Source organism: Heyndrickxia coagulans 36D1, assembly GCF_000169195.2.
GTDB lineage: Bacteria > Bacillota > Bacilli > Bacillales > Bacillaceae_C > Weizmannia > Weizmannia faecalis.
This window is the reverse complement of the sequence record NC_016023.1, coordinates 1,153,431-1,211,101: the sequence shown is the minus strand read 5'-3', so window position 1 is coordinate 1,211,101 and position 57,671 is coordinate 1,153,431. Positions and strand designations below refer to the sequence as shown.

At 43.0% G+C, this 57,671-nt stretch carries 46 protein-coding genes, 9 tRNA genes and 3 rRNA genes (2 of these 58 cut by a window edge); 41 read left to right on the top strand and 17 right to left on the bottom strand.

From position 1 onward, the window contains the following. From BCOA_RS22820 to rocF, 13 genes are all read left to right on the top strand, one after another. Positions 1 to 1,425 (top strand): 16S ribosomal RNA (locus BCOA_RS22820); it begins 129 nt to the left of the window's first position. Between the two features lie 165 nt (positions 1,426 to 1,590). Continuing rightward, positions 1,591 to 4,523, top strand: a 23S ribosomal RNA gene (locus tag BCOA_RS22815). A 406-nt stretch (positions 4,524 to 4,929) separates the two neighbouring features. Continuing rightward, a 5S ribosomal RNA gene (gene rrf / locus BCOA_RS22810) occupies positions 4,930 to 5,045 on the top strand. Together the 16S, 23S and 5S rRNA genes with 9 tRNA genes alongside form the textbook arrangement of a ribosomal RNA operon. A gap of 7 nt (positions 5,046 to 5,052) precedes the next feature. Further along, positions 5,053 to 5,124: transfer RNA gene (locus tag BCOA_RS22805), tRNA-Asn, on the top strand. Between the two features lie 6 nt (positions 5,125 to 5,130). Next, positions 5,131 to 5,203: transfer RNA gene (locus BCOA_RS22800), tRNA-Thr, on the top strand. Between the two features lie 11 nt (positions 5,204 to 5,214). Continuing rightward, positions 5,215 to 5,289, top strand: a tRNA-Glu gene (locus BCOA_RS22795). A gap of 11 nt (positions 5,290 to 5,300) precedes the next feature. Then, positions 5,301 to 5,373: transfer RNA gene (locus BCOA_RS22790), tRNA-Val, on the top strand. A 7-nt stretch (positions 5,374 to 5,380) separates the two neighbouring features. Next, positions 5,381 to 5,456: transfer RNA gene (locus BCOA_RS22785), tRNA-Thr, on the top strand. A gap of 5 nt (positions 5,457 to 5,461) precedes the next feature. Next, positions 5,462 to 5,546, top strand: a tRNA-Tyr gene (locus BCOA_RS22780). A gap of 64 nt (positions 5,547 to 5,610) precedes the next feature. Then, positions 5,611 to 5,682: transfer RNA gene (locus BCOA_RS22775), tRNA-Gln, on the top strand. Positions 5,683 to 5,729: 47 nt separating this feature from the next. Further along, positions 5,730 to 5,802 (top strand) — tRNA-Lys (locus BCOA_RS22770). A 40-nt stretch (positions 5,803 to 5,842) separates the two neighbouring features. Then, a tRNA-Gly gene (locus BCOA_RS22765) sits at positions 5,843 to 5,914 on the top strand. A gap of 320 nt (positions 5,915 to 6,234) precedes the next feature. Continuing rightward, entirely contained in the window at positions 6,235 to 7,134 is a 900-nt protein-coding gene (rocF, locus tag BCOA_RS22760; RefSeq protein ID WP_014096460.1) for an arginase, read from the top strand. A gap of 103 nt (positions 7,135 to 7,237) precedes the next feature. Here the strand turns inward: rocF and BCOA_RS22755 are convergent, their stop codons facing one another. Beyond that, positions 7,238 to 7,411, bottom strand: coding sequence for an aspartyl-phosphate phosphatase Spo0E family protein (locus BCOA_RS22755; RefSeq protein WP_014096459.1), 174 nt, complete (start codon positions 7,409 to 7,411; stop codon positions 7,238 to 7,240). A 175-nt stretch (positions 7,412 to 7,586) separates the two neighbouring features. Between BCOA_RS22755 and sigW the strand changes: the two genes are divergently transcribed. The 8 genes from sigW (at position 7,587) to BCOA_RS22715 (ending at position 16,892) form a co-directional block, all read left to right on the top strand. After that, positions 7,587 to 8,150 (top strand): RNA polymerase sigma factor SigW, encoded by a 564-nt coding sequence (sigW, locus tag BCOA_RS22750; RefSeq protein WP_014096458.1) that lies wholly within the window; start codon positions 7,587 to 7,589, stop codon positions 8,148 to 8,150. 12 nt (positions 8,151 to 8,162) lie between these two features. After that, positions 8,163 to 8,777: an anti-sigma factor family protein gene (locus BCOA_RS22745; protein ID WP_014096457.1), complete on the top strand. Its 615-nt coding sequence runs from the start codon at positions 8,163 to 8,165 to the stop codon at positions 8,775 to 8,777. Positions 8,778 to 8,923: 146 nt separating this feature from the next. After that, positions 8,924 to 9,751: a diadenylate cyclase CdaA gene (cdaA, locus tag BCOA_RS22740; protein ID WP_014096456.1), complete on the top strand. Its 828-nt coding sequence runs from the start codon at positions 8,924 to 8,926 to the stop codon at positions 9,749 to 9,751. Continuing rightward, on the top strand, positions 9,744 to 10,994 hold the full coding sequence (locus BCOA_RS22735) for a CdaR family protein (protein ID WP_014096455.1): 1,251 nt from the start codon (positions 9,744 to 9,746) through the stop codon (positions 10,992 to 10,994). The genes cdaA and BCOA_RS22735 overlap by 8 nt, the downstream gene beginning before the upstream one ends. A gap of 36 nt (positions 10,995 to 11,030) precedes the next feature. Further along, positions 11,031 to 12,383: a phosphoglucosamine mutase gene (gene glmM, locus BCOA_RS22730; RefSeq protein WP_014096454.1), complete on the top strand. Its 1,353-nt coding sequence runs from the start codon at positions 11,031 to 11,033 to the stop codon at positions 12,381 to 12,383. A gap of 461 nt (positions 12,384 to 12,844) precedes the next feature. Next, entirely contained in the window at positions 12,845 to 14,647 is a 1,803-nt protein-coding gene (glmS, locus tag BCOA_RS22725; RefSeq protein ID WP_014096453.1) for a glutamine--fructose-6-phosphate transaminase (isomerizing), read from the top strand. Positions 14,648 to 15,852: 1,205 nt separating this feature from the next. After that, the gene (locus tag BCOA_RS22720; RefSeq protein WP_014096452.1) at positions 15,853 to 16,278 is read left to right on the top strand and encodes a hypothetical protein; all 426 of its coding nucleotides are present in this window, start codon (positions 15,853 to 15,855) and stop codon (positions 16,276 to 16,278) included. A gap of 92 nt (positions 16,279 to 16,370) precedes the next feature. Beyond that, a complete protein-coding gene (locus BCOA_RS22715) occupies positions 16,371 to 16,892 on the top strand; it encodes a ClbS/DfsB family four-helix bundle protein (RefSeq protein ID WP_014096451.1) in 522 nt (173 codons plus the stop codon). 383 nt (positions 16,893 to 17,275) lie between these two features. On the opposite strand, the gene BCOA_RS22710 is transcribed toward BCOA_RS22715, so the two are convergent. From BCOA_RS22710 to BCOA_RS22695, 4 genes are all read right to left on the bottom strand, one after another. Further along, entirely contained in the window at positions 17,276 to 18,487 is a 1,212-nt protein-coding gene (locus BCOA_RS22710; protein WP_014096450.1) for an MFS transporter, read from the bottom strand. A gap of 92 nt (positions 18,488 to 18,579) precedes the next feature. Continuing rightward, a complete protein-coding gene (locus BCOA_RS34390; RefSeq protein ID WP_014096449.1) occupies positions 18,580 to 19,155 on the bottom strand; it encodes a glycine-rich domain-containing protein-like in 576 nt (191 codons plus the stop codon). Positions 19,156 to 19,795: 640 nt separating this feature from the next. Then, the gene (locus BCOA_RS22700) at positions 19,796 to 20,668 is read right to left on the bottom strand and encodes an MFS transporter (protein WP_235601137.1); all 873 of its coding nucleotides are present in this window, start codon (positions 20,666 to 20,668) and stop codon (positions 19,796 to 19,798) included. 273 nt (positions 20,669 to 20,941) lie between these two features. Next, the gene (locus BCOA_RS22695; protein ID WP_014096447.1) at positions 20,942 to 21,673 is read right to left on the bottom strand and encodes an NAD-dependent protein deacylase; all 732 of its coding nucleotides are present in this window, start codon (positions 21,671 to 21,673) and stop codon (positions 20,942 to 20,944) included. A gap of 351 nt (positions 21,674 to 22,024) precedes the next feature. Between BCOA_RS22695 and BCOA_RS22690 the strand changes: the two genes are divergently transcribed. After that, positions 22,025 to 23,758 carry a methyl-accepting chemotaxis protein gene (locus tag BCOA_RS22690; protein WP_014096446.1) on the top strand — a complete coding sequence of 578 codons (1,734 nt, stop codon included), beginning with the start codon at positions 22,025 to 22,027 and terminating at the stop codon, positions 23,756 to 23,758. Positions 23,759 to 23,836: 78 nt separating this feature from the next. Here BCOA_RS22690 and BCOA_RS22685 read toward each other — a convergent pair whose 3' ends face one another. The 3 genes from BCOA_RS22685 to BCOA_RS22675 form a co-directional block, all read right to left on the bottom strand. Further along, the gene (locus BCOA_RS22685) at positions 23,837 to 24,589 is read right to left on the bottom strand and encodes a DUF4097 family beta strand repeat-containing protein (protein WP_233896622.1); all 753 of its coding nucleotides are present in this window, start codon (positions 24,587 to 24,589) and stop codon (positions 23,837 to 23,839) included. A gap of 97 nt (positions 24,590 to 24,686) precedes the next feature. Next, the gene (locus tag BCOA_RS22680; RefSeq protein WP_014096444.1) at positions 24,687 to 25,247 is read right to left on the bottom strand and encodes an HAAS signaling domain-containing protein; all 561 of its coding nucleotides are present in this window, start codon (positions 25,245 to 25,247) and stop codon (positions 24,687 to 24,689) included. Continuing rightward, positions 25,240 to 25,563, bottom strand: coding sequence for a PadR family transcriptional regulator (locus BCOA_RS22675; RefSeq protein WP_014096443.1), 324 nt, complete (start codon positions 25,561 to 25,563; stop codon positions 25,240 to 25,242). The genes BCOA_RS22680 and BCOA_RS22675 overlap by 8 nt, the downstream gene beginning before the upstream one ends. Positions 25,564 to 25,903: 340 nt before the next feature. Between BCOA_RS22675 and BCOA_RS22665 the strand changes: the two genes are divergently transcribed. Then, positions 25,904 to 27,658 (top strand): methyl-accepting chemotaxis protein, encoded by a 1,755-nt coding sequence (locus tag BCOA_RS22665; RefSeq protein WP_014096442.1) that lies wholly within the window; start codon positions 25,904 to 25,906, stop codon positions 27,656 to 27,658. Between the two features lie 173 nt (positions 27,659 to 27,831). Here the strand turns inward: BCOA_RS22665 and BCOA_RS22660 are convergent, their stop codons facing one another. Continuing rightward, on the bottom strand, positions 27,832 to 29,238 hold the full coding sequence (locus BCOA_RS22660) for an MFS transporter (protein ID WP_014096441.1): 1,407 nt from the start codon (positions 29,236 to 29,238) through the stop codon (positions 27,832 to 27,834). A 66-nt stretch (positions 29,239 to 29,304) separates the two neighbouring features. Further along, positions 29,305 to 29,874 (bottom strand): cysteine hydrolase, encoded by a 570-nt coding sequence (locus tag BCOA_RS22655; protein ID WP_014096440.1) that lies wholly within the window; start codon positions 29,872 to 29,874, stop codon positions 29,305 to 29,307. 102 nt (positions 29,875 to 29,976) lie between these two features. On the opposite strand from BCOA_RS22655, the gene BCOA_RS22650 reads away from it, so the two are divergent. Then, a complete protein-coding gene (locus BCOA_RS22650; protein ID WP_225620934.1) occupies positions 29,977 to 30,588 on the top strand; it encodes a TetR/AcrR family transcriptional regulator in 612 nt (203 codons plus the stop codon). Positions 30,589 to 30,736: 148 nt separating this feature from the next. Here BCOA_RS22650 and BCOA_RS22645 read toward each other — a convergent pair whose 3' ends face one another. Together BCOA_RS22645 and BCOA_RS22640 are read right to left on the bottom strand one after the other, a co-directional pair. Next, the gene (locus BCOA_RS22645) at positions 30,737 to 31,195 is read right to left on the bottom strand and encodes a hypothetical protein (RefSeq protein ID WP_026104499.1); all 459 of its coding nucleotides are present in this window, start codon (positions 31,193 to 31,195) and stop codon (positions 30,737 to 30,739) included. A gap of 5 nt (positions 31,196 to 31,200) precedes the next feature. Then, positions 31,201 to 31,989, bottom strand: a complete 789-nt coding sequence (locus BCOA_RS22640) for a hypothetical protein (protein WP_026104498.1) — start codon at positions 31,987 to 31,989, stop codon at positions 31,201 to 31,203. 586 nt (positions 31,990 to 32,575) lie between these two features. Here BCOA_RS22640 and BCOA_RS22630 point away from each other — a divergent pair. The 6 genes from BCOA_RS22630 to BCOA_RS22605 all read left to right on the top strand — a co-directional run bounded on the left by BCOA_RS22630 (position 32,576) and on the right by BCOA_RS22605 (position 37,533). Continuing rightward, on the top strand, positions 32,576 to 33,742 hold the full coding sequence (locus BCOA_RS22630) for an MFS transporter (protein WP_014096437.1): 1,167 nt from the start codon (positions 32,576 to 32,578) through the stop codon (positions 33,740 to 33,742). Positions 33,743 to 33,768: 26 nt separating this feature from the next. Continuing rightward, complete coding sequence (locus tag BCOA_RS22625) at positions 33,769 to 34,671, top strand: ATP-grasp domain-containing protein (protein WP_014096436.1); 903 nt, start codon at positions 33,769 to 33,771, stop codon at positions 34,669 to 34,671. A 61-nt stretch (positions 34,672 to 34,732) separates the two neighbouring features. Further along, a complete protein-coding gene (locus tag BCOA_RS22620) occupies positions 34,733 to 34,957 on the top strand; it encodes a hypothetical protein (RefSeq protein ID WP_046721642.1) in 225 nt (74 codons plus the stop codon). A 150-nt stretch (positions 34,958 to 35,107) separates the two neighbouring features. Further along, on the top strand, positions 35,108 to 36,061 hold the full coding sequence (locus BCOA_RS34605) for an ArsR/SmtB family transcription factor (protein WP_230951734.1): 954 nt from the start codon (positions 35,108 to 35,110) through the stop codon (positions 36,059 to 36,061). Positions 36,062 to 36,241: 180 nt separating this feature from the next. Next, positions 36,242 to 36,541, top strand: coding sequence for a YkvR family protein (locus tag BCOA_RS22610; protein WP_026104497.1), 300 nt, complete (start codon positions 36,242 to 36,244; stop codon positions 36,539 to 36,541). Next, the gene (locus BCOA_RS22605; protein ID WP_014096433.1) at positions 36,538 to 37,533 is read left to right on the top strand and encodes an LLM class flavin-dependent oxidoreductase; all 996 of its coding nucleotides are present in this window, start codon (positions 36,538 to 36,540) and stop codon (positions 37,531 to 37,533) included. The genes BCOA_RS22610 and BCOA_RS22605 overlap by 4 nt, the downstream gene beginning before the upstream one ends. A gap of 1,255 nt (positions 37,534 to 38,788) precedes the next feature. On the opposite strand, the gene BCOA_RS22600 is transcribed toward BCOA_RS22605, so the two are convergent. Further along, a complete protein-coding gene (locus BCOA_RS22600; RefSeq protein ID WP_014096432.1) occupies positions 38,789 to 40,018 on the bottom strand; it encodes an MFS transporter in 1,230 nt (409 codons plus the stop codon). A 355-nt stretch (positions 40,019 to 40,373) separates the two neighbouring features. Here BCOA_RS22600 and BCOA_RS22595 point away from each other — a divergent pair, with 355 nt between their 5' ends. Beyond that, complete coding sequence (locus BCOA_RS22595) at positions 40,374 to 40,913, top strand: GNAT family N-acetyltransferase (RefSeq protein WP_014096430.1); 540 nt, start codon at positions 40,374 to 40,376, stop codon at positions 40,911 to 40,913. A 315-nt stretch (positions 40,914 to 41,228) separates the two neighbouring features. Next, the gene (locus BCOA_RS22590) at positions 41,229 to 41,717 is read left to right on the top strand and encodes a GNAT family N-acetyltransferase (protein WP_014096428.1); all 489 of its coding nucleotides are present in this window, start codon (positions 41,229 to 41,231) and stop codon (positions 41,715 to 41,717) included. 387 nt (positions 41,718 to 42,104) lie between these two features. Here the strand turns inward: BCOA_RS22590 and BCOA_RS22585 are convergent, their stop codons facing one another. Together BCOA_RS22585 and BCOA_RS35305 are read right to left on the bottom strand one after the other, a co-directional pair. Continuing rightward, entirely contained in the window at positions 42,105 to 42,509 is a 405-nt protein-coding gene (locus tag BCOA_RS22585) for an NUDIX hydrolase (protein ID WP_014096427.1), read from the bottom strand. Positions 42,510 to 42,720: 211 nt separating this feature from the next. Then, positions 42,721 to 42,867: a hypothetical protein gene (locus tag BCOA_RS35305; protein WP_014096426.1), complete on the bottom strand. Its 147-nt coding sequence runs from the start codon at positions 42,865 to 42,867 to the stop codon at positions 42,721 to 42,723. Positions 42,868 to 43,191: 324 nt separating this feature from the next. Here BCOA_RS35305 and BCOA_RS22580 point away from each other — a divergent pair, with 324 nt between their 5' ends. From BCOA_RS22580 to BCOA_RS22560, 5 genes are all read left to right on the top strand, one after another. Continuing rightward, the gene (locus tag BCOA_RS22580) at positions 43,192 to 43,812 is read left to right on the top strand and encodes a hypothetical protein (RefSeq protein ID WP_014096425.1); all 621 of its coding nucleotides are present in this window, start codon (positions 43,192 to 43,194) and stop codon (positions 43,810 to 43,812) included. Between the two features lie 212 nt (positions 43,813 to 44,024). Continuing rightward, entirely contained in the window at positions 44,025 to 45,293 is a 1,269-nt protein-coding gene (locus BCOA_RS22575) for an MDR family MFS transporter (RefSeq protein WP_014096424.1), read from the top strand. A 197-nt stretch (positions 45,294 to 45,490) separates the two neighbouring features. Beyond that, positions 45,491 to 45,931: a GNAT family N-acetyltransferase gene (locus BCOA_RS22570; protein WP_014096423.1), complete on the top strand. Its 441-nt coding sequence runs from the start codon at positions 45,491 to 45,493 to the stop codon at positions 45,929 to 45,931. 212 nt (positions 45,932 to 46,143) lie between these two features. After that, positions 46,144 to 46,935, top strand: coding sequence for a lipid II flippase Amj family protein (locus BCOA_RS22565; RefSeq protein WP_014096422.1), 792 nt, complete (start codon positions 46,144 to 46,146; stop codon positions 46,933 to 46,935). A gap of 162 nt (positions 46,936 to 47,097) precedes the next feature. Beyond that, a complete protein-coding gene (locus BCOA_RS22560; protein ID WP_225620938.1) occupies positions 47,098 to 47,871 on the top strand; it encodes a CPBP family intramembrane glutamic endopeptidase in 774 nt (257 codons plus the stop codon). Positions 47,872 to 47,941: 70 nt separating this feature from the next. On the opposite strand, the gene BCOA_RS34600 is transcribed toward BCOA_RS22560, so the two are convergent. After that, positions 47,942 to 48,178 (bottom strand): hypothetical protein, encoded by a 237-nt coding sequence (locus tag BCOA_RS34600; RefSeq protein ID WP_014096420.1) that lies wholly within the window; start codon positions 48,176 to 48,178, stop codon positions 47,942 to 47,944. A 555-nt stretch (positions 48,179 to 48,733) separates the two neighbouring features. Further along, entirely contained in the window at positions 48,734 to 50,419 is a 1,686-nt protein-coding gene (locus BCOA_RS22550; protein ID WP_014096419.1) for an IS1634 family transposase, read from the bottom strand. A 149-nt stretch (positions 50,420 to 50,568) separates the two neighbouring features. On the opposite strand from BCOA_RS22550, the gene BCOA_RS22545 reads away from it, so the two are divergent. From BCOA_RS22545 to ltrA, 4 genes are all read left to right on the top strand, one after another. Then, positions 50,569 to 51,879, top strand: coding sequence for a transposase family protein (locus tag BCOA_RS22545; RefSeq protein WP_013858128.1), 1,311 nt, complete (start codon positions 50,569 to 50,571; stop codon positions 51,877 to 51,879). Between the two features lie 652 nt (positions 51,880 to 52,531). Continuing rightward, positions 52,532 to 53,947, top strand: a complete 1,416-nt coding sequence (locus BCOA_RS22540; RefSeq protein ID WP_014095994.1) for an ISLre2-like element ISBco6 family transposase — start codon at positions 52,532 to 52,534, stop codon at positions 53,945 to 53,947. Between the two features lie 377 nt (positions 53,948 to 54,324). Further along, on the top strand, positions 54,325 to 55,614 hold the full coding sequence (locus BCOA_RS22535; RefSeq protein ID WP_014096418.1) for a hydroxymethylglutaryl-CoA reductase, degradative: 1,290 nt from the start codon (positions 54,325 to 54,327) through the stop codon (positions 55,612 to 55,614). A 710-nt stretch (positions 55,615 to 56,324) separates the two neighbouring features. After that, positions 56,325 to 57,671, top strand: the 5' portion of a protein-coding gene (gene ltrA / locus BCOA_RS22525) for a group II intron reverse transcriptase/maturase (protein ID WP_014096417.1). The gene runs 63 nt beyond the window's last position; the window shows 1,347 of its 1,410 coding nt (coding positions 1-1,347); it begins with the start codon at positions 56,325 to 56,327; its stop codon lies beyond the right edge, outside the window.

Here is a 57,671-nt window from a genome sequence, read left to right as displayed (position 1 = left end):
CCTGCCTGTAAGATCGGGATAACGCCGGGAAACCGGGGCTAATACCGGATAGTTTTTTCCTCCGCATGGAGGAAAAAGGAAAGACGGCTTCGGCTGTCACTTACAGATGGGCCCGCGGCGCATTAGCTAGTTGGTGGGGTAATGGCTCACCAAGGCAACGATGCGTAGCCGACCTGAGAGGGTGATCGGCCACATTGGGACTGAGACACGGCCCAAACTCCTACGGGAGGCAGCAGTAGGGAATCTTCCGCAATGGACGAAAGTCTGACGGAGCAACGCCGCGTGAGTGAAGAAGGCCTTCGGGTCGTAAAACTCTGTTGCCGGGGAAGAACAAGTGCCGTTCGAACAGGGCGGCGCCTTGACGGTACCCGGCCAGAAAGCCACGGCTAACTACGTGCCAGCAGCCGCGGTAATACGTAGGTGGCAAGCGTTGTCCGGAATTATTGGGCGTAAAGCGCGCGCAGGCGGTTTCTTAAGTCTGATGTGAAATCTTGCGGCTCAACCGCAAGCGGTCATTGGAAACTGGGAGGCTTGAGTGCAGAAGAGGAGAGTGGAATTCCACGTGTAGCGGTGAAATGCGTAGAGATGTGGAGGAACACCAGTGGCGAAGGCGGCTCTCTGGTCTGTAACTGACGCTGAGGCGCGAAAGCGTGGGGAGCAAACAGGATTAGATACCCTGGTAGTCCACGCCGTAAACGATGAGTGCTAAGTGTTAGAGGGTTTCCGCCCTTTAGTGCTGCAGCTAACGCATTAAGCACTCCGCCTGGGGAGTACGGCCGCAAGGCTGAAACTCAAAGGAATTGACGGGGGCCCGCACAAGCGGTGGAGCATGTGGTTTAATTCGAAGCAACGCGAAGAACCTTACCAGGTCTTGACATCCTCTGACCTCCCTGGAGACAGGGCCTTCCCCTTCGGGGGACAGAGTGACAGGTGGTGCATGGTTGTCGTCAGCTCGTGTCGTGAGATGTTGGGTTAAGTCCCGCAACGAGCGCAACCCTTGACCTTAGTTGCCAGCATTGAGTTGGGCACTCTAAGGTGACTGCCGGTGACAAACCGGAGGAAGGTGGGGATGACGTCAAATCATCATGCCCCTTATGACCTGGGCTACACACGTGCTACAATGGATGGTACAAAGGGCTGCGAGACCGCGAGGTTAAGCCAATCCCAAAAAACCATTCCCAGTTCGGATTGCAGGCTGCAACCCGCCTGCATGAAGCCGGAATCGCTAGTAATCGCGGATCAGCATGCCGCGGTGAATACGTTCCCGGGCCTTGTACACACCGCCCGTCACACCACGAGAGTTTGTAACACCCGAAGTCGGTGAGGCAACCTTTACGGAGCCAGCCGCCGAAGGTGGGACAGATGATTGGGGTGAAGTCGTAACAAGGTAGCCGTATCGGAAGGTGCGGCTGGATCACCTCCTTTCTAAGGAAATTAAGGAAAACTTCGTTTTCCACAATTAAGTTTGACGTTTCCGTTTTGTTCAGTTTTGAAGGTTCAATCCTTCAGTATGTGTTCTTTGAAAACAGGATAGGAGAAACAAACCAAGTAAACCGAGAATCGCTTATTTTTGGATTTAAATCTTTTTATGGTTAAGTTAGAAAGGGCGCACGGTGAATGCCTTGGCACTAGGAGCCGATGAAGGACGGTACAAACACCGATATGCTCCGGGGAGCTGTACGTAAGCGTTGATCCGGAGATTTCCGAATGGGGAAACCCCCTGTCTTTAATTGGACAGGATTCCTGCCTGAATCCATAGGGCAGGAAGGGCACACCCGGGGAACTGAAACATCTCAGTACCCGGAGGAAGAGAAAGCAATTGCGATTTCCCAAGTAGCGGCGAGCGAACAGGAAACAGCCCAAACCGGAAGGCTTGCCTTCCGGGGTTGTAGGACACTCATATGGGAGTTACAAAAGAACAGGTTAAGTGAAGCGGCCTGGAAAGGCCTGCCGGAGAAGGTAAAAGCCCTGTAACTGACACTTCGTTCTCTCCCGAGTGGATCCTGAGTACGGCGGGACACGAGGAATCCCGCCGGAATCCGGGAGGACCATCTCCCAAGGCTAAATACTCCCTAGTGACCGATAGTGAACCAGTACCGTGAGGGAAAGGTGAAAAGCACCCCGGGAGGGGAGTGAAAGAGATCCTGAAACCGTGTGCCTACAAGTAGTCAGAGCCCGTTAACGGGTGATGGCGTGCCTTTTGTAGAATGAACCGGCGAGTTACGGTCTCATGCAAGGTTAAGCTGAAGAAGCGGAGCCGCAGCGAAAGCGAGTCTGAACAGGGCGAAAGAGTATGAGGCCGCAGACCCGAAACCAGGTGATCTACCCATGTCCAGGGTGAAGGCAAGGTAACACTTGTTGGAGGCCCGAACCCACGCACGTTGAAAAGTGCGGGGATGAGGTGTGGGTAGCGGAGAAATTCCAATCGAACTTGGAGATAGCTGGTTCTCTCCGAAATAGCTTTAGGGCTAGCCTCAAGCGAAGAGTTTTGGAGGTAGAGCACTGTTTGGACGAGGGGCCCTCATCGGGTTACCGAATTCAGACAAACTCCGAATGCCAAAAACTTATGCTTGGGAGTCAGACTGTGAGTGATAAGATCCATGGTCGAAAGGGAAACAGCCCAGACCGCCAGCTAAGGTCCCAAAGTATACGTTAAGTGGAAAAGGATGTGGCGTTGCTTAGACAACCAGGATGTTGGCTTAGAAGCAGCCATCATTTAAAGAGTGCGTAATAGCTCACTGGTCGAGTGACGCTGCGCCGAAAATGTACCGGGGCTAAACGTATCACCGAAGCTGCGGATGGACACCATTTGGCGTCCGTGGTAGGAGAGCGTTCTAAGGGCGTTGAAGCCGGACCGGAAGGACCGGTGGAGCGTTTAGAAGTGAGAATGCCGGTATGAGTAGCGAAAGAAGGGTGAGAATCCCTTCCACCGAATGCCTAAGGTTTCCTGAGGAAGGCTCGTCCGCTCAGGGTTAGTCGGGGCCTAAGCCGAGGCCGAAAGGCGTAGGCGATGGACAACAGGTTGATATTCCTGTACCGCCTCTTCACCGTTTGAACGATGGGGGGACGCAGGAGGATAGGGAAAGCGCGACACTGGTTGATCGCGTCCAAGCAGTTAGGCCGGTGCGGAGGCAAATCCTTCGCGCCAAGGCGGAGCTGTGATGGCGAGGGAAATTTTAGTACCGAAGTTCCTGATTCCACACTGCCAAGAAAAGCCTCTAGTGAGGTGAAAGGCGCCCGTACCGCAAACCGACACAGGTAGGCGAGGAGAGAATCCTAAGGTGAGCGAGAGAACTCTCGTTAAGGAACTCGGCAAAATGACCCCGTAACTTCGGGAGAAGGGGTGCTTTTTGGGGTGTATGCCCCGGGAAGCCGCAGTGAATAGGCCCAGGCGACTGTTTAGCAAAAACACAGGTCTCTGCGAAGCCGCAAGGCGAAGTATAGGGGCTGACACCTGCCCGGTGCTGGAAGGTTAAGGAGAGGGGTTAGCCGTAAGGCGAAGCTCTGAACTGAAGCCCCAGTAAACGGCGGCCGTAACTATAACGGTCCTAAGGTAGCGAAATTCCTTGTCAGGTAAGTTCTGACCCGCACGAAAGGTGTAACGATCTGGGCACTGTCTCAACGAGAGACTCGGTGAAATTATAGTACCTGTGAAGATGCAGGTTACCCGCGACAGGACGGAAAGACCCCATGGAGCTTTACTGCAGCCTGATATTGAATTTTGGTACAGCTTGTACAGGATAGGTAGGAGCCTTGGAAACCGGAGCGCCAGCTTCGGTGGAGGCATCGGTGGGATACTACCCTGGCTGTATGGAAATTCTAACCCGCACCCCTTACCGGGGTGGGAGACAGTGTCAGGCAGGCAGTTTGACTGGGGCGGTCGCCTCCTAAAAGGTAACGGAGGCGCCCAAAGGTTCCCTCAGAATGGTTGGAAATCATTCGCAGAGTGTAAAGGCATAAGGGAGCTTGACTGCGAGACTTACAAGTCGAGCAGGGACGAAAGTCGGGCTTAGTGATCCGGTGGTTCCGCATGGAAGGGCCATCGCTCAACGGATAAAAGCTACCCTGGGGATAACAGGCTGATCTCCCCCAAGAGTCCACATCGACGGGGAGGTTTGGCACCTCGATGTCGGCTCATCGCATCCTGGGGCTGTAGTCGGTCCCAAGGGTTGGGCTGTTCGCCCATTAAAGCGGTACGCGAGCTGGGTTCAGAACGTCGTGAGACAGTTCGGTCCCTATCCGTCGCGGGCGCAGGAAATTTGAGAGGAGCTGTCCTTAGTACGAGAGGACCGGGATGGACGCACCGCTGGTGTACCAGTTGTCTTGCCAAAGGCATCGCTGGGTAGCTATGTGCGGAAGGGATAAGTGCTGAAAGCATCTAAGCATGAAGCCCCCCTCAAGATGAGATTTCCCACAGTTTGTACTGGTAAGATCCCTGAAAGATGATCAGGTTGATAGGTCCGGGGTGGAAGCGCGGCGACGCGTGGAGCTGACGAATACTAATCGATCGAGGACTTAACCAAATAGAAAAGCGGAGGTGCCTTGTTTAGCCCCGACAAGCGAATGTTCTGACCGGCATGGAGCCGTCTTTTGGCTCCGTGACGGGCAGGTTATTCGACCTCGAGGGGCTAGGCACCGGAGCTGGACAATAGAAAAGCGGAAGCGCCTCGCTCATCGGCGTACGGATTTCGGAGCTTTCGACTGAGATAAAGGAAATACGGCGAGCCCCTAAAGGCGAGCCGATGTTGACTTATCGTAGGGAGAAAGCGTAGAAATACGCTAGCCGATAGGCGCTGGAGCTAGACAATTCTCAAAGTTAGAAACGCATTCTCCGTTTACAGTTTTTTCTCCCATCCGGTTTTCAGGGAATCACATAATTCCTGTTGATAAGCAATGGAAACTTTGCTATAATGATTTTTGTCATTGAGGTCCGGTGGCGATGGCGGAAAGGTCACACCCGTTCCCATCCCGAACACGGAAGTTAAGCTTTCCAGCGCCGATGGTAGTTGGGGATCTCCCCCTGCGAGAGTAGGACGCTGCCGGGCCTGATATTCCGCAGTAGCTCAGTGGTAGAGCAATCGGCTGTTAACCGATCGGTCGTAGGTTCGAATCCTACCTGCGGAGTCATATGCTTCCATAGCTCAGCAGGTAGAGCACTTCCATGGTAAGGAAGAGGTCATCGGTTCGAGCCCGATTGGAAGCTTATAGTTTTTTGGCCCGTTGGTCAAGCGGTTAAGACACCGCCCTTTCACGGCGGTAACACGGGTTCGAATCCCGTACGGGTCACCATTTACATATTTGGAGGATTAGCTCAGCTGGGAGAGCGTCTGCCTTACAAGCAGAGGGTCGGCGGTTCGAGCCCGTCATCCTCCATTTTTATGCCGGTCTAGCTCAATTGGTAGAGCAACTGACTTGTAATCAGTAGGTTGGGGGTTCAAGTCCTCTGGCCGGCACCATTTACGGAGGGGTAGCGAAGTGGCTAAACGCGGCGGACTGTAAATCCGCTCCCTCAGGGTTCGGCGGTTCGAATCCGTCCCCCTCCACCATCCTTTTTTTTGGACATGCACTTTGGTGCATTTTTTTGGTGAGAGGGTTCATACTATAGATAATTGGGCCATAGCCAAGCGGTAAGGCAACGGACTTTGACTCCGTCATGCGTTGGTTCGAATCCAGCTGGCCCAGCCTTTTGCTATTGAATTGGCGTAGCCATTTGATATATAGATTTTTACGAGCCATTAGCTCAGTTGGTAGAGCATCTGACTTTTAATCAGAGGGTCGCAGGTTCGAATCCTGCATGGCTCACTCTTTTCTTTTTTTAAAGTGTGTGGTATTCTATAAATATGCGGAAGTAGTTTAGTGGTAGAACAACACCTTCCCAAGGTGTGGGTCGCGGGTTCGAGTCCCGTCTTCCGCTTCAAAGAGAAACGCTCAAAACCCTTTTTTATAAGAGGATTTTGAGCGTTTTTTATTTATCTGTAAATTGTTTTAACATCATGTACACTTCATTGTCTGTTAATGGGTGGTTGATGTTTAATCTAGTGGTGCAATTACCTTAGAAGCCCCCACCTGCAAAGCTAAAAAATCAGTGAACAAGAATGTTTGACTGCCGTCTGAAGGAGGATATTTTAGCTAATTCCCATTTCTTCTGTATAATTATACAGAATTTTGTACAGTTGAGCCAATTGGAAAACAATTTTACAATGATATATAGAGAGAAGGGAAGGGGGCAGTCTGATGGAGAAACATATTACAATAATGGGTGTTCCAATGGATCTTGGGCAGCGATATAAAGGGGTGGATCTGGGCCCGCAGGCGATCCGGTATGCAGGTGTGAAAGAAGGGCTAGAGAAACTCGGCTGCGCGGTTACCGATTTGGGCAATATTGAAATTGGCAGGGCGGAGCAGCTCCCTGATGATGAAGCCAATGCGAGAAATTTGAAATCGATTTCAAAAGCAAGCCAGTCCATTGCAGAGCATACAGATGAAATTGTAAAAAGCAACCGGTTTCCGCTTATTTTTGGTGGCGACCACAGTATTGCCATTGGCACAATTGCCGGCATCAGCAAGCATTACAGAAATCTCGGCGTCATTTGGTTTGACGCGCATGCGGATATGAACATTCCTGAGACAAGCCCTTCCGGAAATGTCCACGGCATGCCGCTTGCCGCCAGCCTCGGGCACGGGCATGCTTCTTTAACGGGCGTTTACGGCTATATTCCAAAACTGAAAGCGGAGCATGTTGTCCTGATCGGGCAGCGGGATTTGGACGAAGGGGAAAAGGATTTCATCCGTAATCTGGGCATAAAAATCTACACGATGGCTGAAATTGACCGGTTCGGGATGGAGAGTGTCATGACAGAAAGTATTAACTATTTAAAAGAAAGAACGGATGGCATTCATTTGTCGTTCGATTTAGATGCGCTCGATCCGCAAGAAGCCCCGGGTGTGGGAACGCCTGTATACGGCGGGATTCATTTCCGCGAAAGCAGGCTCGCCATGGAGATGCTGCACGATGCAGATGCCGTTGTTTCAGCCGAGGTTGTTGAAGTAAACCCGATCCTTGACAGCCGCAATCAAACGGCAGAAAAAGCTGTCCGCCTGATTGAAACATTGTTTGGAAAAAAACTTCTTTAAAAATAGCCCCTGCCGGCCGGTATCCGGCACTGCAAATAAAAAAACGGCAAATGATGTTTTGCCGTTTTTTTATTTAAATCTATTCCATGGGTGTTCTGTTCACTTATCCCTGAAGTTTACTGCTTTTCAATTTGTTAAATTGATTGATGAGCTGGTCCAGATGCCTGCTTGCCTGTAAGACCTGGTCATCCCAGTATGCAGTGGTCGAAGCGAGCTGAATCATTTCACGTCTTTTTTCCTCAATTTCCAACATTAAGGCTCGGCTTTTCTGGTTCATCCCTGACTCCCCGTTCATATTCAAATTTGTAATATTTTATATCCATTTTACTAAAGATTTAAACATTTTTTCCATAACTTTGCTACAATAGACTTGAACATTTTTTTACTTTTTTTTGAAACCTTTTCAGGAGAAAACCGTAAAAATAACGTACCGCACAGGGCGGAGGGGGAAAATGGAAGCAACTGTAAACCGAAAAATTAAGCAGGTCATGAAGGGTGACCAAAATGCTTTTAATGATATCGTTGAATTATATAAAGATAAAGTATTCCAAATCTGTTTCCGCATGATCGGGAGCCGCACCGAAGCGGAGGATCTGGCGCAGGAAACATTTATCCGCGCCTATATCCATATTAAAAGTTTTAAGCAGGAACGGAAATTTTCATCGTGGTTGTACCGGATTGCTACTAATTTGTGTATTGACCGGATCCGCAAGAAGAAACCTGATTTTTATCTGGATGCGGAAATTTCCGGGACGGAAGGGCTGACCCTTTATTCAACCGTACCGGCGGAGGAAAAGCTGCCGGATATGCAGGTGGAGACACTTGAGATGCAGGAAATGATCCAGCGAGAAATTTTAAAATTGCCGGAAAAATACCGAATTATTATCGTTTTAAAGTATATTGAAGAATTATCTTTAAATGAAATCAGCGAAATGCTGGACATTCCGCTGGGAACGGTAAAAACAAGAATCCACCGCGGGCGTGAAGCGCTGCGAAAGCAATTGGGCAGGCTGTGAGGAGGGAAAAATATGGAGGCATGTTCTGAGAGAATTGTACTGTATATGCATGAATACTTAGATGAAGACATTCCGGAAGACCATAAAAAAATGCTCGAGTACCATTTGGAAACATGCCGCGCGTGCCGACAGCATTTTTATGAGCTGCAAAAAAGCATCTTTTACGTGCAAAGCCTTCCGAATGTCCAGGCGCCTCCCGGTTTTACAGGCCGCGTTATGAAAAATCTTCCAAGGGAGAAAAAGCGGGTCGGGGCGGGCCGCTGGTTGAAAATGCATCCGTTTCTCGCCTCCGCCGGCTTGTTCTTCATTTTAATGGCAGGCGCGATGTTTTCCGAGTGGCATAACCCGGACGAGTTTTCCGTAACGAAAAACAAAGACATCATTGTCCAGGGGCATACCGCAATTGTGCCGAAGGGAAAAGTGATTAAAGAGGACATTACGGTAACAAACGGCGATCTCCGGATTGAAGGGAAAGTGGAAGGGAATGTGACGGTGGTCCGGGGAAATGAATATATGGCCTCCGCGGGGGACGTTACCGGAAATGTGGAAGAAATTAATGAAGTTTTTGAATGGATTTGGTATAAAATAAAAGATACAGGACAGGATGCATGGAAGCATTTGAAATGAATATAAATATATTGGAGCGGGGCCGGATCCGGTTCCCGTTTCTTTTTCCAGATATACAAAAGCTGCTATTTCGCCGTGGGAAATGATATAATAGAACAGTTGAAGACAGAGGATATGAAGATTGATGAATTAATGGAGGCAGGGTCATGCATATTGCTGATTTCCCCATCTGGAGCTATCTCTCCAAAATTGTGGATATATTGGTCGTCTGGTATGTCATCTATAAATTATTAATGGTGATCCGCGGAACAAAAGCGGTCCAGCTTTTGAAAGGCATTTTTGTGATCATCATCGTCAGGAGTCTCAGCAGCTTGCTCGGGTTGCAGGCGCTGGCATGGATGATGGATCAGGCACTTACATACGGATTTCTGGTCGTGATTATTATCTTCCAGCCGGAGTTGCGGCGGGCCCTTGAGCAACTCGGCAGGGGAAAATTCTTTTCAAGAACGAACGGCCAGGAAGAAGATGAGCAGGCCCACCTCGTTGAAGCGATCGTCAAGGCGACCAGCTATATGGCGAAACGCAGAATCGGCGCCCTGATCTCGATTGAGCGCGGAACAGGATTAGGCGATTATATCGAAACCGGTATTCCGCTTGATTCTGTTGTGTCGGCTGAACTTTTGATTAATATCTTTATTCCGAACACCCCGCTTCATGATGGCGCCGTGATTATCCAGAAGCGGAAAGTGGCGGCAGCAGCCTGCTATTTGCCACTTTCCGAGAGCCCGTTTATTTCGAAGGAACTGGGGACAAGGCACAGGGCCGCGGTCGGGATCAGTGAGGTAACAGACTGTTTGACGGTGGTTGTATCCGAAGAGACGGGCGGGATAACGGTCACGAAGAATGGCGAGCTTCACAGGGATTTAAGCCTGGAGCAATTGCAGGAAATGCTGGAAGCCGAACTGAACTATACCCAGAAAACAAAGGAGCCTTCCTTGTCGAAATGGAACTGGAGGGTGAGAAAACATGGATAAACTGATGGACAATCGTTGGTTTATGAGGGTGCTGGCGCTTGTTTTAGCCATCCTGCTTTATATTTCAGTTGCGGTGGAAAACGGCGAAGGCAATAAAATTATCGGTTCCGCCACAAAAAACAGCAGTGGCGTAATTGAAAATATGCCGGTCCAGCTGATTTATGATAATAAAAACCTTGTTGTATCAGGCGCACCGAAAACGGTGGACGTGACTGTAACCGGCCCGAAAGTCATCGTCCAGCAGGTGAAAGCCGCTAGGGATTTCACCGTTTACATGGATTTAAGCAATGCACAAATCGGCAAGCAAAAAGCCAAATTGAAAGTAAAAGATCTTTCCGATAAACTGAAATACAAACTCAACCGTACGTATGCTACCGTATCGGTACAAGAAAAAGTATCCAAAATTTTCAACGTTGAGGCAGAATACGACAAAGATATGCTGGCAACCGGGTATGAAGCATCTGTGCCTGCTGTGGAGCCGGGTACTGTGAAAATTACCGGGGCGAAAAACGTCATTGACAGGATCAGTTATGTAAAAGCGACAGTGGAAATCAGCAAACCGATTACGGAAAGTTTTACGAGGGCCGCGACAGTGAATGTCCTCGACCGGAATTTAAATAAACTGGATGTCTCGGTCAACCCGGATAAAGTGAATGTCTCGGTGAATGTGACCAATCCGAGCAAAACCGTCCCGATTTCCATTAACCCGGTTGGCAGTAACCGCGACAATTTGACAATAACAAGTATCACGACAAATCCGAAGAAGGTGACCATCTACGGCACCAGTGCCCGCCTTGCCGGGATTGAGACGCTGCCGGTTAACATCGACATCAGCAAAATTACGAAAGATACGACCATTGATGTTCCAATTACTCTTCCGGACGGTATCAATAAGGTGGATCCGGAAATGGTCACAGCGACCATCAAAGTGGAAGAAAAAAAGAATGAGGATGAGAAAACGCTGAGCAATATTCCGATTAAGGAAAAAGGACTGGCTGCCGGCTATCAAATGGATTTCCTTTCTCCAAAGAGCGGAACGATTGATATTATTGCAGACGGGAAAAAGAGCGATTTGGACAAGATTTCCGCCTCTGATTTTAACGTTTCGATCAATCTGTCTGGTCTGAAGGAGGGGGACCATGACGTTAGCTATATTGTATCGGGCCCGAAAAATGTAACGTGGAGGCTTTCCGGTGAAAAGGCGAAAATACGCATAAGTGACGCAGCACAAAAGACAGAATAACAGAACTGATATGCGGAAAAGAAGGAGCGAAACCTGATGACGAAATTTTTTGGTACAGACGGAGTAAGAGGCATAGCAAATTCTGAACTCACACCTGAACTTGCTTTTAAACTGGGACGTTTCGGCGGATATGTTTTGACCAAGCATGCGAATGAGCGGCCGAAAGTTCTGATTGGCCGCGATACGCGCATTTCCGGGCAGATGCTTGAGGGGGCGCTTGTTGCCGGGCTTCTGTCTATCGGGGCGGAAGCAATGCGGCTTGGCGTGATTACCACGCCGGGTGTTGCTTATTTGACAAAAGCATTGGGGGCGCAGGCCGGCGTCATGATTTCGGCATCGCATAACCCGGTGGAAGATAACGGCATTAAGTTTTTCGGCCCCGATGGTTTTAAACTGTCGGATGATGAGGAAGCGGAAATCGAAGAACTGCTCAATCAAGACACGGATGACCTGCCGCGGCCGGTCGGGAAAGATCTCGGTATTGTCAGCGACTACTTTGAAGGCAGCCAAAAATACCTGCAGTTCTTAAAACAGACAGTGGATGAAGAATTTACCGGTATTCATGTGGCGCTTGACTGTGCCAACGGTTCGACTTCTTCGCTGGCGACATATCTTTATGCTGATCTTGATGCAGATGTCTCGACAATGGGAGCATCCCCGAACGGTCTGAACATTAATGACGGGGTCGGGTCCACGCATCCGGAAGCGCTTGCTGCTTTCGTCCAGGAAAAAGGCGCGAATGTCGGGCTTGCATTTGACGGCGACGGCGACCGGTTGATCGCTGTTGATGAAAAAGGCCAGATCATAGACGGGGACCAGATTATGTATATTTGTGCCAAATACTTAAAACAAGAAGGGCTTTTAAAGAAAAATACCGTCGTTTCTACTGTAATGAGCAATCTCGGCTTCCATAAGGGCCTTGAAGCGCTCGGCATTAACAGTGTTCAAACGGCTGTCGGTGACCGGTACGTTGTCGAAGAAATGAAAGCAAACGGCTTTAATTTGGGCGGTGAGCAGTCGGGCCATATTATTTTCCTTGACCATAACACGACCGGGGACGGCCTTTTAACCGGACTGCAGCTGATCAACATTATGAAAATCGCGAACAAGCCGCTTTCCGAACTGGCTGCGGAAATGAAAAAGTACCCGCAGAAACTCGTGAATGTAAAGGTAACCGATAAATACCATGTTTTAGAAAACGAAAAAATAAAATCGGTGATTGATGAGGTGGAAAGGGAAATGGCCGGAAACGGGCGTGTTCTTGTCCGCCCTTCCGGAACAGAGCCGCTTGTGCGTGTCATGGTGGAAGCACAGACGGCGGAAGACTGCAGCCGGTTTGTTTCCCGGATTGCCGGGGCAGTGGAAGCGGAAATGGGTTTAAGAGAATAATTTTAAAAAATCCATCCCGGCTTTTCAATTGGTGCTGAAAAGAATTATTTTTTCCTGTGCATAAGGGGGCACGCAACAACCCTCTTATGCATATTTTATGTTGAGAATGGTAAAATATGTTGACGAAGTATCACGCATACGCTATGATAATGATGTTGTTTTCTCTTCACTTTACAGAAAAGGAGGATCGTTTGCGATTTTTTAAAAGCGCCAGAACTGGGCCTGGGACGGATAGGTCCAGTTGACGAGGAGGAGGAGTATCGAGCTTTCGGCGGATGCCTCCCGGCTGCCACACACAGCCGTATGTTTTTCCACAAATCGGCGGGGCGACCCGGCGGACAAAGGGAAAAGCATGTGGGAAGAGAAAACGGATCAGAAGTTTTACAAAAATTTCAAGAGATAAGGGGGCAGGACTGCTCCCGGTGGTTCTTGCCCCCTTGTGATCCGAGGAGGAAGAACAAATGTGTGGTATTGTTGGTTATATCGGTACTGAAGATGCGAAGGAAATTTTGTTAAAAGGCTTGGAGAAGCTGGAATATAGAGGCTACGATTCTGCAGGGATCGCTCTCCGGAATGAAGCCGGCGTGCATGTGTTTAAAGAAAAGGGACGGATTGAAGATTTGCGCCGGATCGTGGATATGCGAATTGCGGCAACGATCGGCATCGGCCATACACGCTGGGCAACCCACGGGGTTCCGAGCAGAGAAAATGCCCACCCGCACCAAAGTGCATCCGGCCGTTTTACGCTTGTGCATAACGGCGTGATCGAAAACTACACGCTTTTGCAAAAAGAGTATCTCACGGATGTTCCTTTAAAAAGTGATACCGATACGGAAATTATCGTGCAACTGGTGGAAAAATTTGCTTCAGAAGGCCTTGAAACGGCGGAAGCGTTCCGGAAAACGCTGACGCTTTTAAAGGGTTCTTATGCGCTTGCCCTCTTGGACGAAAAAGACGGCAATACGATTTATGCGGCAAAAAATAAAAGCCCGCTTTTGGTAGGCGTCGGCAACGGCTTTAATGTGGTAGCAAGCGATGCGATGGCGATGCTGCAAGTGACAGACCAGTTTATCGAACTGGCAGATGGTGAAATGGTCATCCTTACCCGCGGGCAAGTCACCATCCAGAATCTTGCCGGTGAAACGATCACCCGCCAACCGTATAAAGCAGAAATCGATGCAAGCGATATAGAGAAGGGTACGTACCCGCATTATATGCTGAAAGAAATCGATGAGCAGCCGCTCGTGATGCGGAAAATTATCCAGGCTTACCAGGATATCAACGGCAAATTGTCTGTTGACAGCCAAATTATCGATGCCGTAACCGAAGCTGACCGGCTTTATATTATCGCATGCGGCACGAGCTACCATGCCGGCCTTGTTGGCAAGCAGCTCATTGAGAAGCTGGCGAAAATTCCAGTTGAAGTCCATGTATCCAGTGAATTTGTTTACAATATGCCGCTTTTGTCAGAAAAACCGCTGTTCATTTTTATTTCGCAAAGCGGGGAGACAGCCGACAGCCGTGCCGTGCTTGTAAAAGTGAAAGAATTGGGTTACAAGACGCTGACGATGACCAATGTGCCGGGCTCGACTTTGTCCCGTGAAGCGGATTATACCCTATTGCTTCATGCAGGACCGGAAATTGCGGTTGCTTCGACAAAGGCATATACGGCGCAAATTGCCGTCCTTGCGATCCTTGCTGATGTAGCGGCAAAATCGCGTGGTTTCAGCGAAGACTTCGACCTGGTACATGAACTCGGCCTTGTGGCAAATGCGATGGAAGTGCTGTGTGGTTCAAAAGAAGAAATTGAACAAATGGCATATGACTACTTGACGGTCACCCGCAATTGTTTCTTCATCGGCCGTTCGATGGACTACTTTGTCTGCCTTGAAGGCGCACTGAAGCTGAAGGAAATCTCTTATATTCAAGCGGAAGGTTTTGCAGGGGGCGAACTCAAACACGGCACAATTGCCCTGATTGAGGACGGTACACCGGTTGTCGCGCTTGCTACGCAAAAAGACGTCAACTGGAGCATCCGCGGCAATGTCAAGGAAGTTGTCACCCGCGGGGCCAACCCTTGCGTGATCTCGATGAAAGGCCTGAATGAGGAAGGCGACCGTTTCGTCATTCCTCATGTACACGAATTATTGACACCTCTTATCTCAGTTGTACCATTGCAGTTGCTTGCGTATTACGCAGCACTGCACCGCGGCTGCGACGTCGACAAGCCGAGAAATTTGGCCAAATCGGTCACAGTCGAATAAACAAAAAAGCCCGGGGAAGCCAGAATGACTGGTTTTCCTGGGCTTTTTGTTTAATCAAATGATTGATTGAAGGGATAATACAAGGTAAAACAAGGTGATTTTATTGGCCCGGCTTCTTTGGATGAGGCCTTGTATCTCCCTGTTAAAAAGTCCGTCCCCTGCAAAAAAGTTGGTACCCGCTGTTAAATAGTTGGTACCTGACCGGCAGGAGACCAGGCCAATTCAGCAGGCAAATATGGTTGTTTTCCGGGTCATTTTCAACCCTAATTCAATAGAAAGACAAACTCGGGCTCGATCCAAAACGGGTCCAGTTTTTCTTTTGTACAGCGGCCCCAATCCTTTGTCCCGCATGGGCTCCGCCGTTCTCTAATCCTATAGCGTTAGAAGCTCCACTGTATGGAATTGGGCGATTCTCAGTCCTTTTTCATGTGGTTCCCAGCCAGCTCAGTTCCGTCATTTCTCCAATATTTTTTCTCTAATCAGGGAAGAACTTTTTGACATTTCCAGACTATGCTGCACAACTCAGCAACCTAATTTCTGGTAAAAATCAGGCGTTTTGGGAACCAACTTTTTAACATTGCCAGCGGTCATCAAAATGCGGTTGGAGCCTTGGGGGAGTAAGAGGAAAGGGGGATTTTGGCGGGGAAGGACTTTTTTACAGGGGAATAAATAGTAATATATATCTAAAATATCAAAAAATATGTACCAATAATATTATTTTATGGTAGAATTTGTTGTGGTACTTCAAGTATCTTTTCAGGATCCGCAGCATTTGCTGCTGAGAAACCGAGTGAAACCACATCTCCTGTAGTACAACAAAGTCAGGCAACTCAAGCTCAAGCTTCATCTCTTGCAGTAGATCCTGGTATTCAATCTATTAACGGTCAGATGTCTACTCAATCAGAACCAACTTACATAAATAAGAAGGCTTTAAGATGGGCAATTGATAGTACTACTCCTATTACTAATCTAGTAGGTAAATATTTTGGTAAAACAGCTGTGAAAAAAGTAGGAAGCGTTATGCATAGTCATGTAAAACCTGCTCTACGTAAATTAGAAGCTTTAGATAAGGTAAACTAAAAGAAACTTTAATACGATGCTATGAAGGGACCACTTGGAGCTACAGCTGCAAGATTTGGTGCTAAAGCCATTGTAAAAGTGATTCAAATCTTTAGTCTCGTTTAAAAAAAGATAGGAGGATAAGTATGGATGCTAAAAATACCTCGCAAGTGATTGAAAATTTGGAGAACCAGGTAGAAAGATTAGATAAAGAAGTTTATAACTTAAATTCTAAGGTTGAACTTTTAGAAGGCCTTTTAATAAAAATTATTGAAAATCAAAAAATATCTCCTAATTTATTATTAGATATTGATTTCATTGCTGTAAAAAAAGATTTAAGTGGTGAAGAGCGAGCTGAGATTTCATTTTTCCTTCTCAAAGTTCAAAAAGAGTATATGCAAGAAGGTAAAGTTCCAAATTTAGAAGAATTTCATTCTGGATTATATAATGTACTAGGTGTTACTCAAAATGAAAAAGAAGAATATCCAATTGAAATCTCAAAACAATTGCTTCAGAAGTATGACAAAATAGGTGAATTTCCAGTTGCAAAAGAAATTTTATCTAAAAGTTGAAACACCGAAATCTATTCTCACCCCTTGTTCTACAAGGGTTTAAAGCAAAAATAAAAGCATGAACACTCAAAACTCGGTAAGGGGTGTTACGATTGCCAAAATATGAGAGTAAAAAATCCTTGATTGATGAAATTACTAAGAGTGCAAAGTTATTTATTGATGAATTCCGTTCTATTAATAATCTTAATAAAGATGTATTTGTAAACGGAGTGGATAGAACGCCATCCCAGATGATTGCTTACCAACTGGGATGGTTAAATTTAATATTATCATGGGAACAAGATAACAAAGAGGGAAAAAATGTAATCACACCTGCGCCAGATTATAAATGGAATAACCTAGGCGGGCTTTATCAGAGCTTTTATGATAAATATGCAAATGATTCGATTGAAACGTTAATTGAACTGTTTAATCAGGATGTTCATAAAATCATTCAATTGGTTGAAAGCTATAATGACCAAGAATTATTTGAGCAAGGCGGCAGACAGTGGGCGTCTTCAACACCATCCAATTGGCCAATTTGGAAGTGGATTCATATCAATACAGTAGCGCCATTTAAAACGTTTAGAACTAAAATTAGAAAATGGAAAAAGATAAAGGGATATAATTTTTAATGGATTTGCAGGATCAAATAAATTTAGAGACCTTTCGCAGCCGAAAGGGTACAAAAGGAGTGACTTGAAGTAGCCGGTATAACCTATCGAGAAAAATTTTCCACATACGCCCCTTCGAGTAAAATTTTACACATACTTTATTTAAAGAAGAGTACAAATTTTAGTCGGCTTCCCTCAATTTTGTAGTTTTTGAAAAAATGGAGTTGCGGAATATAGTCAAGAAAAAAGAAACTCTGCCCAAAATTAACCCTGGATCCTCTTTAGAGTAATAAGGGGGATGGCAACGATTCGTAAAATATATGGTCATTTTGGTGTTTTCTGCCGATAACCATGTTACCGGCAGCGTTTTTGGTGGCTTTCTCCAAAGAGTTTGACATATTCTCCTAAAGGTTTTTTGTTATATTCTCTATCGGGATATCTGATTTTATCTTAAATGAAGAATAAAACAAGGTAATCCGTAAGATGGCCATAACGGCGATTATCATACAAGTTATAAATATCCCAAAGGTTTCTATTAATCCCCAAGAAATGATCATAAAAGAAAGGGTGCCTAGATCTGCTGATGCCTCCATCACGCCCATTACTTTACCTTTTTCATATTGGGGGATCGCTTTAAAGGTTTCAGCTGAGAGCAAATTATTTATTACGGGGTTTCCCATCGTCATAATGGCAAATCCAACTATAAAGAATATCCAGTTTAAGGAGGCTCCCATCATAACAATGCCCCCACATACCAAAAAGACAGTTAGAAAATACAAAAATACCTTTGAAGCGAATAAAAGACTGGATCTTGATAATATCATATTGGATAAAATCACAAAAACACCACCAACGAGCCAAAAAATCGATATTTCAAAGTCAGCTACTTTAAAATGTCCTTCCAAAATATACACCGAAAGGCTCGTCATTACGGGGCCAATCATGCCACCTAGTAAATGTGAGAAAAAGTAAATCCGCAGTATTTTATCTTTTAAAGTCCTTTTCAAATATGCTAAGGAAAACCATGCAGTATCATGCGAGTGTTCGATTTGAATTTTTTCATCAAACCTCATGATTAAAAACGCGCACACGAGAAAAGAAGCAGAGTCTATGAGAATGGCGTACGAACTTAAAATACCAAAAATGAGTGGCCCGATAGTAAAACCTACAGTCTTACAAGTTGTAGTAAACGTGTTTTTCTTGCTTATTGCCCTTGCTAATCCTATGTTTGGATCTTTAATTGTCAAATCTCTAAACCATACTTCAAGACACAGATTAGCAAAATGCCCAAGTGATTGGGATAAGATCATCAAAGGGAATAAAAAAATAATAAAATGTTTAAATGATAGTAATGAAAATAATGTTATCATAACAAAGCAATTAAGAAAAAAGGAAGTAAATATCATCTTTTTAGAAGATACTTTGTCTATAAAATGTCCGCTTACAATGGTAGATATTATTCCCGCAATCGTTTCTGTAAGGTACAAACTTCCGGCATAAAGGAATGAGCCTGTTAGATTGAGGGCAAAAATGGGAAGACCGGTCCATGTTATTGCGGTACCTAGCGTATTAATGGTATCAACAAGTATTAATCTGTTTACTGCGTTGTTTAACATATTGGCACCCCCAAAAAATGCTTTTATGGCCAAAGGCAAGCCTAAATTAAAATAGGCTTGCCTTATAAACAATCGTTTGCTGACTTTTCACCTTAAATCTGAACCTTGGCTTGTTCAGTTTTTAATGGTTCGTTTAAGCAAGTCTTTTTTTCTTGTTCACCTTTCAACGGTTCATTATAGCAGGTTGCAGCTTTCAACGGTTCATTATAGCAGGTTCCAGCTTTCAATGGTTCATTATAGCAAGTCTTTACTTCAGCATTCGTGCCATTTTTGGCTAGTTCTTTAACTTTATCTGATAACGGTATATTATAGTCTTCTTTAAATTCAACGGACCATTTTTTCAAAGACTCCCTATATATATTCATTAAATGAGGAAGCTCAGATTCTTCTTTGCCATAACCAGGATTATGATCTAAAATACAACCAAAGTAATCCATGCAATCATTATAATATTTCTGTGGATGAAGAATATGAAGGTGCCACATTTCGTCAATATCATACGTAGGGCAGATTGAGGTGTAAGGATATTTTTTCACTAAATATAGGAATTTCAAGTATCTGTTTTTTATACATGTAAGTTCCTCTTCTGATAACCTACTTAAAACCCCATCACTCCTCCTAGCCGCCTCGATTAAGTCCACGCTCACATTTGGAAAATGTTTGCTCATATACTTTACCTCCCATATTTTATTTCCTACATCACTATAACTATGAGGGCTTACCGAAATTTATGTGTATGTTCATCAAATAAATGTCAACCTTATAGGACTTGCCTTAAAGGGAGATACTTATCTGCTCAAAAGTAACGGAGAACTTTTTGTACCAAATAATTCCAATGGTCTCCGTGTCCCATTTTACATATTGAAACTATTTGCCGACAGCTTTCCTTACACATTATATTCGCGAAAAGTAGCCGAAATCCTTCTTTAATCTGTAATTTTTGCTTATTCAACAGGTCCTAAATAGCCAGTCCCGGATTCAACAGGAAAACAGTCCGATTTGGCAGGCAAAATTCAATTGAAAACCAAATTCAAACTGGATCCAAAACGGGTTCAGTTTTTCTTTTGACCAGTGTAATTTCTATCCTCGATGCAGATTAGGAGGGGAATTGAAAAAGTTTTTTAAGACTGTCGGTGAATGACATTGCATTGGCATTCATCATGATCTGGACCCAAGAAAAAGGTCATTTACGACATAAGACCATTTTATTAAGAAAGGTTGCGGGGTTGATCCTTTTCTAAGAGGAGGCAAGAAAGACCATCCTTTTTCGTTTTCAAGATGGTCTTTTTTAATCAAAATTCAATTTTTCTATCTCTTTCTTTTTATTGACAAAATCACCAATTGTCCTAGTAAAGCCACTAGCACAAGACAGCCGGCTGCAAATGGAAGTTGGGAAGGTGTCAATCCAGCTACCATAACAACCCCTCCAAGCGCAGACCCTACTGAGCTCCCTAAATAATTGGCGGAACTGTTTAAAGCGACAACAGCGGGTCCGTGTTTAGGCTGTAACTCGAGTAATACATGCTGTTGAGGGGCTAGTGAAGCCCATCCCATTGCACCCCAAATAAAGAAGGGTAGAAACATTAGAATCGGAATTCCCAGACTTAACGGCAGACTGAACATGGCTAATGCTAATAGAATTAGTATACCGCCCATAATCCAGCCTGGGCGTCCTATTCGATCAATAAGAGTACCAATGAATAAGCTGCCGACAACACCACCAATGCCCCAGGCCCAAAGATATGGTGTAACAGAATGGATTCCATCCAAGTTCTGCAAGATTGGAGCGATATACGTATAAAGCCCCAAACTTGCAATGCCTGTCACAAAAGTAATGCCAACCGTTGCTGTTACTCTTCCATTGGCCAGCATTGCAAGACGTTGCCGTAATGACGGTGGGGGCGAAGCTGGAATGTTTGGAAACCAGATGACAATCCCAATCATAGCAATGAGACCAAGTATCGTAATGAGCCATAACGTCCCATCCCAACCTGCATGCGCAGCAACTATCAATCCGAGTAGAACCCCCACGACCGTCCCCATGCTCATACCGCCTAATGTCATACCTAAGGCACGTCCGCGCTTCTTATCGGAAACAAGAGATGAAGCGGTTGCCGTGGCAAGCGGAGAATAAAGACCAGCTCCGATCCCTGCAATTCTTATACGATCAATCGTTTCCAAAGGGAATTTATCTATGCGGCTGGCGTACGAATGTCATCTTGAACATTTGTGAAATATACGCTCATAAAAAGGCATTCCGGCAAATATTTCAAAGTATACGGCTGATTGACTGGGTGTCGAAGCTGAAACGGAATACTGGAAATTGAAACGCCTGCAAATGTGGGGAGGGGGGAGTATGGCCATAACAACCCGAAAACAGGCAATTATAATTCCACTTTTAGCAATACCTTCAAACATATAATTCTAATTACTAAATATTTACCTATCGAATTTTCACACTTTTTTAATTGGGGATGATATCTTTTTATCCAGTTCTATAAGTAATTGACCGATCTTTTTATCATGAATCACTTGATCGGCATACCGATCAAATTGGGTCGGTTCCATGTTCACAATCACTAATTTTGCACCGTTCTCTTTGGCGATTAAAGGAAATTGGTTGGCAGGTGTAACGGATAAAGAGGAACCTAAGACGATAAAAAGGTCTGCTTTCTCTGCTTCCTCCAGAGCAAATTGAAAAGCTTCTTGTGGCAGCGCTTCACCAAATAATACGATATTTGGTCGTAGCACCCCGCCGCATTCACAGTAGAAATCGTTATTGACATAGTTTTCACTACTATATTCTCTTCCACACGTTTGGCAATGGACTTTTTGAAGGGTCCCATGCAATTCAGCGACCCGCTTACTGCCCGCTTCCTGATGAAAGCCGTCCACGTTTTGAGTAATAATTGAGCGAATGAACCCTTGCTGTTCCCATTTGGCTAAAATATAATGACCTTGATGCGGTCCAAATTCTTTTACACCTAATACGCGTTCCCGATAAAACGCGATAAATGCTTCGACATTTTCATTCAGGGCTTTCGTACTGGCAATTTGACTTGGATCTTTCTTTTTCCACAGTCCGTTATGTCTTGAACGAAAATCCGGTAGTCCGCTTTCGGTTGACATCCCTGCTCCGGTAAAGACGACCGTATGACGGGATGACTTTAACCAATCTTCTAACATGAAATCCGCTCTCCTTATTTATGTTAGATAAGTTTCCCTACAAATCATTGTACGCTACCTGCCAGAAAACTTCAAAAAGCGAATATAAACCTCCTACATTTTCATTTCAAAGTGTACATTTAGATGTCAGAGTGCCCTCCCATTTTTTTGCTCATCTACCCCTTCGAGTAATATACAGAGTTTCTACTTTTTTAGTGAACCTTGCGTCATATTTTTGGCATACAATAGGACTTTAAGTTCATTTCTATTCGCCAAATATAGACAGAATATTGAATGGAAACGCTTGACTTGTGACTTTTTTCCTGTGAAAATAGTAATAATGTGGAAATCAATGGAAAGAGGGAGAGTGTTATGGGGATCTTTTTAAAAAAGTTAAAATCATGGGACCAGTACATGCATTATTGCGATGATACGGATATAACGGAAATTGGAGGAAGGGCACGGGAAAAATTAAATTACCTCGGTGTGGATCAGGAAACATTACAAAATGTTCGGGAAGCGGCAGCGATTATAGAGCCTTATAAGGAAAAGATGGTTCAAATTTTTTATGAAAGGCTTACTTCAGTTGAACAATTTCATAAACTCATTATGCGATATTCCACCCTCGACAGGCTGTATGAAACTTTAAAAACATATGTGGAGCAGTTTTTTCAAGCAGAAGTGGATCAAACCTATGTGCTTACAAGAATTAAAATTGGCAAAGTCCATAGCAGGATTAATTTAACGGCTGATAATTTTATTGCAGCCCACCATTTTTTGATTCAATCGATGGGATCTATACTCATGAAGCATTTACATCATACGCCCGACAAAATGACAAAGGTTGTCCTTGCTGTTCAGAAGTTAGCTGCGTTTGACCAACAATTAATTGTGGAAGTTTATATGGAAGAAACGTTCAGAACTTTTTTGTTTGGTATGTCAGATATGCTGAATGAGACAACGAAAATTAATGAAACCAAACAATTAATTGAATCGATGAACAGGCAAATAGAAGAGACGGATAATGTTTCGGCGGCAACGGAAGAAATGAGCGCATCCATTCAGGAAGTGGCCCAATATGCAACCAAAGTTGCGGAAGGGACCGACCAGGCAGTCCAGTCTGTGTTCACAAGCAAAAGAGTAGTAGATCATGCGCTTGGAGATATTCAAATGGTCGGGCAAGTATATGAAAACGTGTTTGAAAAAGTAGAGCTGCTGGATAAAGAAATTCATAATACGAAAGATGTTATAAATGTGATCAGGGGGATAGCTGACCAAATCAATCTTCTTGCTTTAAATGCCAGCATTGAAGCTGCAAGGGCTGGAGAAAACGGGCTTGGCTTTGCCGTTGTTGCCTCAGAAATCCGGGAGCTGTCAGAACATACGAAAGTTCAAATTTCCAGTATTACATCGAACATGGAAGCGCTGCAAAAAGTGGCCAATGAGGTCATCCAAGAAATACAGCAAACAGGCAAAATTGTAAAGGAAAGTGTCGGCCATGCCGAACTTGCCGGTACAGAAATTATGGAAATTGTAAAAATGATGGAAAACATCAATGAATCGATTACACAAATTGCCTCAATGAGTGAAGAACAGTCCGCAACCATTAACGAAATTGCAAATTTAAATAGTACGATAAGAAATCACAGTCAGCAGTCCCAGGAGATTGCACGAAAAACAGCAAAATTAGTATTTGATTTAAGCAAAAAAATGGATCACTTTAGGAAAAACTTTTTTACGATTAACATTAAGTTTAGCTCAAAAGATATTGTAAGAATCACGAAAACGGATCACCTGCTTTGGAAGTGGAAAGTATATAACATGCTGATGGGACTGGGAAATATTGATGAAAACGAGTTGACTTCTCACGAAACTTGCCGGTTAGGCCAATGGTATTACGGAAATTTGCCTGAAAATATCAGGAAAATAGATGCTTTTAAACAATTGGAAAAGCCTCATAAAGAAGTCCATCATTATGCAAGACAGGCAGTGGAAAGTTTTAAAAGGGGAGAGATGAAAACTGGAGAAGGTGCGCTAAAACAGTTGGAAGAAGCCTCCAACCAGGTCTTAGAATTGCTGTCAAATATTGAAGCACAACTCCGGTAGCTTGTGCCCGGATTTAATAAATGCGAAAACACTATAGAAAGAGCGGGACATCACGAACGTCCCGCCGTTTTTAGAAATTCACTTTGTTTTTTCCACAGTGACACTTCCATCTGCAGTGAAAAGCTGGATCATAGATTTTCCCCTGCCGAACGTCATATTTCTGTTAGAGCTGCCAAAAACGTTAACTTTTCCATCTACTGTACTTGCACTGATTGTAGCATTATCCGGTTTTTTCTCCGTTTGTATTTTGATATTGCCGTCAATTGCTCGCAGTTCTACCGGATGATTCAAGTGACGAGTGATAAAAAGGATACTTCCGTCAGTGGTTTTACCCGAAACCCGGCTATCCAAATGCTTTAAAACTATTTTTCCGTCATCCGATTTTACTTTGACTAGGGAGGCTTTCACATTTTCAAGGGTGCTTGATCCGTCACTTGCCTCTGTCGTAATCGTATCCGCGTTGATACGGTTCAGTTCAATTTTTCCATCCCTTACATGGATGCGCATCTCTCTTGCCCGAAAATCCCCCGCCCGGACGCGCCCGTCGTTACTATTAATTTGCAATGATTCATACCATTTTTTCGGCACATACACTTTTAAAGACGAGGATGAAGGGAAGAAGTTGACGAAATTTCGTTGTTTATATTTTACATTGATGGAGAGCACAGCGTTCTTAACATCCGTAGACAAGTGATATGCAGAACCTTTTTCGGCCCTGCCTGATACTGTGATTTTTGCTGCCGAACCAGTCGCTGGTAAAATCTCAATTGCGGTATTATCGGTTGCGATCTGAATTCGGCTGAACTTTTCGTGGATGACTTTTTCTTCCAACTTGGCTTCTTGCCGGAAGACGGGCCTGAATGTAAGGAGGCTTCCAACAATCCCTACAAGTAACAGTACCAACGCCACAAGTGACATTTTCTTTATTTTATCCATTTTTCAGCCCCCCTTTGATCAGATTTACATTCCATCTTAAATAGCGGATAAAGCCTTGCATTAATGTACGGGTCGCAAAATACATCCCGATGACGACAAAAAATCCGATCCCGCAAGTGGCAATGGAAACAAATAAGTAAAAAAGCGTGAATGTTTCCGGATACAGGAGGATGTTTATGAGAAACAGGAAAGGAGAAGCCAAAAACACAATTCCTGTAATCCAGCCGGAAAAAATAATGCCGGCCAACGCAATAAATGGCCCCAGTACAATGGCCAAGTTGAAAAATCCCAATCCAATCGTGGCCCATACTGCGCGCAAAATATTTCCGAACGTTGCCTTTGTCTCCACTCTTTCCAGATGGTAGGCCGCAACCATGTCTTTTGCAATCTGGTGCGGGGAACCAAGGGAAGTTGAAATTTGTTCTTCTGTTTTTCCCTCCTGCAAGCCAATGGTGAAATGTTCTTCAAAATCCTGCAAAATATCCTGGCGTTCATTGGCAGGAAGGCTTTTCAACGAAGATTCCAATTTGGATAAAAATTGTTTTTTATTCATGAGTCACACCTTCTTTTATCAGTTGATTCACCCCATCAGAGAATGCCTTCCATTCCAGGAGCAGTTCGTGGAGAAAAGTCCTCCCACTGTCTGTTAGTTTGTAATATTTGCGCGGTGGCCCCTCCGTAGATTCCTTTAAATACGTTGTAGAGTAACCTTCTTTTGTTAACCGCCTCAGCAGGGGGTAGATAGAGCCTTCGGAAATGTCAATCTGCTCCGAAATTTTTTGGACAAGTTCATATCCGTAGCGGTCCTGTTTATCTAATAAAACGAGCACACAGAGGTCCAAAACCCCCTTTTTAAACTGGACATTCAAACTTTCTTCACATCCTTCCCGTTGCACACCGGCCAGTACTGTTTAATATTCAGTACTGCCTTTAACGAGAGAATAACACACAGTATTAATTATTGCAAGGTACCGGAATCATTTTTTTCAAAAATCCGGAAAAAATTTTGGCAGTTGGTGCCGGGGAAGAAAGCGGCAGTGTAAAAACCCATTTTTGGAAAACATCCACTAGGACGAGGTTGGAACGATGGTCAGAAAATTATAAAAGTAAAGGATTTCAAACTTTATCCGATAAAACAGGGTAGAAAACCGAATATTCTTGACCAAACGCGAGGTCTAAGAATGATTCTGAAAAAAGAGGGATAGCAAAATGAAGATTGCCAAATTGAAAGACTTTCACTCCATCCGGCAAAAGCTTATGGCCATTTCCATTGTTCTTTTGGTGGTGCCAATGCTTATTTTAGGTTTCTTAAGCTATAACCGCAGTGCCGCCAGTTTAAATGAACTGGGAAAAACCAATCTAAAAAATAATGTCAATGAAACAATCCGGTTGATAGCTGTACTGGATGAGGAAGTGAAAAGCGGGAAAATTTCTTTAAGTGACGCACAAGAAAAAGTAAAAATTGCCATTCTCGGTGAAAAGAAAAAGGATGGCACACGTCCGGTTAATAAAAGCATTGATTTGGGAAAAAACGGATACATGTTTATTTTGGATGATACAGGAACTGAAGTGGCGCATCCTTTTATAGAAGGAAAAAATATTTCAAATGAAAAAGATGCTGACGGGAATCATTATGCCAATAAAGTCCTTGGAGCCGGGAAAACAGGCGGATTTACCTATTTCTCATACAGTTACCCGAATGATCAACACAAAGTCGGCAAAAAAGTGGTGTATGCAAAAAAGGATCCTTACTGGGGATGGACGGTTTGTGCAGGCGCCTATATGTCAGATTTTAACCAGCCGGCCGAACAAATCCTTCACTCACTTTTAATCGTTATGGGCATCACACTTCTCGTCGGGCTGTTCATCATATGGCTGTTCACGAGAAGTATTGCAGCCCCGCTTGGAATGGTAATGGATCATATCAGAAAAATTTCGGGCCATGATTTAACGGCCGGGCACATCAAGGTCAAGACGAAAGATGAGATCCGCAAGCTGTCGGACGGCATTAACCATATGCAGGATGAACTGAAGGGCCTGATCCATGAGATTGCAGATTCTTCAGGGCTGTTGTCAAATTCCAGCGAGGAGCTTGCGCAAGCGGCAAATGAAGTAAAAACAGGGTCGCAGCAAATCACCGCAACGATGGAAGAACTGGCATCCGGAGCTGAAGAACAGGCAGATCAATCCGGAAAGCTGTCTGAAAATATGAAGCAGTTCACATCCAATGTGCAGGAGGCGAATGCACAGGCGGATGAGGTTCATCAATCTACAAATGAAATTATGACATTGGCGCATAAAGGGAATGAACTAATGGACCGCTCTTCGGGCCAAATGGAAAAAATTGATCAGGTCATCCAATCAGTTACCGGGAAGCTGCAGTCTTTGAATGAGCATTCGGAAAAGATTTCCAAACTGGTGACGGTCATTAAGGAGATTTCCGATCAAACAAATTTACTTGCTTTAAACGCAGCAATTGAAGCAGCGCGGGCAGGAGAAAGCGGAAGAGGATTTGCCGTTGTCGCAGAAGAAGTCCGGAAGCTGGCTGAACAAGTTGCAAGTTCCATTAGTGAAATTAGCGGGATTGTTGCAGGAACCCAAAAAGATGTGAAAGAAGTAACGGATTCTTTGCATGAAAGCTATGAGGAAGTACAGCAAGGCACAGAAACCGTTCGCGTAACAAAGGAAACCTTTACGCAGATCAATGAGCGGATTTCAGACATGGTTGCCCATATTCGAAAAGTGGCTGCCAATTTGTCAGGAATTTCCGGCACAACCGAAAAAATGAATGGTTCTATACAAGAAATCGCAGCGATTACTGAACAATCAGCAGCAGGTGTTGAGGAAACGTCAGCAGCAACCGAGCAAATTGGAAGTTCTATGGAGGAAGTGGCTGAAAGCGCGCATAAACTGGTGGAAATTGCGGAGCATCTCCATTCCCTTGTTTCAAAATTTAAGTTATAAGTGAACTGGTTTTTAAATAGCAAGCGGCATAGGCATTTAAGCGAAGGAAAGCAGACAACATCCGGCCAAAAGTTCACGCGGAAGGATTCTACATATCCCGCTGCACATGGCCAGAAAGAAACGGCATTTGCCCGGTTTAATCAAACGTTTGATTAAACCGGGCATTTTTAACTTTACCTTTTCACTCCGGCTTTATCGTTTACGATGCTTAACGAATGATCCAGCACGGTAATCAGGATGAGGAGCAAGGTGACGCCGCCGCAAAATAAGCCGATATGATGAATTCCCGGCGTATTTGCCCCGGATTTTAAAAACAGCCCGTTTGCCGCCGAAGCAAGAATGGCACCCAAGTACATAAATGTTCGGAGCAAACCGGCTGAAGCCCCGATTTGTTGTGGATTCGCCTGATAATAGACGGCATTCTGGTTGCCCAGATTCAAAAGACCCTGTGGAATCCCCAGCAGAAGGACAATAAAGGCGATCAAAACAACACTCGTTGTATGATGAGTAAAAAGCAGCAATGAGACGGCGATAAACTGAACAATACTGCCAGCTATTAATTTTAAACGGATGGCGGGGCTTTTCCCTGTCACCCGGGTTACGGCAATGGCGGTTAAAGACATCGGCAACATCAGCAGCCCGCCGCTAGATGCGGATAAACCCCTTCCGTCTTCCAGCCATTGTGGAAACCCATAAATGAAGGAATAAGCAACCAGACCTGAAAGCAACCCTCTTGCATAAGTGAGAACCAGAGGGAAATTCCCGCTGAATACCCGAATATCGATAAAAGGATTTTTTATTTTTAACTCGGCCGCAGCAAAAATGGCCCCTGCAATCCCTGCTACTATCAAAAAAGCAATCTTCGACAAGCTTGGATGCATGAGAAACAGCAAAAGGGAAGTTAATGTGATGCCAAATAAGGCAATGCCCGTAAAATCAATGGCAAGAAGCTTTTTCCCTTCCACCGCTTCTGGCGGGGCTTTAGGAAATCGGAAGTATCCCAATAAAATGCAAGCAAGCGATAATGGAGTATTGACGATAAAAATGCTTTTCCAACCCCCGGCACCGATGAGTACACCGCCTAGGGCAGGCCCGATCACGGCAATCGTTTGGCTTGCAATTCCGAGTGTCGCCAGGATGCTTCCCGGGCTTGCTTCGCCTGTTCGTTCAGCTTCACTGCGAATCAGGTACATAGATGCGGGATACCCGGCGCACGTACCCAATCCGAGCAAAATTCTTGCTGCAACAAGCCACCAAAAATCCAGGGCAAAAATGGCAATGAAACTTGAAATTCCGACCAATGAAGTCGCTGTTAAAAAAAGGGAACGGGGTCCGAACAGATCGATCAGCTTCCCAACTACCGGCTGCCCAATGGCAGTAGCAAGATATAAAGCGGCAACAAGCCATGCGGTTTCTGAAGGCGGAACATGAAATGCCTGTCCGATTGGAATTAGCGCCACTGACATAATAGAAGAGTTGATGGGGTTGAGAATGGAACCCAAAATCATTGGCAATATCAGTTTTTGATTAAAGTGATTTTCAATTGCAGCTTCGTTTTTCTTTTTACCAGTGTGGAACAAGTTTCATTCCTTCCTTCGACTTGGTTGGCAGGGCCTGTTCTGCTGATTTCAAAACAGGCCCTTTTTTTAATCCAAAGTGCCGGCCCAGGTACTGACCGTCATTACTTTTGCCTGGACAGGGAATAATTTTTCCATCAGCATGTGGTGAATGTCGGGATTGCCATCATGGCAGGCATCCCGGAGTACGATTAAGGAATAATCTTTATCAGCGGCCTCCCGCAATGTCGATAAAACGACACCGCTTGTGGTAATGCCGCTAAGAATGAGTGTGTCAATTTCCTGGGCTTTCAAGATCATTTCGAGATTGCTGCCGGAAAAGGCGCTTATCCGGTATTTTGTAACAACCGGTTCATTTTCTAAAGGTTGAACGGATGGGTGGATCTGTGTCGCTTCATCGAAAATGGTCATGTCGCCGTATTCAGCAACTCGGGCATAAGTTGGATGGCCTTGGTTAATTTCAGGGTAACCTTTACTAAATCCAAGACGGACGAAAATAACCGGGATATGATGTGCACGGGCGCTTTCGATTGCTTTTTGATTCGGGCGCAGCATTGTTTCATTTCCGGCAAAACGGGATACCATGCCGTTTTGCATATCCAAGACCAACAATGCAGCTTTACTGGATTGATTTTGCATGAATTGTCAACTCCTGTTCATTTGGTTAATATTAAGAAGTGGAGAGCTCTCCAGTTCATATTAAACGGAGATGTCTCCGCTTGTCAACGATTTTTTTCGGGAGTGATAAAGTTGAAGGATGAAAAACCAGGCTCCGCACGGGCGGAACGGCGTGATGCAGCTGAGAATCGCCAACGTATATTGGCTACCGCAATCCGGCTGTTTGAGCAGTTCGGGGTTGAACAAGTCAGCATGAATCAAATTGCCACAGAAGCCGGGATTGGGCCGGGAACGCTGTACCGCCGTTATCGAAATAAAGGAGAATTATGTCTGGATTTGATAAAAGGCAATGTGGTTTCGTGTTTCAAAGACATTCAAACGTATTTGGAACACAATCGGAAAGAGCCGCCGGAACAGCGATTAAAAGGCGCTCTCCGTATATTTCTCCGTTTCAGGGAAAGCAAAATGCAATTGCTTAAAGGTGTGGAGGACGCCGGTACAACAAATCGAAAAAAGGCAGGAACACGCAGCCCTTTATATGATGAATTGCACCGGTTGCTGGTAGAACTGTATCATGAGATGAATAATGAAAAAGAAGCCGTTCGAAACAATGTCTTCAAAGCGGACATGCTGCTCGAGGCATTAAAAAGTGATGCCTACTTGTATCAACGGGAAGTGCGCGGATATTCCCCCGAGGAAATATTGGACCTGCTCTATATCACATTTGTTTCATGACGGATAAATTTATGGTCACTCGCCATGCATGTACACTTGTTGAGAGAATGGCAAGGGGAAGGGAAAACACTGCGGAATGTTTTTCACGATGTAAAGAGAGGCCATCCCCTTGGCAATGAGTATGGCCTGTTTGTACTTACAAAACCCATTATTTTAATTTTGCTACCCCTAATGCAAAATGGCTCCAAAGTATATTTTCAACCGATTCTGCTTGTGACAAATCACATTCAACAATTAAAATGATTTCAGCGTGTTTCCCTTTTAAAACACGCTTCTTTTTCTTTATGAACAGCTCCATTACAAGCCGGATGGCAAAACCCACAATAAACCCGGCAAATGCACTAATCAGCCCCCAGTAAATGGGCCCCCAGGCGAGTTTAAAGCCGATGCTTGCGCCGATTACAGAAAATGCAGTGGCGATCCCCATGCCGATATCAATTAGGCTTGTACCGTCCGAGCGGTGGAGCGTATCAAAAATTTTCCGTTCTTCTTTTCGGTTATCCAGCGGGACCGCAAATATATTTTCTTTCGGAATCCCTTTCTTTTCCAGTGTTGAAATGGCCATTTCCAAAAATCCGTTACTTTCGAATGTAGAAAAAAGCTGCAAACCAATCACTTCACTTTTTGTCCTTTTCGTATCCGGAAACCGTCCGGCTGGTAATGCCGGGTTAAATATTGTCGTAATTCTTTATCGAAAAGTTTGTTGTTTTCGACTGTATTCATATACGAATCATAAGCGGCAAACCCAAAGTGTGAAGGGATGAAAAGAAGCCATTCCGGGTTTATAACCGAAGTTGCTTCTTTTATTTTGCCCCAAAATAAAAGTATAACCGCTTCCTGGAAATGGGACTGGTAATAAAACACCACCAGCCATACAATGACAAAAATTGCTGTTAAAACTCTGTGTATATAGAGCTGCCCCAATCCTGGGACAAATAATGACCACATAACGGAAAGTAGGGGGTTGCGCTTATCCAGGTAGTTAATCTCCAATGCGCCCAATGAAAAAGAATTAAAACGGTGTTCCTCCCGCTCTGCTAACAGATAAATTTTATTCATATCCACGGTTGTGCGATAACTGTCCCAAATGCCAAAAAGGTAAACAGGAATATACATGAGAAGCCATCTTGTGTCCAGTACGGCTTTTGCCATGTCAATATTTCCTTGAAACGAGTAAATCATGGAAAGGTTCACATTTGCTTTCAAATTAACGACAACTTCCCAGATAAATAAAGCATATCCCCTGATATATTTGGATAACAGCAAATGCCCGAATCCGGGAAACGCGGCGGACCACCATGCAATGATATAAGGATTTCTTAAATGCAATTGCGTAGTCCCTAAAATACTAACATGTGCTTTATATCGCCTGGCTGTATTATCGTTACGATAATTGTCCATCTTATCCACCTTTAAAAAGCCCATTTAAGTTAGCTTGCCGAATACGGAGGACATTTATACGCGCGGTATTCTGACCGGGGTAATGGGATGAAACGGATTTGATTCTTAACATAACGGCATCCCCATAATGAAATGGTTGCTGTTCTTTACTGGTAAAAAGGGAAACCCCAAAAGCGGCCGCGCTTCATTGACAGTAATTTAACGGTTTTTGTACGTTTTATGGTTGACGTGTTGTTTCACGCTTTATATAATTGATTGTGTAATTGTACAATTGCGCAATCATGAAAATAAAGGAGATGACATGTTATGACTATGCCCTTAGAAAACCGGCGGAAATGGATGAGGCGCATTGAAACAGAAGCCCTCTTATTGCCGGAAAAAAAGCGTATGTCCTCCAGTGCAAATGATAGTGGGATTTCCTTATACAATTTAATCGAATTGGGTAAGAAAAAAGGGCTCCTATTATTTCCCCGGTTACCCGACATTGTACGGATTGTTGTTCACCGAAACATATCGGAGGAGCAAGTTGAACAAGCAGCCCGCATCATAAAAGATGTTTATGCAAGTTTTAAGAGGAGCGCCTTATATGTTTAGAAAAGTGAACGAAGGATGGATGTCCTTTTTAGTAAGATTTTTCAATTCCCTGGGGTTCTATATCTTTACCCCGCTTTTGGCACTATGGCTAACCGAAACCAAGTCCTTGGATTTGTCCAAAGCCAGTATCATTGTTGCCAGTCTGACTTTGTTTTCAAAAGCCGGGGGTGCATTCGTTGGCGGGTTGATCGACCGGCTGGGGGTGCGTTTAAGCCTCATCCTTGGATTATGGTCCAGCGGTGGTATACTGATGCTTATTCCCATCGTTCCATATTTTCCGTTATTCATTGCCCTGTCCGCATTGCTCGGTACTACCATCTCTTTATACAATGTCGCCTTGAAAACGCAAATATCGTTTATGAATGAGCATAAGCGCCTGCGCGCATTTGCGTTATTAAATATAGCCGTAAACCTCGGAGCTTCGATTGGGCCTTTGGCAGGCGGCTGGATCTTGGATTTAAAATCATTGTGGCTAATGTTTTTAGCCGCTGGCAGTTACTTTATAGCGGGAGGAGTGGCCTGTCTACTTCCTGAACCACCCATGGAAAAAGAAGAGAATCGTTTAAATCTATTTAAATACCTGTATTTAGAGAGATATCATTTGCTGAAAAGTCCGTTTTTCCGTTTTTTATTCGGATCAGGCTTACTCTGGTTCTTTTATATTCAAATGTTTTCCACTCTGCCTGTATATGTATCGGGTGAAATCAGCGGCAAGACAACGGGGCTTGTCTTCACACTGAATGCTGTAACGGTTATTGCCTTCCAAGGAATCTTTCCTTCCGTTCAGCCAAAGCTGAAAAAGGAACAATGGTATGCGTTGTCTTTTTTGTTGTTTGGTAGCTCCTTCTTTCTTCTTTGGATTGACCGAACAGTGTTTTCTATCTTTTTATCTATGTTCTTGTTCAGCCTGAGTGAAATCATTTGGACACCATTGATAGATACAGAGGTTTTACAAAAACATGGGAATTTGAGCTCTTCATGGGCCTTTGGCATTGCCGGCGTTGTATGGGGGCTATGGGAGTCCTTTGGAAGTTATGCAGGGTTAAGTTTGTTGAAATTCTTTCCGGGGAGATTATACTTGCTGTTGACTGTCATGACTGTGATAATCGGTTTAAGTTTGATTTTGCGATCACTGTCCATGAGAAAAGGTGAAAATTAAGAAATTGCGATGGGGGGTTGGAAACATTGAAGCGGCTCATCTTATTGGGCGCGAGTGAGGAGGGAATTTCAGCTGCTCACGCATGCGGGTATCATGTTATCGTAATTGAGCGTCCAAAGAAAAGCATTTCTGAAAAAGTAACTGCATTAGCGGAGGCCATCTATTTTGCGGATATTTGGGATACCGATGCCGCGCATAAAGTGGTCGAAAAAATTTTTTCCCAGTATGAAGATATTAAACTCATCCTTAGTTTTACGGAACTGGGACTTGAAACAGCAGCTTACTTGAGTGAGCGATACAATTTAAAAACCAATCCGTTTGAAACAGTAAGGCGGACAAGAAACAAAAATCTGATGAGAAATGCTTTTGCATCTCATGATGATTTGAAACTGCAAACTTTTTGCGGAAAGGCAGACAGACTCCCCGAAAAAATTTCCGGTCTGTTGCCGATGATCATCAAGCCCAATGACGGATTTGGCAGTCAAAATGTTGCTTATATAAAAAACCAATCGGATTGGGAAAAATGGCTGCGGACTCATGCCCAAAGTAAACTTGAGTGGATTTTGGAACCTTTTATTGAAGGCCCGGAGTTTAGCGTAGAAACAGTTTCATCTGAAGGGACGCATACGGTACTTGGCATTACGGAAAAGGAAACGAGTGGTATGCCAAATTTTATCGAAACCGGGCATATTGTGCCTGCGCTCCTGGAAACTGAGCAAAAACAGCAAATAGAAAAGATCGTCAAAAAAGCACTGACTGTTCTGGGCGTTCAATACGGTCCCGGGCATGTTGAAGTAAAATGGGATGTTGTCAACAAACGCCCGGTTGTAATTGAAGCACATACGAGACCGGGGCGGGGACTTTATTCCGTTTCTGCACTTTCTGTCCAGCGGTCTCAACCAATACGAACTTGGCATATTAAGCTTTGAAGGGAAACACAATCTTGATATGCAGCCACAGCATACAAAATTTTCACAAGTGAAGTTTTTTATGCTTGAAGAAGGGCGATTGAGTGCTTTGGAGCTGAGGTCCTCTGTCCCGGAGCCTGTTGTGGAATGGAAAATTGCTTATCAAGTAGGGGAGCACATCCCCGGAAGCCGTGACTCGTTTACAAGAGGCGGGTACATCATTGCTTCATCCGATTCCAAAGCACTTGTCGCTAAAGCCATCGATGATTTTTATTCTCGTATTGTATGGAAAATAGATAAAATATAAGAAAGTTGTGGTCATATGGCAGTATTAACCCCTGATTCAAATGAATTTCAAATTAAATTGGAGTTTTTAACCTCTCCTGTCTTTGAAATGATGGCATCTTTAAGAAAATGCTATCTCATGCAAGGGCGGTTGGAATGGGAAGATATAAACTTGCAAAATTTTTATACGGAAAATCAAGGATTACTCAAAAGGTACTACGGCGGTTTTGAGATGGGGGCCCAGCTTGCTGAGCTTGTGATTGGGCTAAGCCAGCCCCATTCTATTCAGGATTTTATCCATTGGGTTCAACAGATGGATCGTCCCCGTTTTCTTTATTACTTATTGGGCCGGTATCTGGAGGTGGAGGAAATTGAAACCATTTTTGAAAACTCGCCCGAACCGTCAAATGAAATAAAGCAAAGAATTGAAAAAAAGGGCGGATTCGTGCACCAGGAACAGTTGGCTTTTGCGGAAAATTGGCCTGTTTGGCATCAAGAGTTGGTCGATTTATGGTCTGCATACTATGAGGAATATTTTTTTAAAATAGCAAGGCATGTGGCGTCTTTTTGGGAGCAAGCGAATGACAAACTGGCAAGGGACCTGAATACGAAAGGGCTAAATGAGGTTTTGAGAAGGCTGCTGAAGGGAAAAACGATTCCTGAACAATTTCCTGAGAATAAGCAAACCGAAGTGGTTCGCTTTTTTCCTTCTTACTTTGTTTCACCAAAGTTCATCCTGATTTGGGGATGGGGCGAATTAAATCTCGTTTATGATCTTACAGCATATGTGGACCAGCCATTGCCCGCTCCTTCCCCTTTTGAGATCAATGACACGCCGGCCACATTGGATGAAATCTCCTTTTTTGGCAAAGCGTTATCAGAGCCGATGCGTATACGGATTTTGTCTTTGATTGCAAGAAAGGAAGGAATCAAAGCCCAGGAGATGGCCGAAAAATTAGACCTGAACCCTGCCACGATCTCCAGGCACCTGAACATTTTGAAAAGTTGCAAGCTCATCACGGAAACCAAGCAAAAAAGCCATAATATTTACTTTATCAATCATAGCGAGTTCAGGCGCTGGGCAAAACAACTAGAAGGGGAGCAATTTTTAAAGGCTTTCGATTGATGCTTGATTCGGCCGGTTTGTTTTAGAAAGCAGCTAAGGTGCATTTCAAGCGCAACGGGTTGCTTTAGTCTGGGCACGTCCCTCGAGAAACACCGGCCGCACGGGCAAGCCTCTCTCCTGTACTTGGTGCAGCCGTGCATGTAGACTAAAAGGAGACAAAAGGTGAAAGCAGGTGTTGTTTTGGTATCCTATATCGTATTAAACAAACGGAAGATTGATGTGGAACGTTATCGGGAAGAGGACGTACAGGGGCTGAAGCAGATCGTGGTTGACTTCAAGGTCACAAGCGATGATTATCATGATATTGCCACCTTGCTGTATCAGGGAAAATTTGATGTGGAAGTGCCTGAAAAGGGGCTTGCTTTCAGGGGTGCGATCCGGGAATATTCTACTTCCATTACGAATCTATATGAAAAAGGCCAGGTCGGCGACTACCATTTAGCATTGCTGGAAGTGAAAGAAGGAGAGAACAAAGCGTGAAACTCAGTATTTTAGACCAGGCGCCTATTTCTTCCGGTCAAACAGCGAAAGACGCCCTGAACAACGCGATGGAACTGGCCCGTGCAGGAGAGTCATTCGGATACACGCGGTACTGGATTGCGGAACATCATGATTTGCCGGGTCTTGCCAGCAGTGCGCCCGAAGTGATGCTTGGATTTATCGGCGCGCATACGAGCACAATCCGGATCGGCTCCGGGGCCGTGCTTTTGCCGCATTATAAACCGTACAAAGTCGCGGAAGTGTTCAATTTGCTCTCCGTATTGTTTCCAGGCCGCATTGACCTCGGCATTGGCCGGGCGCCGGGTGGTTCTGCCGAAGCAACCAGCGCATTATCCGATCAATTTTTGCAAAAAGTGTACAAGATGCCGGAACTGGTGGAAGAATTGCTTCATTTTCTCCATCACGATTTTCCGGAAGACAATATTTTTTCCCGCGTCAAGGCTGCCCCTGTCCCGGCCGATCCGCCGCGTGCCTGGCTGCTTGGCACAAGTGGCAAAAGTGCCGTGTTGGCTGCCCGGTACGGCATGTCGTATGCGTTTGGCCAGTTCATGAGCGAACAGGATGGCACGGCAATTTTAAAGCAATATGAGCAGGCTTTTACGCCCCGTAAGCCGGGGGATGTGCCACAAACTTTGTTAACCGTTTCCGCAGTATGTGCCGAAACAGCTGAGAAAGCGGAAGAAGTGGCATGGAGTTCCCTGATATGGCAGCTGCAGGCGGAAAAAGGGGGACAAGCATCCGTGCCGTCTATTGAAGAAGCAAAATCTTATCCATTAACCGGAAAAGACAAAGAGAAATTGGCAAAAATGAAGCAAAACATGGTAATCGGGAATCCGCGACAAGTACACGCGGCATTCACCAGGTTACAGGAAAAATACGGAACGGATGAAATCATGATTTTGACGATTGCCCATTCTCCCCAGGACCGGATCCATTCTTACAGGCTTATTGCGGAAGAAGTGCTGGGGTGAAGCAAAGTACTGAATGGCCTTTAGCGGCAATAAAAGCCCACTTTTCCTAATTGATGGAAGATGTGGGCTTTTATCTATATGCTCCCCTAACTCGCCAAATGTCTAATGAAGGCTTGCTGAACGAATCCGATTTTAGTTTTCACCCAATTTATCAGCAAGCTCTAGAACTTTTTGCCAAAGCTGTCAGCATACTGTAAAAATCTGGGGATTTTGGTTATTCAGTAAGCCCTATGTTAAGGAAGCGCGGAAAAATGACATTGTTCCTTTACATAGAGGCTGTCTATGTTAAGGAAGTGTGGAAAAAAGACGTCCTTTCTTTACATAGAGTGCGTCTACGTTAAGAAAGCGTGAAAAAAAGACGTCCTTTCTTTACATAGAGCGCGTCTATGTTAAGGAAGCACGAAAAAACGACGTCCTTTCTTCACATAGGGCGCGTTTCAAAGTGTAAGCTTTTCCCTTCATTTTTTATAAAACCCTTGCATTAATTCTTGCCAAAGCTGCCAGCATCCTTGCCAAATCTAGAAATTTTGCTTATTCAATTCAGCAAGCCCTAATTAGAGGTTTTATCGAGACAGTTCTATCTAACCAGCGGATTGTCAATTAAACGCTCTCGTGCTTCAAGGTAATTTAATATTCGGGAAAAGTTCTAAGCATGTAAAGGAAGTATGGGATAAACCAAGTCAAGAGAAAGTCAAAGTACATTACGTGAAAGGCACAGATGTTTACTATTATTGGGGATATTCTCATGAAAATAACGAAATATCTTGTTTCATCATTTATTTTTAGTAGTATTATAGCCGAAAAAATAAATGGATCCAAAGAAGCATTGTTTAATAAAAAATACACTACAACTATAACCCGTCTTTAGAAACAGAGGCAGTGCCTTTTCTCGTAGATCCATCCATTTCATGACAAAATCGGAATTGGGAGAGGTGAAAAGGGTCTAATATCCCCAGCGTTGTTAACCCAAGTATGAACAGAACAACGCATGCAAAGAAAGGAATCGGCCAGGTTATTCCCGTCACCAAGTCAATGTTTTCCAATGAGTTTGGAAATCCTAAGACAACTGGTTAGGAGTGTGATCAAGTGGGATTGATGCAAATGGTTTTAATACTTGAACACCTAGCAATCCAAATACCACTTCAATAACCGCAAATTTTTTCAACCAGATCTCCTCCTGATCCAATCTTCCCGCCTTCCCGCTTTATCACCCGAATTGGCAAAAACCTGCTCGAAGTGAGAGCAGGTTTCTATTTTACTGTACATCTGAGGTGGTTTCATGCTGTTCCGTGATTAAAGTATTTTTCTTTTTTAAAAGAATAACAAAAGAAATCATCAAAAGCACGGATGCACCGATGAATGTAAAAATAATGTTGAACCGGTCTGAGACTGCCCCGGCCGCCACGGTAGAAAGCCCGAAAACGAGTGTGACCAAAGCATTTTGGGTGGAATAGATTTTCGGCAGCATCCGGTCGTCTGCAGTAGTTTGCAAGATCACTTGTAAAGAGATACCTTTAAGCTGGTCGAATATCCCGTTGGCCGCAATGAGCAGCAATGCTACCCATGGAACAGTATTGAAACCGAAAAACAGTGTGGTCAGGCACACCATCCCACTACCGGTGACCACAGTCAGGATCGGCCGGTTTTTGATGAGGGCGGACCTGTAGCCGACAAAGCCGGCCAGCAACATGCCGATAAAAAAGGCCGTGTTTAAGTACCCCCACCACGCAACCCCTGTTTTCAAGCGTTCCCGAATAAAAACATACAGGACGGCAGACAGCCAGGCCGTACTCGCAACTGTTTCAAAAACCATCAGCAAGTGAATCGTTCTTAACGCCCTGTTTTTAAAAATGATCTGCCATCCTTCCACCATTGCTTTCCTCAAAGCATTACCCTGTTTTTCCTGCCAGTTTGCGTGCTTCCTGTCCACAATGAAACCCATCATCAAGGTGGAAAGCATATACACACTAAAGGTGATCCAAAACATCCCGGTTGAACCGAATGAGGACAGGATGATCCCGCCAAGCGCCCAACCCCCTAATTGGATGGACTGGTCTGTAATAGAGACAAGGCTGTTTGCTTTTACGAGCTGATCCCGTGGAACAAGCCGGGGGATCATGGAACTCCTGGCAGGTGAAGCCCACCCGTCAAAAAATGAAATCAGCCCAACGAGCAGAAACAGCAAGGTAATTGTAGCAGGCTGAATGAAAACCATTGCGTAAACAGCTAATGCCATTAAGAGCAATGTTTTGATCAACTGCGAATACACCAGCACCTTTTTGAGCGAAAAACGGTCCAACAATATCGGTGCAATCAAGCCGCTGACAAACATCGTCAACGTGTTGGTGAATGGAACAAGCGACACAAACAGCGTCGATCCCGTGACAGAATAGACAAGGGAAATCAATGCGACAATATAAAACACATCCCCTGCATTCGCCAGGCACTGGCCAAACACCAGACATCCGAATGAGCGTTGCTTCACTGTGATCAAGCCCCTTTATTCAGTTTTTATAGCTGTTTAAGAGGCTTACATCACATTGGACAACGGCTCCTTTGGAAAGAATTTTTTGATAATAAATATTATAAAGTGTTTGGCGTTTGGCATCAATGCCAAAGTTGCCGCCTTTTAAATGTTTTAAGTCATGCATTGTACGGGATGTTAAGGATAAATCATAGTAATAAAGTTGGTGTATCTGAATGATTTTTTCCCTGTAGGAAAAGGGGGGTAATTTTCTCAATGGGTAATATTTTACACAACAACAATGTCTTATCATTCGTTCTTGTGTCACCTTTTCATTATAATAGACTCAAATATTTAAAAAATGAGGGATCATATTATGCCATTATTAGCAAATAATAAAATTATATTGAGGAGCATATCTGAAAAAGACTTAGACGGTTTATTCAGTTTATATGCTAATGAAGAAGTCATGAGATTTTTTGGAAGAATGGCTGCTAAAAACAAGCAGGAGGTTTTAAAAATTATAGAACAAAATATTCAAATGAAAAAAGAAGGAACCGGCATAAGATATGCAGCTTATTTAAAAGCTACAGACGATTTTGTCGGAATCATCACGCTCAAAAGATACAATGCAAGAAATATGCGAGCTGAAATTGATTATATTGTAGCGCCTGAGCATCAGAGAAAAGGGTTGGCTACTGAAATGCTAGGGCTGTTTCTGAATGAAATATTTAACAAGTGGAATCTGGAACGAATCTCGGCATATGTTTTTTTGGAGAATACTGCATCATGTAAGCTACTGGAAAAGTTCAACTTCACAAGAGAAGGAATATTGCGCCATTGGACTTGTGTAAATGGTAAATTTTACGATTCTTACTCTTATAGTTTACTTTCTTCTGACCGGACACAAAAATAGTAAAAAAGAGTTGGGCGGTAACATGGAACTAAATTGGGGACTTCTGTCATGCATGGAATCGGGAAACGCGAAAGCCCTGAAGTATTCATTTGTTTTTTACTCCAAAACGAAAGAATTTCCGCAATTTGTCAGAGCAAATTCGCACTAGAAAATGCTTATGATTTTTTTAGGAGAGAAAAAGCAATTTCGTTTGACAAGTGATGATTTATTCAAGGTTCGATGGGAATATGAGGCATACGTCATGCTGCAACCGGGCGGTTCAGTTTTTTAGAAAGCCCGGCCGGTTTAATAACTGTATATTGTGAGGTTTTTACAATGGAAGAAATTCATTTAGAAAAGTTCGGATCTGATGATTTTGATGATTATTTAAAACTTTACTCTAACCCGGATGTAATGGCAATGATAACGGAACGGGCGTTGTCAATAGAGGAAGCAATGCAAAAATATCAAAAAGTATTAGATCGAAACCAAAAGTTTAAACAGTTTGGGACATTTAAAGTTTATGTCGGCTTAAAAAAATTCATCGGGCTCGGAAGCCTGGTTTTAAATGAAGAAGTGCCGAGTGAGGCTGAAATTGGATATATGTTACTCCCTGAATATTGGGGAAAAGGTTACGGCGGTCAAATTGCCAGTAAATTAATCAACGCAGCCAATCATGCCGGTCTGCATAAGCTTACTGCAATCATAGATCCAAATAACACTGCTTCAAAAAAGATTCTGTTAAAAAATGGTTTCTGTACTGTAAAGATTTGTGAGATGGATGGGCTTCCGGGAGAGATATTAGAAAAGCAGCTTAGTCAATAACAGGTAGTATTAACGGCCTTTCTCCCTTTTCTTTTTTTAATGCTTCAACAGGGTCACCCGGTATAAGACGAAGCCGGTCTGAATCTCCAAGACCTTGCACGTAAACAGGCCCATTTGTGTTATTAAGAATGGGCCTAAAACTATTTTAACTCACTGATGGTGCAGGCTCTCCAGCTTTTATTGTATTGGGGTGGGGGCTTTGTCCAACCTCATTTTTGTAGATCTCGATTGTTTTCGTCTGGTCACTTCTATTTCAAATCCTTGGGCTACAAGGAGCCTGTAACATCGTAAATACTCTCATATAAAATCGAAAACAGCATGCTGACAAACCGGATACAATCCAAAATTAGATTCGTTTAGCAAGCCCAAATTATAAGGGTTTGCTGACTATCCTTTTTTTTCGTAAACCAATTTTGCCGCCGCTGTTATTGAATGCCTGTATCCTTCTGGTATAAGTTCGTTTTCTAAATGGTTTATTTTAATCCATTTGTATTCTATATGTTCCTCGCTTATCTGAATATGTGACAAATTGTCGCATACACAGAAATATGTTACAATAAACACAAATTTATTTGGAAGGACTTCATATACCCACGAATCAATAATATTTTCAACGCTGCACTTTAAATTCAGTTCTTCTTTGATTTCACGTTTCACGCATGTTTCTGGACTTTCGTTTTTCTCGAGTCTTCCTCCCGGCAACTCCCATTCATTGCGTTCGTTTTTTAGCAGTAATACGTGACCGTTATGTATGATAATGCCTTTAACGGAAACAGGCAAAACAAAACTCATGTTATACCTCCAGTGGCAGTCATCTGTTTTTTATGCTCATTTTACTGCCAGGATTTTCACGTTCTTATTGTCTTTCCTGCTGCAAAAATAACACTGTTGTGGATGTAAATCAAGATTTGGAAAAACCAATAAGGAAAAAGTAGTTACGAGCCTGATAAGCGGTTTTCATTGCCTTTAAGCCAGTTCGGCCGTCATATGGCGGTCAAAAGCGTCATCTACAAAAATCAAGCAGGCAAGTCCATTGTGTAAGCCGGTATGCACCAGACATGATCAAACGAGTTTTATTTGCTAAAGATCTTTTTGACTGGTGTTTCAGCTTACCACCATTAAGTTTTTTTCTTTCGCCTTCGTTTTCCATATCGCAATCCTTCGTTCCACAGCCAATATACAATACTTTTCATTCTTCTATTCCTTGTCGAGGGAACAAGATTTAAGTTGAAAAATTTCTTAATAATATTTAGAATATATGATAAAATGAATACAAAAAACAGGATTTAATGAATAATCCGGCCATAGTGTTTAACGAAAAAGGGGACTGTTTTGCAGAATCTTTTACCAAAGGAGTTCTTGGTTCATTTAAGCGTACCGGGAAATACATACAAATCCAGCCTGCCCTGCCAGCTCAGTGTTAGAATCTGTACTTGATTTTAGAGTAATTTGGGAAAACTTGAGGAGGGTTCATATGCTGCTATTCCATTATCATTTTTGGACACCTCATTTAGAGGAAACAGAAAAATTCTATGTAGAGAATGTTTTTCGAACTTCACTTCGGACGGGGAAATACCAAGGAGAATATCAAACTTTCAATCCTCCTTTGGAATGGGATGATTTCCGGAACAAACCTATTACTTTCAGGATAATTGAAGTCAGGAGAGGTGCAATGAACATCACTTTTGGATTTGGGAAAAAGGTTATGTTTGATCACATTGGATTTTTAGTAACAAAAAAAGAACTCGATAAAATTTGTCACAATGCCCGGAGCATGAACTGGCCAGTTAACACGAATGATAGAAGAACTTTTATAGGAACGCCCTATGGTTTTAGAATTGAGCTTCAAAGTAATGCCGACTCAATAGATGGAACACGATCCAGTGAAAAAATGGAGGGATTGGAGTTAATTTTAAAAAAAGAGGGATTCGAAAGAGATTTATCTAAATTATTAAACAGTCCAGTTCATTTTATTCGCTCAAAAATAGGAGAAACCCCTACAATAAGTAAAGCAGTGATGAGTGGTATCCTTATTTCAAATCAAAAAGATCCCAATGGTGTAAATGTGATTGGGAAGGTTGGAGAAACGAATTAACAATAGCAGTACCCTGAAATGCAGCACAAAGCATTTAAAACAAAGCTATTAAAGAATAAGTGGGGAAGAAAAAGCGGAGGCCAAACTGATTATACGCTGTACCATCCCGGATGTGCACGATGTGATGCTGGTTGAAGACATATGAATCATTCGCTTAGGAATCATTTATAAACTTACCGAATCAGATTTTATGGCCTTGAGAGGATCAAATTATGAAATTTAGAGATTTTCACGTTAATATAAAAGTAAGAATTTTCGAATTATTTGCCAGCAGGTTAGTGGGTAACATGGTACTTCCCTTTATGTCTATATACTTGGCTGATCATTTTGGAACGAAAATTACCGGCTTACTGATCCTCATCAATGTATTTACCGGTATTACAATGTCACTTTTAAGTGGGTATATTGCGGATCAGTATGGCCGAAGAAATGTAATGATCACAGCTGAGTCTTTAAGACTTTGTTCATTTTTTATAATGACAGTGAGTAATTCCCCTTGGTTTGAATCTTATGGATTAACATTTATCGCAATGTGTATGAATAGTGTTTGCTGGGGACTTGCCGGACCTGCAAATCAGGCCATGCTTATTGATGTCAGTACGCCTGATCAGCGCAAGACGATTTATTCTATTATGTACTGGGCAAATAATATCTCTATGTCTATAGGCGGGATTATCGGAGCCTTTTTCTTCAAACGGTATCTGTTTCAGCTATTTTTAATTCTTACACTTATGACAGCGATCATCCTTATCGTCATTTTCTTGTTTATAAAAGAGACCCACAAACCTAGCAAATCGATAGCAACACCAAAAATGACGCCTAGAAAACATATTTTAGAAGTCTACTACACCTACAAGAAAGTAGTCCAGGACAGACTTTTTATAAGTTTTTTAACTGCAGCTGTCCTTTTGTTATCATTAGAAAACCAATTGACCAATTACATTGGAATAAAGCTGGATAAACATATGCCTATACAAGATTTTTTATTGTGGAAGATTGATGGATCCACCATGATGGGGCTATTAAGAAGTGAAAACACGATATTAGTAGCATTAATCGCTTTGTTTTCGGCCAAATTAACACAAAAATATAAAGATAAGAATATATTAGTAGTCAATTGTTTTATATATACAATTGGATTTTCCGGGATTGCGTTTTCAAATAATATTTGGGTTTTATTTATCATGATGGCGCTTCATACTTTAGGAGAAGTACTATTGGCTCCTGTTCAAGAATCTTACATGGCAACCATTCCTCCTGAAAACGCCAGAGGTGCATATTTAGCATTTTATAATTTACAATACGACTTATGTATGATCATAGTCGGAATAACTGTCTCGTTAAGTGGATTCCTGTCACCCTTCGTTATGGCTTGGATATTAACTGTAATCGGACTTTTAGGGACCTTTATTTTCTATTTCATCACGCCTAAGTTAGATATTTTAAAAGATAAAGCTATCAAAGAAGAAATGAGGATTTAGAGATTAATCATTGTAAAACAGTATAAGTGCAAGCAAGATACGTCTGTGGTATTTTCTTTCATTATGGTAAAGATGAAAAGCAGTTTTAGCGAATTTCTCGTGGAGAAAACGATGTACCAAGAAAAATATCGAGAGGATTAAAAATGGCCCTCAAGATTGGGGGATTTCAGTTCTATTGATCCGAGGGAGAGGGATAAATGGAAATAAGATTGCCGAATCAATTGGAAATGAAACAAATTCAACGTCTTACTTCGCAGGCGATTTATGAGGGGACAATGGGCGAAACAAAGCCAAATCTTGAAAAAGCAAAGGAAATCGTTGCATCCCTTTTAAAAAAGGGATGCAGCTACTTTGTTGCGGTTGAGGATCAGCAAGTTTTAGGATGGATACTAACCGGTATAAGCAAAGATTCTTTTACGGAGAAATCAGTCGGGTTTATTTATGAATTGTTTGTAAAGGAAGAGTTTAGAGGAAAAGGGATAGCGAAAGAATTAATGCTATACGCAAAACATTCCTTAAAAGAAGAAGGACTTACGGAGATACGCTTAAATGTATATGAGGGTAATCCGGCTATAAGATTATATGAAAAATTGGGGTTTCAAGTTAGAAGTGTTTCAATGGCTTTGAAATTGGAATAGCCAGCACTATTCTAAAACGTCCATTGGCGCTTAACCGGGTAAGATTTTGAGCAATGATAGAGGGAGAAATCATGGTTTTAAGTTGTTGGTAGCTAAATTGGTTTAGTAAAATGAAAGTTGAGCTTTGTGGCACCAAAGACTATGGAACAGAAGATAGAAGGGCTTGAATGGGAAGGATTGTCCGACGATCATTTACCCCAGGAGGTGGAAATATGGCCTTACAGATGATCATTGTGTTCATCTTGAATTTCATCATATCCTTGATTGGAACCCTAGCTTATTCGGTCAGAATGGTAGGGGTAAGAACAGGGAAGATTGCAGTATCTTTTGCCGTCTTCAATATTTTAACCTTGATTTCCAGGATTGCAGTGACATTTCAAGTACCGCTGCTGACGAAATATGTTGAAGGTCATACGGAGACAAGCGGCTTATTACATATTTTTAACCTTATCATCATTATTTCCGGAGTAGCCACTGCAGTTGGCGCTTTGCTCATTCCAACTTTCCAAAGACTATTTTACCGGGGCGTTTTGTACTTCTCGGCTGACCGGTCTATTCCTAAGCTGGTTCTGCACAGTTTTTCCAAGGCAGGTCTTCATTATATGAAGGACTGCGTTGCTGTACCTGTAAAAGAAAATATTTTACAGCTCAACTTTAGAAAGCTGCCGGTGAAAATTATTATTTACAATCTGGTAACAGTTGCTTTATTAACAGTTGGTTCTTTGGCGCCGATTTATGCGGGCAGTCTTGAACCGGATTTAAGGGCAACATGCATCACTTTATCTTCCATTATTAATGGAGTTGCAACCATTTTGATGTCGATCTTCATTGATCCGCAGCTATCCATCATGACCGATGATGTGATCGATGGCAAATGCAGTGAAGAGGATTTTAGAAAAGTGGTTGTTGCAATGGTAGGTAGCAAAACAGTGGGCACATTCGCATCGCTATTCCTGCTTATTCCTTCTGCCTATGCCATCGTTTTTGTAGCTAAAATGATTTGAAAATGGCCAAAAAGGGGCTTCCTAAATGTTCATTACAGCGGGATGCTAGAGGGTTGCTAGCATTTAAGAATGTTTCTTTTTTCCTTGATCAGCCATATGACACAGCTTATAAAAAGCGAACGCCGGAATACAGCCTGAGATTATGTTAAAATCATATTTGGTTTGAAAAATGATACGAATGGCTGGTGGGCGTTCATGAGAAAAACGCGTGATTGTTGGGTGATGATTTGTTCGATGGCATGGGTTGCCTTTGTTCTAATTTGTTTAAGATTCACCTTTGTCGCAAATTTTGGAGACATCACGAAAGTATTTGTTGAAGAATTGGTACTGCTTGTAAGTGTTTTCTTTTTAAATGTGTTGTTTTTAAAACAAAAAGTAACATGGCGGATAAAGTCTTCTTTTAAAGAAACACTGCTGATCATGATACCCGTTTTCTTTTTCTTTATGATTGATATATTGGTATCTTCCGGTCATGCATTGCTAAATATATTAAAGGCCGGCGGGATTTCAGTGATTGTCGCGCTCTTCGAAGAATATTATTTCAGGGGAATTATTTTTTCTAAAATCAATTTCTATTTAAACGAAGGAAAAGCGGCTTATGCAGGGAGAATAAAAGCCTGCCTGTATTCCGGGTTGATTTTTGGCGGATTTCATTTTATTAACCTTTTTCATCAATCATTTTATATTACAACGTTGCAGGTCATCCAGGTTACTTGTTTAGGCCTAGTTTTATGTGCCTTATATCTTCGCTCGGGAAGTTTAATACTCCCGATCATGCTTCATGCAGCAATCGATTTTATTAGTTTTATCAGTAGCGGGCCGGAAGTGGATGCCCATCTCACATTAAGAGGATGCCTTACGGGGGCAGTGGTTTATATTGTTATTGCATTTCTACTGTTAATTGGAGGCAGAAGGCGTATAGCTGCAAGGACATAACCTGCAAATGATGAAGGCATACTCCTCGCTTTATCTGTCTGCTGGTCCCATATAGTGAATCAGCAGCCGGTTAAATAAATGAGGGACTCCCATCAGCCATTGATCGACTATTGGGACAGCTCCTGTGCAGCCAACAATCTTTAGGAATATTTCTTTTTTCCTTGATGAGTTGTTCAAGTTCATTCAGATCTTCTTCTGTTGCCATGTTACGAATAAAAGAACGGGCGGAGGAGCGCAGGGGTAAATAGCGCCTGTGCTCTCTGTTTTTGTTATTATAAGAGGCCTGGTCGAACTTTTTATTTGTCATATGATTCCCTGCGTTTAAATAATTTTACGAAATACCATACAACAACGACTGTACCGATTACGGATAAAACAGCTCCGGAAACAAGATGAAGTGTTTGATTAAATCTGTCTCCGAAATAAAGATACAATGCAACAGCTGCCCAGAAGAAAATCAACAGTATTTTTTTCATAGTGTTTGTGCGATGCTAAGATATCGTTTTAGCGAGGAAGAAGATAATCCTCTCCACCTCTTTTCGGTTTGGCGGAAGGGTTTGATACAACCGTGTAGCGTTAATCTCCGCTGGTATTTATGCATCGGTGAAGTGATCCAGCATCGCTTTTCCCACTCCCTTTCTAAGATTAATTATACGAATGTATGATAAAACCGCCATAGAAAATAACAATTTTCTTATATCTTTTAACCCACATTTCGCACGTCTTAAATAAAATTCATTTTAATTTTTGAATGAACTATATTTAAACATTTTGGTGGGATGATATCTTCTTATTTTTGAGGAATTTTCGATAAAGTTCTATTGAATTCGACATTCTTTTCATGAATTCCTCCTGTTGTGTGTTATTCGCCTTTATTTTCGACATTTTTTGACACGTATATTGATAGATCATACCCGCATAATTCAATGATTTTTTTGGCTTGTGAATCAATATTATCGGGTAAGAGCCTTAATTTTTGTCGATTTTGATTTATAAGGATCACGGTGATATCTTCTAATTGCTCTAACAATGCTTGACCTGTGGGTTGATAGAGTTTCCTTTTTCCTTTCAAGATTAGAGATAGGTTCTTTTCTTTCAGTTCTTTTCTAACTCGATATTCTAAAATTCCATAGATTAATAAAGCCATCACATACACAATCCCTAAGGCCTCAACCCTTTCCGGGGTTTTCAAGTAAATGGCATCAATCATTTGTGAATCTTTGATTAATCGGAAACGGGTCTCAACGGCCGACTGTCCTTTATAAACCCTCAAAACTTCTTGATTGGATAGTGTCTCCTCGTCTAATTTATTTGTGATTAAAACAAAAGTGCTGAGCATTCTTTTCTTATTTTCGATAAAATCATGATCTTTTTCAAACGATTCCAGTTGTATCTGATAGATTTGTTCTCGTTTTGTCTGTTCGTCCTTTTTAGGTCTTCCTCTCTTTTTTCGTTTGATAGGTTGATCACTCATCTGGACGTTTAGTTTATAACAGAAATATGAAGCCTTTTGTTTTTTCTTAAAAGATTGAATTGCTTCTAGTGCGTCCTCTTTACAATGAAAGATAACTTTACTTAGTTTTTCTATCTCTTTTTTTAATTTTATTTCTTCCTTTTCGATCGCCCGATTTAGGGTTTTCTCTTTTCGTTGATCTAAATTGTTTGAGTGGACAACAAGAAACCGGTAAGGAAGGTTTTGAATTTGTCTTTCAAAAGCTTGAATTTGGTAAATAGCTGCGTCTTTTTTATTGCTAAGTGAGCCTACCCTTTCCCAGTTATTGAGCAACCATGCCTCTTTCTTTAGTTCTGTGCTTAAACCGAATGTATCAGGTAAACGGGAAATAAACGATAAATTTTGTTGTTGAATTTCCGCTAGATTTTCCGTTGTGATTAATGCAGAATCGGCTTGATAAATGAGATTTTTCCAATCTTCATGGGAAAGGATTTTTCTCATCTTTTGAATGAATTCCACATTCCAAGATTTATCCGAAGTATTCCCATTTTCTACTTTTGCAAGAATAGGAATTCGTTCAGGTGTGACCCCCATCCCCAGAACGATTTGTTTTAAGTCAGGCCTATGGGCCTTACTATACCCGTACGTAATTTGCAGTCCATCTTCCTTCGGTTGTTTATATTCACCGTAAACAGAAATTGATGTTGTATCGTTATGGAGTACACCAATAGGAAGATTCAATTTTTTTAATGCTTTTAATGCAAGGGTGGAATATACTTTCCATGCTTCGGCTTTATACAAGTAATCTAATGCTCTTCCTAATGCATCATCATTTAATTGATCGGGTGAAATCGATGTATCGAAAAGCATCTCAGAATCTAGGTTTTGATAGAATTCATGAACCTTATAAAGGGGCTTGCCACTGCATAAAATGTTTAAGACAAGGGCTTTAATCCTTGTTCCGGGTGAGATATGACAACGGACAGAATCCCATTTGACTAAATTATTAATGGTCTTTTCGAGTTCTATTTCATCACACAGTTTACAGCTCTGAGGAGTAAAAATTTTTCGTGATAATTTAAATATACCTCCCAAAAAAGCGGCCAAATATGTAATAATTTAAATAATTAGAGCTTGCTGGACGAATATTTTGGCATGGCTTAGTGACAAGTCGAATACAAGCTAAAATTTGATTCGTTCAGCAAGCCCTAATTAAACTTGGCTGTTTTGAGGGGGTTTTTATTTTGGTTACTAGAAAAGAAAAAAGAAATCGTGAAAAAGAAGCAAATTATTTTTTCGAGTTCCTTAAAATTCAGAAGCATTTTTTCAAAGACCTGATGAATAACCTAAAAAAGGTAGCAGACCACCGACATCAAAGCTATATCACTTATGGTCCAGAGGTCCTTTTATTTACGATGATGTTGAAAAATATGACCGGCCTAAAATCCATGAGAAACATGAGTGAGAGTTTTAATAAAGAAGAATGTATTAAAAATGTAGGGAAGGTGTTAGGCTTAGATTCTCTTGAAGAACTTCCACATTATGATACAATTAACGACTTTTTATCTGGCTTAGATGTAAATGAATTAGAAAAAATTAGAACGTATATGATTAAAGAATTATTGAAAAAAAGGTCTCTCGAGTCTTATCGAATTGAAGGAAAGTACTGGGGTGTCATCATTGATGGAACTGGATTACACACCTTTCATGAGAAACATTGTAAACACTGCCTGAGACGGGCATATACAAATAAAGAAACAGGAGAAACGAACGTACTTTATATGCACCATGTACTTGAAGCCAAGCTTGTCGTGGGGGATATGGTCTTCAGTATTGCCTCCGAATTTATCGAAAATGAATCAGAAAATGTTTCTAAGCAAGATTGTGAATTAAAAGCCTTCGACAGGCTGGCAAAGAAAATAAAAAAAATATTTAAAAGACTACCGATTTGTATCTTGGGAGATAGTCTCTATGCATGTGAAACGGTATTTAATCTGTGCAGGGCGCACAAATGGAAATATATATGCAGATTTAAGGAAGGGAGAATTAAAAGTATCTCGACGGAGTTTAAGGCAATAAAAGAGCTGGAACAAAGTAAGGATCAGAATTCATTAGTTTGGGTGAATGATATTGCCTACAAAGACAGAACGGTCAATCTGATGGAGGCCACAATGAAAACAGAGGATGGGAAATCGAAAGAATATGTATTTATAACGGATATTAAAATCACGAAAAAGAACGTGGAACGACTCATCGCTGCAGGAAGAAGCCGCTGGAAGATTGAAAATCAAGGATTTAACGAACAAAAAAATAATCGTTACAATATAGAACATGCCAATAGCCAAAACTACACAGCCATGAAAAATCATTATTTATTAGTTCAAATAACAGATATTATTAGACAGCTGTTTGAAAAAGGTTCGTCAATCTTAAAAGCACTCAAAAAAACGGCAAAAGAAAAATCCTCAAATCTGTTGGAATCGTTTCGGACACGCATTTTAACAGACGAGGATTTCACCCATTTAAGTAAGCCAATACAAGTAAGGTTTACTTAATGGTTATATTATAGCAAAGGATGTGATGTAAAAAAAGGTTTTTTTGAAGTTATCCACAATTTTAAAAAAGAAATTTGCAAATTCGGCTCTTTTTGACTTTGAAAGCAGAAAAAATAGATGGAAAAATTTTCTAAATGTGGATAAGTCATTTTATCATAAAACATCTAAAAATTGATGAATTTACTCTTCAGAACTGCACAGTTTAGATAAAAGTTGAGACGGCCCCACATGTAAGGTTAAAATTTGATCTGACATAAAAATTTCCTCATCTTCCTCTAGTTAGATAATCATTCAATTCTACAAAGAAGGAGAAAATTCCTTTAAAAAAATCACAAAATAGAAAAATTTACGTGCGGAATATGCGTTTTAACGAAAATCTCCGGCTTTTTTCGGAGATACCGAGAAAAAGGCAAAATTTTTATAATTCAACTATGAAGTGGAGAGCACCCCGTTTCTTCTGAGTAAACTAAATTATTAAAAAATTATCTACGTGGCTATTAAGATAAAAAAACGCACGAAGGAAGATGGCAAGCTGGAAAATTGTATGTGTAAAATTTTACTCGAAGGGGCATATGAGTGGAAAAAAATGGGAAGACGCTCTATCATCTAATTGTACACTTCAAGATGAACATCTAGAGAGAGAGGTCTTCCCATGGATATTATATCAATAATTGCTGGATTATTAAAGGATACAAAGAGTCTTATCGAATTTGAAGAACAGCTTAAACTTCTGATGCAGAAGGCTTTTACACAATGGGTTGGGGAAATATTTGAAGAGTTAGATAAAACAATTAAACAGGAGAAGTTAGAGGAGGGCTGGGTGTACTGCCGGAGTGATAACAGAAACATTCAGTTTCTATTTGGAAGTGTGACCTTTAAACGCTCATTAATGCATGACAAGAGAGGAAATTCCCATTATCCTCTGGATGAATGGTTAGGGCTGGTACCACACCAACGATACAGCCCGTTAGTGGAATTAAAGGTGGCAGAGTTGGCAAGTGAGAACACCTATCGGGAAGTAGCTGATATTTTAAAAGAGTGGACAGCAGTGAGTCTTAGTCACACAACTGTAGGGAACATGGTAAAACACGTAGGGAAAACTCAGGCGGAAGCCGATAAGGCACTTGTAGAAGAGCTAGAAATAGCTGTTTCCCTGCCTGAGGGGAAGAAGGTAGACTACCTGTTTTCTGAAGCAGATGGTGTATTCGTTCGGGGACTAAAAAAGAAACAGAGTATGGAAGTCCACCACGCCATTCTCTATGAGGGATGGGAAACCAATGGTAAAAGGGTCTCCCTGCGTCAGCCCACAGTCATCATGACGACGGAAGACATTCAGACATTTTGGGATGAAGTCCAAGCCACAGCTGCCAACACCTACTCCCTCGAAAAAACGCATGTCATTACAAACAGTGATGGAGGTGCGGGATACACAGCTGAACGGTTTCAAACAGCTTTCTCACAGTCGGAATTTCCGGTGCTCAACCAGCTGGATACCTACCACGTTGCACAAGCCATCATAAGGACATTTGGGGGCGGAAAGAGCGAGATCAAGGAGCAAATTAGAAAAGCGATTAGAACGCATGACCTGGACCAATTCACGTTATATTTGGATACGCACGAAAGCACCTTGACGGATAAAAAGGCTCTCAAGAAAATCAAGGAATTCCGTTCGTATATCTTGAAAAACTGGGACCGCATTTTTGACTGGAGAGACAGGGTGAAAAACGTGCCGGAAGGTGCGAGAGGCCTAGGAGCGATGGAATCGAATCAAAGGCATATCTCCTTCAGGATGAAAAAAAGGGGCATGCATTGGAGTGAACTTGGCGCAGAAGCCATGGTGAAAATCAAACAAGGCATACTCAATGGGACATTGAGAGAAGCCTATCTGAAACACCGTTCAAGAAGCGAGAGAAAGCAACGGAACTTGAAACAATTCATCAGGATGTCTCAACTACTCAAGCAGCCTGTACGCCCGTCAGTGGGCGTAAAGCACGGATCAGTTGCCCTGCATTCAAGCAGTTCATCGGCAATGGGACATTTAAGCAAAATATTAGAGCTTTCGTTTTAAGCCTGGCTCAGTGGGGACTGATCGTTGAGGCGCGCGAAATTTACGAGACTCCTGCGGGAAAAGCGAGCCAGGAAAGACCCCGCAGCGAGGTACGAGCGAGGAGGCTCGCCGGCCGCCCGCGGAAAGCGAGTGAATTTCGCGCGCCTCAACATCCCCGTTATCCATCTTTATACGGAAATATTACATCTTTTCCGAAAATTACACCGAGCAAGTAAAGCACGGTAGCCGAAAGTGTACAAAAAGAGTGTCTTGGAATACCCGATATTTAAACCTTGTCGAGAAAAACTTGACACATACGGAAAATTGGATGGCTGGTTTTCCCCCTGAAATGCGTTAAAATAAATGTATGCACTTTATCGCGCACAGAGGAGGAAAATATGGAAAAGCAACCTTTGCATAAATTTTACGAAAAAAACCGGCTTGAAAGAATCAAGGCGCTGGAACAGGCGAAGGCCATTTCAGCCGAAGATGCCGCGCTGCTTGAAAAAGGGCTTGTGCTGCCGGATGAAACGGCGGACCATATGATTGAAAACCAGATTGCCAAATATGAATTGCCATATGGTACGGCATTGAACTTTCTGATTGACGGAAAAGAGTATGTCGTCCCGATGGCGATTGAGGAGCCTTCTGTTGTGGCGGCGGCAAGTTCGGCGGCAAAAATCATCAACAAGGCAGGCGGTTTCCGAACGACAGTGAGCAATCGTATGATGATCGGGCAGGTGGCGTTAATGGAAGTTCCGGATCCGATCCGTGCGAAAACGGTGGTGATGGCCCATGAGGAAGAACTTTTGCAAACGGCAAATGAAGCCAAGCCTTCGATTGTGAAGCGGGGCGGCGGGGCCCGGAAATTGGAAGTCCGTCTGATCCCGGCTGATGAAAAAGCCGGCACACCTGCTTTTTTTGTTGTCCATCTCCATATTGATACGCTGGAAGCAATGGGTGCGAATATCATCGATACCATGGCGGAGGCGATCAAACCGCATTTGGAAGAGTGGACAGGGGGACGGGCATTAATGGGCATTCTCTCCAATTATGCCACTGAATGCCTGGCAACGGCCGAATGCCGGATTCCCGTGTCATTGCTTGAAAAAAACGGCATGTCCGGTGAAGAAGTCCGCGACCGGATCATTGAAGCCGCCCAATTTGCATACGCGGATCCTTACCGGGCTGCAACGCATAACAAAGGCATTATGAACGGCGTTGATGCCGTTGTGATCGCAACCGGAAACGATTGGCGCGCAATTGAAGCGGGTGCCCATGCCTATGCAGCAAGGTCCGGCAAGTATCGTTCCCTTTCTATTTGGAGCAAGGCAGAAAACGGAGACCTGCTTGGCAGCCTCACCCTTCCGCTTCCGGTCGGGACAGTCGGCGGCCAGATCAGCATCCACCCTGCTGCCGGTTTCAGCAAGCGGCTGCTGGGTTACCAAAATGCAAAAGAACTGGAATCGATCATTGTCTCCGCTGGGCTTGGCCAGAACTTTTCCGCCATCAAAGCTCTTGTAACAGACGGGATTCAAAAAGGGCATATGGCACTGCACGCCAAATCGCTCGCTATCACAGCAGGTGCCTCCGGAAGCGAAATTGACCGGGTTGCAGAAAAACTAAAACAAAGCGGGACAATTGATCTTGCTACGGCAAAGGAAATTTTAAAAGAAATCAGAGGATGACAGGCGGGGGCACTGAACACAGATAGGAAGAAAAAACACGCGGGTATGAAAAACGGCGCCAAGAATACCGAGGTACTGAACAAAATATAGAAAAAAAACGGTGAGACACGATTATGGTGATGTCCCACCGTTTTCTTCTTTTGGAGCTTTTCAGCGGCTTCTGGCAGGCAGGCGGTTTTTCCTAAAGCTGGATGGAACCACTGAGGCCCGTGCTTACGGCGACATCTCCGTTTTTGAAAAGTGGCCTGCGCTTATTCTCTTTAGCAAAAACGAGAGGCACGCTTTAAGCATGCCTCTCGTTTTTACAGTGCGCCGTGCATGGCGATTCGCTAGGCGGTGTAAGTCCGCTATGGGGGTAGGTAGCGACCAACCATTAGCCAAGAGCAAGGGTGTCCATCGTGAGATGGAATCTGAAGGAAGCTGGAGGCAAAATTCTGACCCGAGGAACACGAACATCATTAGGCGTACTCTCACAGGGTAAGGCTGCTGAACAAGTCAAAGCCCAAAAGCTATCCGGATGTGGAAACGTAAATGGTGCGGGTACATGGAATGAAAGTGAATCACCTTACCACGGGAGGTCTCATGGACAGGTGGAAACAGAGTATGAAACCTGGTTGAAACAAGATTTGCCGTGAGAAGTCAGCAGAAGCCATAGTACGGAGATGCCTGGAGCATCGAAGGAAGGGCTGAACTAAAGGAAGTGGAAGTCAATGAAAGTTACCGAAGAAACGAACAAATGCAGAAAACAGGAAGAAACCTGCTGTCAAAAAGATACTGCGGAACAGGAAGGATATGGCAGAGGGCATAGTTTCAAGAGGATAACTGAAAACAACACCACTAACACCAACAGACAGAACGAATGGATGCTCGAACGAATCCTTTCAAGTAATAACCTGCACCGTGCCTATAAAAAGGTAAAGAAAAACAAAGGTGCGGGCGGTGTCGATGGAATGAAAACAGGTGAACTTTTGGCATACCTAACTGAACACCAGAGGGAACTCGTCCTCTCCATTCGAAATGGGACATACAAGCCCCAACCCGTTAGAAGGGTAGAAATACCAAAAGACAACGGGAAAACAAGGAAACTTGGAATACCAACGGTAGTAGACCGAGTCATCCAACAAGCCATTTCGCAGGTCCTAGTCCCTATATATGAAAGAAAGTTCTCAGACAATAGCTACGGTTTCCGACCACATAGAAGTACACATCAGGCACTTCTCAAGTGCCAAAAGAATGTAAATGAAGGATACCAGTATGTAGTAGACCTGGACTTAGAACAGTACTTTGACACGGTAAACCATAGTAAGCTTATCCAGATATTGAGTGAAACAATTCACGACGGACGTGTAATCTCCTTAATCCATAAATTCCTAAATGCAGGTGTTATGATCAAAGGAATAAGGACAACAAATGATTTCGGTGTTCCACAAGGAGGACCACTAAGTCCGCTTCTTGCCAATGTAATGTTAAACGAATTGGATAAAGAAATGGAAGCAAGAAATCACCGATTTGTCCGTTACGCTGATGATGTGATCATATTCTGTAAGAGCCGAAGAAGCTGCGAAAGAACATACCATAACATTCTCCCATTCATTGAGAGGAAATTGCGACTCAAAGTGAATCGAGAGAAGATGATGATCACACATATTAGAAACATCAAGTTCCTGAGTTATGGATTCTACCTTTATGAAGGAAAATGCAAATTCCGGGTACACCCGAAGGGTGTTCAAAAATTAAAGGAGAAAATTCGCAGAATCACAGGAAGAAGCAACGGATTAAGCGTAGAGGAAAGAAAGAAAAGGCTAAACGACACTGTCCGAGGATGGGTAAATTACTACAAGCTAGCGGATATGAAAAGTCTGGTAACCAGACTGGATCAATGGACACGAAGAAGAATGCGAATGGTAACTTGGAAAAGATGGAAGAGAGTACGCACAAGATTTTATTGGCTCGTGAAATTAGGGATCAATAAAAGAAAGGCGTGGGAATGGGCTAACACAAGAAAAGGCTACTGGAGAATCTCCGGCAGCCATATATTAGCCAGAACCCTTACAAAC

Coding starts and splice junctions, on each gene's coding strand:
- BCOA_RS22570 (WP_014096423.1), top strand. CDS start 45,491: ATGGAAATAAGATTGCCGAATCAATTGGAAATGAAACAAATTCAACGT.
- BCOA_RS22745 (WP_014096457.1), top strand. CDS start 8,163: ATGGAGGCATGTTCTGAGAGAATTGTACTGTATATGCATGAATACTTA.
- BCOA_RS22665 (WP_014096442.1), top strand. CDS start 25,904: ATGAAGATTGCCAAATTGAAAGACTTTCACTCCATCCGGCAAAAGCTT.
- BCOA_RS22540 (WP_014095994.1), top strand. CDS start 52,532: ATGGATATTATATCAATAATTGCTGGATTATTAAAGGATACAAAGAGT.
- BCOA_RS22585 (WP_014096427.1), bottom strand. CDS start 42,509: ATGAGTTTTGTTTTGCCTGTTTCCGTTAAAGGCATTATCATACATAAC.
- BCOA_RS22680 (WP_014096444.1), bottom strand. CDS start 25,247: ATGAATAAAAAACAATTTTTATCCAAATTGGAATCTTCGTTGAAAAGC.
- BCOA_RS22630 (WP_014096437.1), top strand. CDS start 32,576: ATGTTTAGAAAAGTGAACGAAGGATGGATGTCCTTTTTAGTAAGATTT.
- BCOA_RS22690 (WP_014096446.1), top strand. CDS start 22,025: ATGGGGATCTTTTTAAAAAAGTTAAAATCATGGGACCAGTACATGCAT.
- BCOA_RS22640 (WP_026104498.1), bottom strand. CDS start 31,989: ATGGACAATTATCGTAACGATAATACAGCCAGGCGATATAAAGCACAT.
- sigW (WP_014096458.1), top strand. CDS start 7,587: ATGGAAGCAACTGTAAACCGAAAAATTAAGCAGGTCATGAAGGGTGAC.
- BCOA_RS35305 (WP_014096426.1), bottom strand. CDS start 42,867: ATGGAAAACGAAGGCGAAAGAAAAAAACTTAATGGTGGTAAGCTGAAA.
- BCOA_RS22655 (WP_014096440.1), bottom strand. CDS start 29,874: ATGCAAAATCAATCCAGTAAAGCTGCATTGTTGGTCTTGGATATGCAA.
- BCOA_RS22620 (WP_046721642.1), top strand. CDS start 34,733: ATGCTTGAAGAAGGGCGATTGAGTGCTTTGGAGCTGAGGTCCTCTGTC.
- rocF (WP_014096460.1), top strand. CDS start 6,235: ATGGAGAAACATATTACAATAATGGGTGTTCCAATGGATCTTGGGCAG.
- glmS (WP_014096453.1), top strand. CDS start 12,845: ATGTGTGGTATTGTTGGTTATATCGGTACTGAAGATGCGAAGGAAATT.
- BCOA_RS22695 (WP_014096447.1), bottom strand. CDS start 21,673: ATGTTAGAAGATTGGTTAAAGTCATCCCGTCATACGGTCGTCTTTACC.
- glmM (WP_014096454.1), top strand. CDS start 11,031: ATGACGAAATTTTTTGGTACAGACGGAGTAAGAGGCATAGCAAATTCT.
- BCOA_RS22565 (WP_014096422.1), top strand. CDS start 46,144: ATGGCCTTACAGATGATCATTGTGTTCATCTTGAATTTCATCATATCC.
- cdaA (WP_014096456.1), top strand. CDS start 8,924: ATGCATATTGCTGATTTCCCCATCTGGAGCTATCTCTCCAAAATTGTG.
- BCOA_RS34600 (WP_014096420.1), bottom strand. CDS start 48,178: ATGACAAATAAAAAGTTCGACCAGGCCTCTTATAATAACAAAAACAGA.
- BCOA_RS22535 (WP_014096418.1), top strand. CDS start 54,325: ATGGAAAAGCAACCTTTGCATAAATTTTACGAAAAAAACCGGCTTGAA.
- BCOA_RS22595 (WP_014096430.1), top strand. CDS start 40,374: ATGCCATTATTAGCAAATAATAAAATTATATTGAGGAGCATATCTGAA.
- BCOA_RS22590 (WP_014096428.1), top strand. CDS start 41,229: ATGGAAGAAATTCATTTAGAAAAGTTCGGATCTGATGATTTTGATGAT.
- BCOA_RS22710 (WP_014096450.1), bottom strand. CDS start 18,487: ATGTTAAACAACGCAGTAAACAGATTAATACTTGTTGATACCATTAAT.
- BCOA_RS22735 (WP_014096455.1), top strand. CDS start 9,744: ATGGATAAACTGATGGACAATCGTTGGTTTATGAGGGTGCTGGCGCTT.
- BCOA_RS22720 (WP_014096452.1), top strand. CDS start 15,853: ATGGATGCTAAAAATACCTCGCAAGTGATTGAAAATTTGGAGAACCAG.
- BCOA_RS22575 (WP_014096424.1), top strand. CDS start 44,025: ATGAAATTTAGAGATTTTCACGTTAATATAAAAGTAAGAATTTTCGAA.
- BCOA_RS22580 (WP_014096425.1), top strand. CDS start 43,192: ATGCTGCTATTCCATTATCATTTTTGGACACCTCATTTAGAGGAAACA.
- BCOA_RS22755 (WP_014096459.1), bottom strand. CDS start 7,411: ATGAACCAGAAAAGCCGAGCCTTAATGTTGGAAATTGAGGAAAAAAGA.
- BCOA_RS34390 (WP_014096449.1), bottom strand. CDS start 19,155: ATGAGCAAACATTTTCCAAATGTGAGCGTGGACTTAATCGAGGCGGCT.